This is a genomic window from Bacillus sp. FJAT-29937, assembly GCF_001509555.1.
In the GTDB taxonomy this organism is placed as follows: domain Bacteria; phylum Bacillota; class Bacilli; order Bacillales; family Cytobacillaceae; genus Cytobacillus.
In genome coordinates this window covers 737,983-784,619 of sequence record NZ_LMAS01000001.1, presented here as the reverse complement: position 1 = coordinate 784,619, position 46,637 = coordinate 737,983, and the positions used below count along the sequence as shown (strand labels likewise).

General features: G+C 36.9%; 40 protein-coding genes (1 of these 40 running past the window's edge). 34 read left to right on the top strand and 6 right to left on the bottom strand.

What is annotated here, in order from left to right; all coding sequences use genetic code 11:
• Nucleotides 1-252: 252 nt before the first annotated feature.
• The 8 genes from AR328_RS03795 to AR328_RS03760 all read left to right on the top strand — a co-directional run bounded on the left by AR328_RS03795 (nucleotide 253) and on the right by AR328_RS03760 (nucleotide 10,891).
• Nucleotides 253-1,785 (top strand): serine/threonine-protein kinase, encoded by a 1,533-nt coding sequence (locus tag AR328_RS03795; RefSeq protein WP_066290034.1) that lies wholly within the window; start codon nucleotides 253-255, stop codon nucleotides 1,783-1,785.
• A gap of 531 nt (nucleotides 1,786-2,316) precedes the next feature.
• The gene (locus AR328_RS03790) at nucleotides 2,317-3,165 is read left to right on the top strand and encodes a VOC family protein (RefSeq protein ID WP_066290032.1); all 849 of its coding nucleotides are present in this window, start codon (nucleotides 2,317-2,319) and stop codon (nucleotides 3,163-3,165) included.
• Between the two features lie 52 nt (nucleotides 3,166-3,217).
• A complete protein-coding gene (locus tag AR328_RS03785; protein ID WP_066290029.1) occupies nucleotides 3,218-3,619 on the top strand; it encodes a DoxX family protein in 402 nt (133 codons plus the stop codon).
• A 98-nt stretch (nucleotides 3,620-3,717) separates the two neighbouring features.
• Nucleotides 3,718-4,101, top strand: coding sequence for a RidA family protein (locus tag AR328_RS03780; RefSeq protein WP_066290024.1), 384 nt, complete (start codon nucleotides 3,718-3,720; stop codon nucleotides 4,099-4,101).
• Between the two features lie 373 nt (nucleotides 4,102-4,474).
• Nucleotides 4,475-5,872, top strand: a complete 1,398-nt coding sequence (locus AR328_RS03775) for an NCS1 family transporter (RefSeq protein WP_066290021.1) — start codon at nucleotides 4,475-4,477, stop codon at nucleotides 5,870-5,872.
• A gap of 675 nt (nucleotides 5,873-6,547) precedes the next feature.
• Nucleotides 6,548-8,014, top strand: a complete 1,467-nt coding sequence (gene allW / locus AR328_RS03770; RefSeq protein WP_066290018.1) for an allantoin permease — start codon at nucleotides 6,548-6,550, stop codon at nucleotides 8,012-8,014.
• A 78-nt stretch (nucleotides 8,015-8,092) separates the two neighbouring features.
• On the top strand, nucleotides 8,093-9,448 hold the full coding sequence (gene allB, locus AR328_RS03765; protein WP_066290016.1) for an allantoinase AllB: 1,356 nt from the start codon (nucleotides 8,093-8,095) through the stop codon (nucleotides 9,446-9,448).
• A gap of 51 nt (nucleotides 9,449-9,499) precedes the next feature.
• A complete protein-coding gene (locus AR328_RS03760; RefSeq protein ID WP_156422635.1) occupies nucleotides 9,500-10,891 on the top strand; it encodes an allantoinase in 1,392 nt (463 codons plus the stop codon).
• A gap of 53 nt (nucleotides 10,892-10,944) precedes the next feature.
• Here AR328_RS03760 and AR328_RS03755 read toward each other — a convergent pair whose 3' ends face one another.
• Complete coding sequence (locus AR328_RS03755; protein WP_066290000.1) at nucleotides 10,945-12,591, bottom strand: PucR family transcriptional regulator; 1,647 nt, start codon at nucleotides 12,589-12,591, stop codon at nucleotides 10,945-10,947.
• Between the two features lie 201 nt (nucleotides 12,592-12,792).
• Here AR328_RS03755 and AR328_RS03750 point away from each other — a divergent pair, with 201 nt between their 5' ends.
• The 10 genes from AR328_RS03750 to arcC all read left to right on the top strand — a co-directional run bounded on the left by AR328_RS03750 (nucleotide 12,793) and on the right by arcC (nucleotide 26,294).
• Nucleotides 12,793-13,737 (top strand): DUF2877 domain-containing protein, encoded by a 945-nt coding sequence (locus AR328_RS03750; protein ID WP_066289997.1) that lies wholly within the window; start codon nucleotides 12,793-12,795, stop codon nucleotides 13,735-13,737.
• A gap of 26 nt (nucleotides 13,738-13,763) precedes the next feature.
• Complete coding sequence (locus tag AR328_RS03745) at nucleotides 13,764-15,155, top strand: uracil/xanthine transporter (RefSeq protein ID WP_231734743.1); 1,392 nt, start codon at nucleotides 13,764-13,766, stop codon at nucleotides 15,153-15,155.
• A gap of 155 nt (nucleotides 15,156-15,310) precedes the next feature.
• Entirely contained in the window at nucleotides 15,311-16,969 is a 1,659-nt protein-coding gene (locus AR328_RS03740) for a PucR family transcriptional regulator (RefSeq protein ID WP_066289991.1), read from the top strand.
• Between the two features lie 780 nt (nucleotides 16,970-17,749).
• A complete protein-coding gene (gene allC / locus AR328_RS03735; protein ID WP_066289985.1) occupies nucleotides 17,750-19,012 on the top strand; it encodes an allantoate deiminase in 1,263 nt (420 codons plus the stop codon).
• 77 nt (nucleotides 19,013-19,089) lie between these two features.
• Nucleotides 19,090-19,854, top strand: coding sequence for a (S)-ureidoglycine aminohydrolase (gene allE / locus AR328_RS03730; RefSeq protein ID WP_066289982.1), 765 nt, complete (start codon nucleotides 19,090-19,092; stop codon nucleotides 19,852-19,854).
• A gap of 23 nt (nucleotides 19,855-19,877) precedes the next feature.
• Nucleotides 19,878-20,930: an ureidoglycolate dehydrogenase gene (gene allD / locus AR328_RS03725; RefSeq protein ID WP_066289979.1), complete on the top strand. Its 1,053-nt coding sequence runs from the start codon at nucleotides 19,878-19,880 to the stop codon at nucleotides 20,928-20,930.
• Nucleotides 20,931-20,977: 47 nt separating this feature from the next.
• Nucleotides 20,978-22,027: an ureidoglycolate dehydrogenase gene (gene allD / locus AR328_RS03720; protein ID WP_066289970.1), complete on the top strand. Its 1,050-nt coding sequence runs from the start codon at nucleotides 20,978-20,980 to the stop codon at nucleotides 22,025-22,027.
• 92 nt (nucleotides 22,028-22,119) lie between these two features.
• Nucleotides 22,120-23,865, top strand: coding sequence for an acyl-CoA synthetase FdrA (gene fdrA, locus AR328_RS22765; RefSeq protein WP_066289966.1), 1,746 nt, complete (start codon nucleotides 22,120-22,122; stop codon nucleotides 23,863-23,865).
• A 69-nt stretch (nucleotides 23,866-23,934) separates the two neighbouring features.
• Nucleotides 23,935-25,209: a DUF1116 domain-containing protein gene (locus AR328_RS22760; RefSeq protein ID WP_066289959.1), complete on the top strand. Its 1,275-nt coding sequence runs from the start codon at nucleotides 23,935-23,937 to the stop codon at nucleotides 25,207-25,209.
• Between the two features lie 146 nt (nucleotides 25,210-25,355).
• A complete protein-coding gene (gene arcC, locus AR328_RS03705) occupies nucleotides 25,356-26,294 on the top strand; it encodes a carbamate kinase (protein ID WP_066289957.1) in 939 nt (312 codons plus the stop codon).
• A gap of 40 nt (nucleotides 26,295-26,334) precedes the next feature.
• Here the strand turns inward: arcC and AR328_RS03700 are convergent, their stop codons facing one another.
• A complete protein-coding gene (locus AR328_RS03700; RefSeq protein WP_066289952.1) occupies nucleotides 26,335-27,159 on the bottom strand; it encodes an aldo/keto reductase in 825 nt (274 codons plus the stop codon).
• Between the two features lie 277 nt (nucleotides 27,160-27,436).
• Here AR328_RS03700 and AR328_RS03695 point away from each other — a divergent pair, with 277 nt between their 5' ends.
• From AR328_RS03695 to AR328_RS03660, 8 genes are all read left to right on the top strand, one after another.
• Entirely contained in the window at nucleotides 27,437-28,696 is a 1,260-nt protein-coding gene (locus tag AR328_RS03695) for an MFS transporter (RefSeq protein ID WP_066289949.1), read from the top strand.
• 427 nt (nucleotides 28,697-29,123) lie between these two features.
• Nucleotides 29,124-29,804, top strand: a complete 681-nt coding sequence (locus AR328_RS03690) for a GntR family transcriptional regulator (RefSeq protein WP_066289946.1) — start codon at nucleotides 29,124-29,126, stop codon at nucleotides 29,802-29,804.
• Between the two features lie 133 nt (nucleotides 29,805-29,937).
• A complete protein-coding gene (hydA, locus tag AR328_RS03685) occupies nucleotides 29,938-31,344 on the top strand; it encodes a dihydropyrimidinase (RefSeq protein ID WP_066289941.1) in 1,407 nt (468 codons plus the stop codon).
• Between the two features lie 132 nt (nucleotides 31,345-31,476).
• Entirely contained in the window at nucleotides 31,477-32,811 is a 1,335-nt protein-coding gene (locus tag AR328_RS03680; RefSeq protein ID WP_066289935.1) for an MFS transporter, read from the top strand.
• 20 nt (nucleotides 32,812-32,831) lie between these two features.
• Nucleotides 32,832-33,575 carry a maleate cis-trans isomerase family protein gene (locus tag AR328_RS03675; protein WP_066289932.1) on the top strand — a complete coding sequence of 248 codons (744 nt, stop codon included), beginning with the start codon at nucleotides 32,832-32,834 and terminating at the stop codon, nucleotides 33,573-33,575.
• Between the two features lie 278 nt (nucleotides 33,576-33,853).
• The gene (locus AR328_RS03670) at nucleotides 33,854-34,762 is read left to right on the top strand and encodes a fumarylacetoacetate hydrolase family protein (RefSeq protein ID WP_066289929.1); all 909 of its coding nucleotides are present in this window, start codon (nucleotides 33,854-33,856) and stop codon (nucleotides 34,760-34,762) included.
• Nucleotides 34,763-35,283: 521 nt separating this feature from the next.
• A complete protein-coding gene (locus AR328_RS03665; RefSeq protein ID WP_066289927.1) occupies nucleotides 35,284-35,718 on the top strand; it encodes a DUF1641 domain-containing protein in 435 nt (144 codons plus the stop codon).
• A 39-nt stretch (nucleotides 35,719-35,757) separates the two neighbouring features.
• Nucleotides 35,758-36,939 (top strand): NAD(P)/FAD-dependent oxidoreductase, encoded by a 1,182-nt coding sequence (locus tag AR328_RS03660; RefSeq protein ID WP_066289924.1) that lies wholly within the window; start codon nucleotides 35,758-35,760, stop codon nucleotides 36,937-36,939.
• Between the two features lie 60 nt (nucleotides 36,940-36,999).
• Here the strand turns inward: AR328_RS03660 and pepT are convergent, their stop codons facing one another.
• The gene (gene pepT, locus AR328_RS03655) at nucleotides 37,000-38,241 is read right to left on the bottom strand and encodes a peptidase T (protein ID WP_066289921.1); all 1,242 of its coding nucleotides are present in this window, start codon (nucleotides 38,239-38,241) and stop codon (nucleotides 37,000-37,002) included.
• A gap of 159 nt (nucleotides 38,242-38,400) precedes the next feature.
• Here pepT and AR328_RS03650 point away from each other — a divergent pair, with 159 nt between their 5' ends.
• On the top strand, nucleotides 38,401-39,540 hold the full coding sequence (locus AR328_RS03650) for an amidohydrolase (protein ID WP_066289918.1): 1,140 nt from the start codon (nucleotides 38,401-38,403) through the stop codon (nucleotides 39,538-39,540).
• 68 nt (nucleotides 39,541-39,608) lie between these two features.
• Here AR328_RS03650 and AR328_RS03645 read toward each other — a convergent pair whose 3' ends face one another.
• Nucleotides 39,609-40,346 (bottom strand): YqjF family protein, encoded by a 738-nt coding sequence (locus tag AR328_RS03645; protein ID WP_066289911.1) that lies wholly within the window; start codon nucleotides 40,344-40,346, stop codon nucleotides 39,609-39,611.
• 138 nt (nucleotides 40,347-40,484) lie between these two features.
• Between AR328_RS03645 and AR328_RS03640 the strand changes: the two genes are divergently transcribed.
• Complete coding sequence (locus AR328_RS03640) at nucleotides 40,485-41,882, top strand: FMN-binding glutamate synthase family protein (protein WP_066289903.1); 1,398 nt, start codon at nucleotides 40,485-40,487, stop codon at nucleotides 41,880-41,882.
• A gap of 60 nt (nucleotides 41,883-41,942) precedes the next feature.
• Nucleotides 41,943-43,316, top strand: coding sequence for an FMN-binding glutamate synthase family protein (locus AR328_RS03635; protein WP_442854429.1), 1,374 nt, complete (start codon nucleotides 41,943-41,945; stop codon nucleotides 43,314-43,316).
• A gap of 50 nt (nucleotides 43,317-43,366) precedes the next feature.
• On the opposite strand, the gene AR328_RS03630 is transcribed toward AR328_RS03635, so the two are convergent.
• Nucleotides 43,367-44,095, bottom strand: coding sequence for a protein-glutamine gamma-glutamyltransferase (locus tag AR328_RS03630; protein ID WP_066289899.1), 729 nt, complete (start codon nucleotides 44,093-44,095; stop codon nucleotides 43,367-43,369).
• A 166-nt stretch (nucleotides 44,096-44,261) separates the two neighbouring features.
• On the opposite strand from AR328_RS03630, the gene AR328_RS03625 reads away from it, so the two are divergent.
• From AR328_RS03625 to AR328_RS03615, 3 genes are all read left to right on the top strand, one after another.
• Nucleotides 44,262-44,498 carry a helix-turn-helix domain-containing protein gene (locus AR328_RS03625; RefSeq protein ID WP_066290188.1) on the top strand — a complete coding sequence of 79 codons (237 nt, stop codon included), beginning with the start codon at nucleotides 44,262-44,264 and terminating at the stop codon, nucleotides 44,496-44,498.
• A gap of 199 nt (nucleotides 44,499-44,697) precedes the next feature.
• Nucleotides 44,698-44,892 (top strand): alpha/beta-type small acid-soluble spore protein, encoded by a 195-nt coding sequence (locus AR328_RS03620; protein ID WP_066289897.1) that lies wholly within the window; start codon nucleotides 44,698-44,700, stop codon nucleotides 44,890-44,892.
• Nucleotides 44,893-45,056: 164 nt separating this feature from the next.
• Nucleotides 45,057-45,365 (top strand): hypothetical protein, encoded by a 309-nt coding sequence (locus tag AR328_RS03615; protein ID WP_442854428.1) that lies wholly within the window; start codon nucleotides 45,057-45,059, stop codon nucleotides 45,363-45,365.
• Between the two features lie 68 nt (nucleotides 45,366-45,433).
• On the opposite strand, the gene AR328_RS03610 is transcribed toward AR328_RS03615, so the two are convergent.
• Entirely contained in the window at nucleotides 45,434-45,739 is a 306-nt protein-coding gene (locus AR328_RS03610) for a hypothetical protein (protein WP_066289889.1), read from the bottom strand.
• A gap of 257 nt (nucleotides 45,740-45,996) precedes the next feature.
• On the opposite strand from AR328_RS03610, the gene AR328_RS03605 reads away from it, so the two are divergent.
• Nucleotides 45,997-46,515: an NfeD family protein gene (locus AR328_RS03605; protein ID WP_066290186.1), complete on the top strand. Its 519-nt coding sequence runs from the start codon at nucleotides 45,997-45,999 to the stop codon at nucleotides 46,513-46,515.
• Nucleotides 46,516-46,536: 21 nt separating this feature from the next.
• A protein-coding gene (locus tag AR328_RS03600) for a flotillin family protein (RefSeq protein ID WP_066289887.1) crosses the window boundary here: on the top strand, nucleotides 46,537-46,637 show its 5' portion. 1,435 nt of this gene lie beyond the right edge of the window; only the first 101 of its 1,536 coding nucleotides appear in the window; its start codon is at nucleotides 46,537-46,539; its stop codon lies beyond the right edge, outside the window.

The following is a 46,637-nucleotide window of genomic DNA, read 5'->3' as shown; positions in this document are numbered from 1 at the left end:
ATCAATGCCTGTAAATTGCATAATCTTTAATAAGTTATCTAAATAGTACTATGGGCTCCCATCTTAATGAAGGTGGGAGCTATTTTACGCTTACTTATAAAAGATTGTATATGTGAGTTATCTGGAAATAAGAATAAGCAAGAATACTTGCAGAAAGCAATAGTAATACCGAGGAAAATAGATATTAATTTTTTATTTGGTAAGTAGAGTGATTGTCACTTAATAAATTATACAACCACTGGGGGAAATAGCATGATAATACAGCCAAACTCTATTGTTTACGACGGTGAAGGAAATAGTTTTAGGGTAATAGATTCAATTGGAAATGGAAGTTTCGGTTATGTTTACAATATTGAGAAGGAAACTGATAAAAGTATTTGGGCATTAAAAACTTTGCCTTCAAATTTTCCAAGTAGTGAGCAACTTCAAAGTTTTCAAAATGAAAGCACCATGGCCGTAAAGGTATCGCATGAAAATGCAGTAAATTATATTTTTGTCCATGACGGGAATGATTATCCTCAATTACCACCGTATATTATTATGGATTATGCTAACGGGGGAACGATTCTTAATATTATTAGGAAAGCAATTGAAAAAAATAAATTTTTATCTAATGAAAATCTAAATGATTATTTTCACCAATTAATTAGTGGGATGGAACACATCAATAGTGTCCTAATACATAGAGATATTAAACCTGACAATATTCTTTTAAATAATGGGACCATTAAGATATCTGATTTCGGATTATCAAAAATAGTTCATGACGGAACTAGACAATTGACATTTAAGGGGTTCGGGCATATTAGGTATATGGCCCCTGAAGGATGGAAAAGAGAAAAAAATACAATACAAATGGATATTTACTCAATGGGTATTACCTTTTATGAAATGGCTACTCTACAACACCCATTTAACCTTCCTGCTCATGCAGAGGTACAGGATTGGATAAATGCCCATTCATTTAAGAACCCGCCGTCTCCACAGACGATAAATCCGGCTTTGACAAATACAATGGCACAAGTAATTATGAAAATGATTGAAAAGAGTACGCTAAAAAGGTATAAAACATGGGAAGAAATCAGGAACGACCTTCTTATAGATAATGAGCCATTGACAAAAAATTCATCCATTGTTGAAAATATGGTCAATATACGGTTACAGAGAGACTCTTCAATTCGGGAGGAAGAATTAAAGAAAGAACAAGAAAGGCAAGAGAAAGCCCATTATATAAATACAATACATTTTCAATATGAAAATGAAATTTATCTTCCAATAAATGAATTTATATCTGAATTTAATAAGAAATATACTAGTGGTCAAATTAAAATGACCTCATTTGCTCAGGTAGGATCAAATGATTTCCATACAAAAATTCATCTAGTCTCTGGTAAAACTTTGACCATTCACCTTAAAGCATTGTTTGATGATGATTTTGTACGGGAAGTACCCTCCCAATTCGATCGTTCACGTAAATATAAACAAATTGTAAGACCAGCATTAAGAGATAAAAAGATACTGGCTTGGGGCTATCTTAAGTGCTCAGATAATACAGGCTTTAATATCTTATTATTAGAAAATAAAGATGATTTATATGGTGAATGGGTAACGTTACATAATTCAAATAGTGGATTATCTAGGCAGTCGAGAATTGAGCCATTTCCTTTCGAATTTAATGAACTTGAAAAAGAGATACATCATATTTACGCAATGCATATTTATAATACTGAAGTTCTCCCCATTAATCTTGAAAAATTTTATGAATTTATTGTTTTGCATAATTAATAGGATTCAGAAGTTGTACTCATAAAAATTCGGTGGGATTATGGAGGGGTAAAAGATATAAAAAGGCGTAAAGTGATGAGATTAGGTGGGAAATTGGGACATTAAAATATGCCTGAAACACGGAAAACACAAGGCTTTCCAAGGTTACATGAGATTACTTAAGAAACCGAAACGCTACTTTGACAGGGTAGGGGTCGGGGGTTCAAATCCCTCTCAGATCATACAAAAAAATCACTTTCTTTCAATAGAAGGTGATTTTTTTGTGCGCATATTAAATGAAACATGACTACTAAACTTAAAGCAAAAATAAAAAAGGATACAATCGGTAATAAATTTACCTGGTTGTATCCTTTTTTACGTATCTAATACATCAACCCATTACTTCTCTTATATACAAATATAAAAATAAATAAATTATATTTTATAAATAACTTACTTGACTTACTTAGATTATAATATTACACTTACTTACACAAAGTAACTAACAAACAATTTGTTCGTTAAGAACAAAAAAACGAAGGAGGCAATAAAATGAATTTTCATCGTGAACCTATTACATTCGTAGGTCAAGTGAACTTAAAGGTACAAAATTTAGAACGGTCTTTATCGTTTTATCAAGAAGTAATCGGCTTTAAAGTATTAGAGCGTACAGAAAGATCCGCTAACTTGACTGCGGATGGAAAGACAGTATTATTATCAATTCAACAACCGAATGACGTTATTCCTAAACAAGGAAGAACTACGGGATTATATCACTTTGCACTTCTTCTGCCTAAACGCTCTGATCTAGCTAAAATCGTGCATCACTTTATGGAAAAAAGCGTGCAGTTTGGTTCATCAGACCATCTTGTGAGTGAAGCCCTTTACTTATCTGATCCTGATGGTAATGGAATTGAAATCTATACAGACCGTGATCCTTCTGAATGGAACTGGGCAAATAGTGAAGTGGCGATGGCAGTTGATCCATTGGATTTTGCAGATCTTCTAGCTGGAGGTAAACAGCAATCATGGGAAGGTCTGCCTGCAGGAACCGTTATGGGACACATTCATTTGCATGTATCTGAATTAAAAAAGACTGAGGAATTTTATATTAAAGGACTCGGATTTGAAGTAGTTAACAGATACGGCGCTCAAGCACTTTTCATTGCTGATGGTAAATATCATCACCATATTGGTTTAAATACTTGGAACGGCGTAGGTGCCCCTGCACCATCTCCTAATAGTGTTGGACTTGAATCATTTACTTTGATTCTATCTAATGAGGAGAAAAGAAATAATATTATCGAGCAGCTAAGAAAAATAGGAGCTTCCGTCACTGAAGACAATGGATGTTACATTACATCAGATCCTTCAGGCAACCGCATTTGCTTGCTAGTTTAATTATTTTCAGAAAATAATAATCAAAATAAAAATTAAAAGAATAGGGGAATAAATGATGAAAAAAAATGGTTGGAGTATGTTAATTTTACGAGTGGTTTTAGGGATCACTTTTCTAATTCATGGTGTAGCTAAATTTCAAATGGGTCTTGGGAATGTAGCTGGCTGGTTTGAAAGTATTGGTATTATGGGCTTTCTAGGTTATGTTGTTGCTATTATTGAGCTTGTTGGTGGAATTGCCTTGCTTTTAGGAATTGGAACGAAGTTTATCTCAGCATTAATTGCTCTAGTGCTGCTTGGCGCTATCTTTACAGCAAAATTATCTATTGGCTTTATCGCACCAGGAGGGTATGAATTAGATTTAGCTTTATTAGCTATGGCAATTGTCCTTGTTATGAATGGAAGCCAATTGTTTTCATTAGATAATAAGCTTTTTGGAGCTGCAAAAGAAAAGTAAAGTAAAGTTAAATTGTGTTGTGTTTTGTTTGAAAGAAGCGGAGTCTTTTAGTAATATTGGAATTTGAATTTATATTATAGATGTAAAGGAGAATTTTCATGGCAAGAAAGGCTTACGAAGCAAAAAGTGCAACAGCATCAGGACCATATTCACATGCAATAGATGCAGGAGAATTTGTTTATTTCTCAGGTCAAACAGCAATGAACTCCATTTCAGCTAAAGATCTTACTGGTGACATTGCTGAACAAACGAGGCAATGTTTCATAAACCTATTTGAAGTATTAGAAGAAGCTGGCCTAACATCTGATGATGTTGTGAAAGTAAATGTTTATTTAACAGATATGAATCATTTTGCGGCAATGAATGAAGTATATCAAACACAATTCTCCAGTCCATTCCCTGCACGGACATGTATCGCAGTGTTAGCTTTACCTCTTGGGGCTGAGGTTGAAATCGAAATGATTGCTAAAAAACCAAAATAATTGGATGAAAAGGAGTGAATACTAACATTCACTCCTTTTATTTATGTTTTCAAATTTTTACTAGAATGAATATCAAAAACGATATCTATTCGTGCAATATGTACAATCTTTCACATAGTATTTCCGGGGGGGTTCGCGATAAACTTGAAAATGACATTTCTTTTGTGCAAAGTGAATAAGGGTTTGTCCAAATAGAATGTTATCGTAAAAAAGTTTATGCAGTATATATAGCTTGTTTATGTCTTTTTTGTTTAATAGACATAAAGACCTTATTAAAAAAGGCATGTATAATATGTTTTGTTAACAAAGAAAACGTTTGCGAAGGCAAAACAATTCTTTTATATATAGTGCAGCAGAAAAAGGAGGATAAATTATGTCTACAACTTTTGAAAGTTACGATACAAATGCGACAGAGATTGAACATGTTGCAGGTGTCGATGAATCGCTATATCCAAAAGCTGATAAAGATAGAAAAGTAAGTGCGAAAGATTATATTTTCATGTGGATTGGAGACGGCGTCAATTTAGGTAATATGACGCTTGGGGCTAGTGTAATTGTAGCGGGTGTCGCAACATTAAACATCTTTCAAACAATTTTAGCAGCTATCATTGCAATTGCGATCATTTCCACAATCTTTGCATTAAATGATCGTCTTGGCTATAAAAAAGGAATCCCATATGTTGTTCAGCTAAGAATGTCCTTTGGGATAAAAGGAACAGTAATATCATCACTGCTGCGCGGGATACCAGCCATCGTTTGGTACGGTATTCAAAGCTGGATTGGGGGAACTGCCTTAAATGAAATCGCGAAGATTGTTACAGGCGGAACTTTCAATAATGTTGTTGTTTGTTTTATAGCACTGCAACTAATTCAAATCGTCCTTTCATTATTCGGTTTCCACGCGATTAAATGGGTAGAGACAGTTGCATCTGTTGTATTTATGGCAGCGCTAATTTATGTTTTCGGAATCCTTTTATCATCACATAGTACTGAGATTGCCCAAAACTGGGTACAAGCAAAAGGCTCATGGGGTTTGCCGTTCTTCGGACTTATTATGGTGTTTTTAGGAAATTATGCAGGCATCTTTGTAAGTGCTGCAGATTATTCTAGAGAGCTTAAAACGGGTATGAGTGATAAAAAACGCGGATCATTATATTTTATCCCTATTACCTTATCATATGGTTTTGTTATTGTTATCGGGGCAATGCTCGCAGCTGCGACTGGTGTAACGAATCCTGCACAAGCACTTCCGATTATAATTGATAATGATTATATTTCAGTTTTTGTATCTGTATTTATTGTTATCGCGGTTATTGCAACAAATATGGTTGCTAATATTATTCCGCCGGCTTATGTTATTACATTGCTGACAAAATTAAAGTACAAAGCTTCTGCAATTGTAACAGGATTGCTTGCATTAGGTGCATTTCCTTGGGTGCTTATTCAGGAATCATCGGCTAAAGGTCTTAATATGTTTATTCTAATATACTCTGCATTTTTAGGACCAGTTATCTCAATATTGCTAGTTGAATACTATATATTAAGAAAGCAAAGAGTAGATGTTAAAGATTTGTACAATGAGAATGGTTCTTTTGCTGGATTTAATCCAGCAGGCCTGGTTGCGATGTTTATCGGTGCAGGTGCAGCCTTCCTATTAGTAGAGCTTGCATGGATAATCGGTGTAGTAGTAGCAGGTATCTCTTACTACCTACTATCGAAATATGCATTTAAAGGATCAAGCTTCAAAAAAGGAACGATTTTTGAAAAATAATAAATGATTTGTGAAGATTGCCTAGGAGAATTTTTATTCTCAATAGGCAATCTTTTTTCTTTTTACTTGGCAGCAACTGCTTAATCTGCGGAATGAAGTTCATAAATAGAATACCTTTAAAGGATTGTGAAAGTATTCACAAATGAATTGTGTAATAATCATACCTCTTTTTTCTCTCTTTTTAAAGACCTAATTTTTGAACAATATTCGACAAAAATAAAAATATGCTGCTAAAATAATTTTTACAACATTTGAAATGATGTAACCAACAGCCTATTTAATTAACTGCTGTGCACAATTTCGTATGCATTTTGATTTTTTATAAGCAAATATTCAAAATTATATTTTAAAATTATTAGTATATTGCATTTTGTTGTTGATATTGCACAATCATTTGTATTAAATGAATATAAATAAATGACGCATTATACAAAGTAAATAATAAATAATATTTCTTTTGTTTAATGAACATAAGGAAGTTTAGTAAGAATCGATATATAATAAGTAATTGTTGGATTACTTAATAAATCTGCAAAAACATTTATGTTCAATAGAGAACAAAAAGCTTTTTGCATTATTTATAGCAGGTTCGCTAAAAATAAGTTTAGCAGAAGATGAACTTGAACAAATGCAAAGTTCTGATAATGATTGGAACTATTTGAGGGGGAGATTCGCTTGAATCACTTTAATAGAGAGCAAGTAAAAGCTTCTGGTTATAGTGAAGACGTTTTGCCAACAAAGGAAGAAGAAAGAACTTGGGGCTTAGGAAACTTTTTTTCCATTTGGATGGGCTCTGTGCATAACATTCCAAACTATATTGCTATCGGTGGCCTTTTCGCATTAGGCTTATCAGTTGGACAGGTTTTCACAGCCATTATGGTTGCCTCCATTATCGTAGCTGCAGTGCTAGTCCTAAATGGACATGCTGGATCAAAGTACGGTTTGCCATTTGCCATGTTGTTGCGCTTATCATATGGAAATAAAGGTGCGATGATACCTGGAGTATTAAGAGGTGTTATAGCGGCAATCATGTGGTTCGGATTTCAAACGTATGCAGGAAGCCAGGCGTTATCAATCTTAATCGGAAAACTTTGGCCTACATATTTAACATTAGGCGGAGATTGGAACTTATTAGGTCTATCATTGCCAGCATTGATTTCATTTTTACTATTCTGGTTGTTCAATGTTTTGTTAATCTACGGTGGAATAGGGTTTTTAGGAAAGTTTGCAAAAGTTCTTTCACCGCTTGTTTACATCGTTTTCATTGGAATGGCGATATGGGCGATTAACTTAGCTGGTGGGATTGGACCGATTTTAGCTTATCCTGGATCAGGATTTACTGGAAATAAGCTGATTATCTTTTTCGTGGCTGTAACAGCAGTAATCGCAGCATGGGCAGCACCGGTTGTAAACGTATCGGATTTCACAAGGATGGCTCGCTCAACGAAGGATCAAGCAGTCGGACAAACAGTCGGGCTCATTGTGGCATATTTGTTATTTGCAGTAGCGAGTATCGCAATTATTGTCGGGTCTGAAATCGCTTTCGGAACTCCGATCTGGAATGTACTTGATGTTGTTGCTCGTTTTGAAGGAATATTTGCAATCGCCATTTCAGTTCTAACTTTATGCTTAACGACTTTATCAGTTAACGTAACGGGAAATATTGTTCCAGCTGGTTACCAATTAGCGTCTATATTTCCAAAAAAATTAACTTTCAAATCAGGTGCCATGATTGCAGCTGTCATTGGAATTCTAGTAATGCCATGGAAGCTTATGGAAAATGCTACAAGTATTTTTACCTTTTTAAATATTATTGGCGGAATATTAGCTCCAGTAACAGGGGTTATGTTAGCGCAGTATTTTCTCATTTCGAAAACGAATATTGATTTAGCAGAATTGTATTCACGTAATGGGAAATACAATTACAGTAAAGGTTTCAATATGAAAGCTATATTTACGACGATTATTGCAAGTGCACTTTGTTTAATTGGAAATTTCGTTCCTTTCCTCAAACCTCTTTATGATATGTCGTGGTTTGTTGGTATCATTTCGGCTTTTATTATTTATACAATACTTGAATTACCTAGCCTCAAAGGGCCGATATTCGAAAAAACGCCGAAATTAAATGAAGAGAGCAGATAATAAAGAAAATTGTTAAGAATAAAGTCTTGTTTTAATTCGAATTAAAAAATCTCTTTGATAAACGAAAGGGGAATTATCATGGCATATGATTTAGTTATTAAAGGCGGAAATGTTGTATTGCGTGACGGTGTTTATAAACTTGATATTGGAATTAAAAATGAAAAAATCTCTTGCATTGCAGAACAAATCACTGACGATTCAAAAGAAGTTATCGATGCAAGTGGACAGTATGTTATGCCGGGAATGATTGATACACATGTTCATATTAGTGAACCTGGCCGTACTGAATGGGAAGGATTTGAAACAGGATCCAAATCATTAGCTGCTGGCGGAACAACAAGTTATGTTGAAATGCCGCTTAACGCACTTCCGGCAACGATTAATAAAGAAGCTTTAGATCTGAAATTAGAAGCGGCTGTTAATCAAAACTATGTTGATTATGCTTTTTACGGAGGTCTTGTACCAGAAAACCTGGAGAAGCTGAAAGAATTAGCCGATGCGGGTGTCCTTGCATTTAAATGCTTCTTATCTGATATCACTAGTGATATACCAGGTGATTTCACACATGTGGATGATTATACATTGTATAAAGGCATGCAAAAATTAGCGGAATTAGATCAGCTGCTATGTATTCACGCGGAAAATCCATCGGTTACATCAGGACTTTCTAAAGAGTTTGCAAGAGAAGGCAAGAACTCTGGAGTAGAGTATGCGGAATCACGCCCTGTTTTTACGGAAGTTGAAGCTGTTCAGCGTGCCATCCTTTTTGCTAAAGAAACTGGTTGTAAATTACATTTAGTGCACATTAGTACTTCAGAGGCTGTTCAAGCAATCTTGAAAGCACGTGCAGAAGGTGTAGATGTAACAGTTGAATCATGTCCTCACTATTTTGCGTTTACAGCGGAACAAGTTGATGAGATTGGTCCTAGAGCCAAATGTCAGCCTCCAATCAGAAAAGCAGAAGATCAAGCAAAATTATGGGACGAGCTTCTTAACGGAAATATCGACTGGCTAACTTCTGACCATTCTCCATGTACTGAGGATTTAAAACAAGGAAATCTTTGGGAAGCATGGGGCGGAATTAGCGGCGCGCAAAATAATGTCGATCTTATGTTTGATTTAGCAGTGAAACAACGCGGTTTAGCAGTTCATAAGTTTGTTGATTTAATTGCAACAAATCCGGCTGAACGATTTAACATTACTCACAAAGGTGAAATTGCTGTTTCAAAAGATGCAGATATTATTTTAGTTGACCCTAATCAATCTTATGTTGTGAAGAGAGAAGACTTATATTACAAAAACAAACATAGTGCATATGAGGGCAGAAAAATCGATTGTCGTGTAACAAAAACGATTGTTCGCGGAAATGTTGTATTCGATTTAGAAGAAGGAATTGTTGGAAGTCCTATCGGGAAACTTATTTCAGCAAAATAATTCTTTAAAGCCCTATATATAAATACCCTTTGCTGTTGCCCGCGATCGGCAATGGCGAAGGGTTTAAAAAATGGTTTGGGAGAGAGAAATATGACTACATATGATTTAATTATCAAAAACGGTACAATTGTAACTGCAGAATCAACTGTCAAAGGTGATATCGCAATAAAGGACGGAAAAATTCAAGAAGTCTCTGTTGGCAAAGCTATTGAAGCAGCTGCAGAAAAAGAAATTAATGCAGAAGGATTACATATTCTTCCAGGATTAATTGATACACATGTTCATTTTAATGAGCCTGGAAGAACAGAATGGGAAGGCCTTGAAACAGGAAGCAGAAGTTTAGCTGCTGGCGGGGCAACATCATTCTTCGATATGCCGCTAAACAGCACGCCTCCAACAATCAATAAAGCGAATTTAGATTTGAAAAAAGCTTGTGCTGATGAGAAGTCTATCGTAAATCCATATTACTGGGGCGGACTTGTACCAGAAAATATTGCTGACCTTAAAGAGTTGCACGAAAATGGTGTTATTGGCTTTAAAGCCTTCATGTCACCAAGCGGAATTGCCGACTTTAATCATGTTGATGATGAAACGATTTTCAAAGGCATGAAGGAGATTGCCTCTTTCGGTTCGTTATTGGCAGTTCACGCTGAAAGCACAGTTATTTGCGATCAGCTTGCAAAAGAAAAACAAAGTGAAGGCAAAACGTCCGCAAGGGATTTTGTTGAATCAAGACCGATTATTTCTGAAATTGAAGCAGTTAGAAGAATTATCTCTTATGCTGAAGCAACGGGCTGTAAGCTTCATGTTGTTCATGCGAGCAGCAGAAAAGTAGTGGAAGTTATTACAGAAGCAAAACAAAGAGGCGTTGATATTACGGTCGAAACTTGCCCGCACTATCTTGCTTTAACTGTAAAAGATTTAGAAGAAAAAGGCGGATTAGCAAAATGCTGCCCTCCATTGCGTGACGAAGAAGAAGTCGAAGACCTATGGGTTGCTGTAGCGAATGGTGAAATTAACGTCATCGCTTCTGACCACTCACCAGCACCTGCATCTATGAAAACAATTACAGACAACTATTTCGAAGGATGGGGTGGTATTTCTAGTGCGCAATCAACATTAAATATTATGTTGACTGAAGGGCATTTCAAACGCAATCTGCCTTTAGAAAAAATTGTTGAATTAACTGCTGAAAACCCAGCGAAATTATTCGGTCTTTCAAGTAAAGGGAAAATTGAAGCTGGATACGATGCAGACTTAGCCATTATCAATTTAAACGAAACCTTCGAACTAAAGAAGGAAGACTTATTCTACCGTCATCAACATTCACCTTATGTTGGTATGGCATTTAAAGGAAAGGTCAAAACGACAATTGTCAATGGTGAAGTTGTTTTTGAGAATGGAAGAATTATAGAAGGCGAAAAAACAAAAGTTAATGCATAAGCAATAAAAGAAAAACCAAATCCCGTATTTCCAGGGGTTTGGTTTTTCTTTTTTTATTGATTGTGTTCATTAAGAATGGTTCCAATAATTAACGCAACACGAATTCGCAGTGAATCTGCAGGGTCGCGAAATGAGCAATTAAGCATTTCTTCCGTTTTCTCAATCCGGTATTTAACAGTATTTCTATGGATAAACAATCTTCTTGACGTCTCGGAAATTTCACATTGGGAATCAAGGAAAACTTGGATCGTTTTTACTAATTCCTGATCTTCTTTCGTCTTGGGATACGCGAGCGTCTTTAAAGTATTTTCGTAAAGCGCTCTTAGATCTTTTTTCGGAATGGCATTAAGTAATTCTTCAAGATCTTTCGTTTTATAGAAGTTTATGAATCCTTGCTTATTCATTTCATAACCGTTCATGATTGCTTCTACAGCTTCGTGATAAGCTGTTGGAATATCTCTGAGAGAATGAACGGCATTACTTACCCCGAAAGATGTTGAATAATCACCTTGTAAACTGTTTTGACAGCTTGTGATAAATTCTGTTACATTATTTAAATCTGTTTCACTAAAATTGGAGAATTGCATTATCATGACAAAGTATTTTTCCTTCGAAAATAAAATGGCTTCCATTTCACCATGAATGATTTCATCCTCGAGCTGATCGTAAATACTATTATATAACTCTCCGGCTTTTTTCTCATATAATTGCAAAGCTTGATAATTTTGACCTTGTGGATCAATGGAGCAGATTATACAAATATTATCCATATTTTCTTTCAATCCATAATAATTTGCACGGCTTAAAATCTCTTCATCTGAATGAATTCTCATTTCGATCAGGTCATCAAAGAAATTATTTTTTAATATTCTTGAATTTTCTTCAATTGCCTGTTCTTTAATAATTGTGAAGGAAATAACATTGCCTGCCTGTTCGATTGCCATTTGTGAAGAAGGATAAGGCAAAGTTAAAGAATCTATTATGACGAGCATGCTGGGGTATTGCCTCTTCGTTTGTACAGGAAAGGTAGAAATGGATAGATGCTCTTTTGATGGAATGACAAATGTAGTTCCTTCTCTAGCTGCAACTAAGTCTTCTTTGACCTTTTGGATCACTTCTTGTTCTACAATTTTCATTGAATCCATTCGGAAATCATGACTATAGGCGATTTTTTCGCCCCGATGATTTAATAAAAGGGTAGGGCGTGTAAGGAAATGACCTAATTGTTCGATGAGCGCGGTCAAACTATATCCTTTTATCATCATATCAGAAAACTCTTTTTGAACATGAAGGGCGTAATAAAGCTGTTCGGTTTCGGAATCATTTAAGTAATTCAAAATATGACGGGAAACTTCCCCTAGAGTATGCTTTGTAGGAAGATCGATAATGGGAAAAGCTAAATCATCAGCAAGTAATTTAATTTCTGTTGGCAATTCCTTTAAAAATCGGTTAATTTTGATGACAATGCCAGAGCAATTTAATTGGTGCATTTGTTTAATCAATGCAGAAAATTGTTGAATATCACCACTGAAAGCATATCCAGTTGTCAGAAGCAGATGATTGCTATCTAAAAATCGGATGACATCAGGTGTATCAGATATATTAACAAATTGAACATTCCGTGTGAGTCCTCTGTGACCTGCTAAGACTACACTTTCTTTCATGCCTTCTAATATAAATAAATCATTCATTGTTTTCATGTTTTACCCCTCATTTAAAAGCTTCGCAAATGTATTTTACGTTAATTGTTAACAAAAATCAAATGATTTTTTGGTTATTATGAACAATGACAGCGGGCTTGTTTATCATTTACACTAAGGTAATAGAGATTATAGAAAAGTTTTTAAGAAGACTCTTGTCATTTTAAAGCATATATTAAAGTTAGTTTTGAGGTGAGTTGATTGATTTATTCAACAGGAATGAATAAATATGATGAACAACTGTGGAATGCATATGCTTTAAGTGATGGAATTCATTCAATTGTAAGTAACCATCCTAAAGGGTATGTCCACAGTATATTTAATAATAGCTTTAACTTAAGCTTCGGTCATCATCTTGTCCATGCTGGTGGACTGGAAAATGGCATGGCACCATTTGGGATCGCATTAGAACAGGAACATATACAAATGCTTACTCGACAAATTAGGGCAAACCAAACTGTTCATTGGGATAAGTTATCAAATAGACTTGTTTTCACGGATGGAATAATACTTGCGTTAGGCAAAGCTGAATTGATGAATCATGCTATCCAATCAAAAATGTACAATTTGAATAACTTGAAAAATAATATTCAAGTCGTTGCGAGAAGGCTTTTGCAAAATGATTGGCGAATAGGAATAGCAGAAACGCAAGAAGATCAAGCAGCGATAATCAATTATTTAATAAATTCCGATTCTGCCACTAATAAAGAGGCTTCGGTCATCATTCAACAATTAGATGAATTGCGGAAACTTGCAAGTGGTGATAATTCAATAAATGCTAAATCAGTATTTGATTATTGGATTGGAAGGGGCCTTGGCCTTACTCCAAGCGGCGATGATATTATAACCGGGATTTGTGCAATTCTTTCTTCATTTGAGGGAACAAACAAAGCCTTTACCCGGCAACTGAAAAAATACTTATTAGAAGACGGCAGGAACAGGACAACGCATGTTGCCTTTGAATATTTAATATACGCAGTTGAAAGGAAGTTTCATTCACATCTTATTCAGATGTGTGATGTAATGGATCAATCACATGGACCTGACATGTCGCTAGCTCTTAAAGAAATGAAACAAATTGGACATACTTCTGGAGCAGATACGTTAGCTGGCATTTTGTTAGGTATTAAAGCCGCAGTCGATTAAGAATTATTTATTACTATATAGAGGGTGTGATTGTTATTAATAATGAGTTATTAAAATCAAGTAACTGGTTTTCGGGATTACAGTGGCTCTTTTTTATTTTCACAAATACAGTTGTTATCCCGATTACAGTCGGTGCCGCTTTTGAACTTCCCCCAATTAAAATAGTGAATTTATTACAGCTTTCCTTTGTAGTGACTGGCTTAGCCTGTATCGTGCAAGCTTTCATTGGTCATAGACGCGCAATCATGGAAGGGCAATCAGGACTTTGGTGGGGAGTGATCCTGACTCTATGTACGACCGCCTCAGCACAAGGGATGCCGATGTCTGTCCTTGGAGGCAGCTTGACTGTTGGAATTATTATATCTGCCATTTTGACTTTTATCATTGGTGTTAGTGGTGTAGGTCCACACCTAGCTAAACTATTTAACCCTGCAGCAATGGGTGTGTTTATGTTTTTATTTGGATGCCAGTTGATTGGCATCTTTTTGAAAGGGATGCTTGGTATTCCCTTTGGTAATCAACCTCAAGGTGCACACATTGATTTATCTATTTCCTTATTATCCATCATTACGGCAATTATCGTCATTATCATCAGTGTTAAAGCACCGCCAAGTATTCGTCGTTACGGCTTATTGATTGGTATCATCATTGGTTGGGTTGCCTATTCGCTTATTTTTCAATCTCAAGATTCGGTTAGCCAAGCATCATCATATAGCTTGGAGTTATTTCCATTAGGGAAACCAGCTTGGGATGCAGGAATTATTATCACGACAGTGTTAGCTGGATTACTAAACTCGGCAAACACATTTGGATCATTAAAGGGAACTGAGGGCATGTACAATGTACAGACTAAGAAGTCGGAGTACAGAGCATCCTTTGTCATTACAAGTTTTTTTACGGCTATTTCTGGTTTATTTGGTCTTGTCCCTTATTCACCTTATGTTTCGTCAATTGGCTTCCTTAGTCAAACGGGTATATTGAAAAGACTTCCATTTGTTCTCGGTGGATTTATGTTTTTAGTTATGGGGCTAATCCCGCCGATTGGCCACTTTTTCTCACAATTGCCATTGAGTGTGGGAAGCGCAGCATTGTTTGTTTCGTATTTATTACTACTGAATTCGTCGATGAATTTTTTCAAGCAGGTGGAGTTTAAAGCGAATAATGCCTATCGTTCAGCAATTCCATTGTTTGTAGGAATCGTGATTATGACATTGCCTCCGTCTTATTTTGAAACAATCCCGAGCGTCATTCGCCCTCTACTTAGCAGTGGATTACTAATGGGAATCATTTTAGCCCTTCTTTTAGAAAACCTCGTCAATTGGGAACGTGTCAGTGTGACTGAGGATAGTAAACAAAAAAAGGAAATAACAGCTTTAGATATAGAATTAGAAAAAAACCAAACGGTGCGTAATGGATGAAGAAAACGATGAATAAATGACAAAAAGGGCTTAAGAGGTTTTCTCTTTTGCCCTTTTTGATTATTTTTATATTATTAAATGTGTTGCGCTTTTTTTATACTGTATAGTTAAGAGGAATCATTTGCAGTATTAATCTATCGAAAGGACAAATACTGATGGAATTTAAGGAATTTAAAGTAACAGATTTATTAAATATAGAATCCATGAAAGACGCAGTTGTCTTAGGGGGACACCGTTATTTGGTCAATAATATTAAGGGCATCACGATCATGGAAGGACCTGATATTGTTGATTGGATAAAGGGCGGGGAGGTAATCTTAACTAGCCTTTATTCCATTCGTTCTTTAGATGAAGAGGAACAAAAGGAATTCATCGTGAGGTTAGTGGAGAAAAAAGTAAGTACGCTTGTCGTTAAAATAGTGGAAAAGGAAATATCTGAATCCCTGATCCGGCTCAGCGAGAAACTAGGTTTACCAATCATTCAGCTGCCGAAGGAAATTCCATTTGTTGATGTCATGTATCCTGTAATGGATGAACTCTTTAATAAACAAGTAACAAAGTTAAATTATTATCAAGAAATTCATGATCGCTTTACAGCATTGTCACTTGCTGATAAAGGACTAGAAAAAATTATTGATACGTTAGAGAAATTAATCGGTAACCCAGTTGCCTTATTTGACCGAAATTTTCATTGTATTGTTTCAACAACTCCTTGTCTATCATCATTTCAAATTATTGAAAAGGTCCATTTCTATGAACAGACTGCAGGAATAAAGTTCCCGCACTATCGGCAAATTGTGAAATATCCGCAATTAGATAACGTAATGGGTCATCAAATAGTCGTTCCGATTGAGACTTTGCATCATGTAAAAACTTATTTGTTAATTGGAGAGATGAATAAATCATTACAGGAACTTGATTTAATTGCGGTTGAGAATGCTGCAACTTCCTTATCTCTTGAGTTAGTGAAACAATTTGCGGTAGCTGAGGTTGAAAAGAAGTTTAAAAATGATTTAATTGATGAGCTTATTAGTGGGAAAATCCATTCACTTCAATCAATCCACGAGAAAGCGAATGTAATCGGCTGGGATTTTGAAGGCTCATTTGTGGCTGTTGTCTTCAAAATAAATCAGCTTAAAGAGTATGGGAATAAGCAGGTTGTTTCCGACCGGAGTCATGCGTTAGTATATGAGACTCTTCATCATTACTTGCCAAAAGGGATTATTACAAGCAAGAGTAATTTAGTCATCGTTCTTTGGAAGGTCAAGAAGAATTATAAAAATGATCCTGCATGGATGAGTGATATAAAGGACACATCTAGAAGCATTCAAGAGTTTATTGAAAAACAAGTAAAGGATATTTCCCTACAAGTGGGTATCGGGAACGTAGCGAAGGGGGTAATTGACATTCCTGAAAGTTACAAGGAAGCTCGCGATGCATTAGAACTAGGTGAAAGGATAAATGGCAAGGAATCGATTACAGCCTTTTCTGAATTAGGGATTTTTCGTCTTTTATGTCATTTTAAAGACCCTGGAGAATTAAGTCAATTTATTCCTCAATCGCTTAAGGATTTGTTAAATTACCAGCAAGAAAATCAAGCGGATCTCCTAAAGACTCTGCAGGTTTTTTTGGAATGTCAACAAAATGCTGCTAAGGCGTCTAAAGTTCTCTATATCCATTACAAAACCGTTGTATATCGTTTGGATAGAATAAAAGAGATTACTGGCATGGATTTTAAAGATGCGGAGGAAATGCTATCTGTTCAAGTTGGGTTAAAGATTGTAGATCTTCTTCAACGTGAAAATGGAATATAAATTGGGGCTTTTCATTTAATTGTTGGGTATTTTTTAAGGTCTAGATTTTATTATTTTAATGTTTTTGTAATGTAACCCTTTACATTTTTATTCGCCTGTAATGGCATTTCCCTTATACTAGAGGTGAGGTTAAGAAACACACTTATTAGGTATAGAATTTCAAGAAAATAACCTAACAAAGGGAAATGATATTATGGTGGAAACTCTATTGATCTTACTAGAATTGTTATGGAACTTTACAAATTTACTTACACCCAGTGCCCAATGGGTAGTGGATTTCGCCTTTCTTCCTGGCATCATTCAGTATAGAGTTATATTTCTGCTTTGTATTTTCTTTATGTCAAGTGAAATGATTGTGGCTGTACGGCGCTAGACGGAAGCGATGAGCTTTCTATTTGCGGTGTTATAACTTTTTTAATGAATCTAATGGTATCTGTTCAAGCTTATATTCTGATAAGCTGGTCGGATGCCTTTTTTTGTGTTCAGGCATTATCCAATTAAGATAAAAGCAGAAATGGAACTTTATCTACTTTACCTAAAGACTATAGGTGCAAAATCTTATACCATTGAATGTGGGTCTTAAAGTATAAGAACCTTACTCAAAATTAATAAATGTGAATTGTAAGCAGTTGCATAGGAAGTTGTTACATAACAAAGAATACTATAAGTCATTAACTAAATGTAATGCAAATCATAATCTGCTTACTTCATGAAGTTAAATAATCGTTCTATATTTAGCATAATCCAAGTTCCAAAAATAAAACAGAAAGGATGAACAGAATGGCTGAAGGAACAAAAGGAAAGTCAATAAACTTTGATAAATTGCCGGAAGAAGCCGCATCTAGACTTGAATGGCTAGCAGGCTTCGGCGAGGACCCTGAAGGGGGAGTATCACGTCTCCTTTATTCAAAAGCCTGGGTTGAAGGCCAGAATGCTTTAAAAGAATGGATGGAAGAAATCGGTCTTGAAGCTAAATTTGATGAAATTGGCAATTTGTTTGGAACGCTTAAAGGAAAAAATGTAAACGAGACAGTACTAACTGGCTCCCATGTTGATACAGTAAAGAATGGCGGTAAGTATGATGGTGCCTATGGGATCATTGCCGGAATCATTGCGCTGAAATATTTAAAAGAAGCTTACGGTGAGCCGCTTCGCAATATTGAAGTCGTATCAATGGCTGAAGAAGAAGGAAGCCGTTTCCCTTATGCTTTCTGGGGCTCCAAAAATATTGTTGGGATTGCCAAACGCGAAGAGGTTGAAAATATTAAAGACTTCGAAGGAATTCCATTCGTCGAAGCGATGAAAAATGCAGGTTTTGGTTTTAGAGATGAATCCAAAGGAATGCGTGAAGATTTAAAAGCATTCGTAGAAGTTCACGTTGAACAAGGAAGCGTTCTAGAAACTGAAAAGATTCCAGTAGGTGTTGTTAACAACATCGTTGGACAAAGACGCTATACAGTGGAAGTTACAGGAGAAGCGAACCATGCGGGAACAACCCCAATGGGCTACCGTAAAGATGCGATGTATGCTGCAAGCCAAATGGTTTATGAAATTATTTCTATGGCTAGAGTTGAGGGAGATCCACTTGTAACAACAGTGGGTAAAATTGAAGCACAGCCTAGCATTGTTAACGTAGTTCCTGGTAAAGCGATCTTCACAATTGATGTGCGTCATACAGATAAAGAGGCAATTGTTTCTTTCACTGAAAAAATGACTGACCGTATGAAAGCAATTTCTAAAGAGCATGGTGTTGAAATAAACATCGACCTTTGGATGGATGCGGATCCTGTTCCAATGGACCAGAAGGTTGTTGAATTAATTGAAAAACAATGCAAAGAGAATGGTTTAACTTTCAAACTGATGCACAGCGGAGCCGGCCATGATTCACAAATCTTTGCTCCAGCTGTACCAACAGCTATGTTATTCGTTCCTAGCTTAAAAGGAATTAGCCATAATCCGGCAGAGTTTACTGAACCAGCAGACTTGGCTGAGGGTATAAAAGCACTTATTGGTGCCCTTTATGAATTAGGATATAAAGAATAATTCTATATCAGCAATGTATAAACAGGTTTTAAACCTTTTATTATAAAAAAATTTTAAAAACAGAGGAGAATGTTTCGATGGGTTATCCAAAAGATTTGCTTACAAGTAGATCCATAATCAAACATGGTTTATATGCTTTAATCGCACCTGAAGGTCTTGTAAATAATGTTATTCCTGGCTTTGAAAATTGCACAATGTCGATTTTAGGATCTCCACAACTAGGTGCAACCTTTGTTGATTACATCGTTACAATGCATGAGGGCGGAAAGAACAGCCAAGGCTTCTGCGGACAAGCAGATGTTGAGAGTTTTGTTTATGTTTTAGGCGGAAAAGTAAAAGCGAAAGCTGACGATCAAGAATTTGTTTTAGAGGAAAGCGGTTATTTATATTGCCCGCCTGGCGTGACAATGTACTTAGAAAACATGGAAGCTGGCGATTCACGACTATTCCTTTACAAACAAAAATACAAGCCACTAGAAGGCAAGAAGCCTTGGGTCGTATCCGGTCATTCAAATGATATTGAATACAGAGATTACGATGAAATGCACAATGTTCATATTAAAGATTTATTGCCATTAGATATTGATTTTGATATGAATTTCCATATTTTATCATTCGATCCAGCGGCAAGTCATCCATTTATTGAAACACATTATCAACAGCATGGTGCATACTTACTTTCAGGTGAGGGTATGTATAACCTTGATAATGAGTGGATTCCAGTTAAAAAAGGCGATTACATTTTCATGGGGCCATATGTTCACCAAGCTGCTTACGCTGTAGGCAGAGAGCCACTAACTTATGTTTACTCTAAGGACTGTAATCGGGATCCAGAATTATAATTAGCAACTAAAGAGGTGTCACGATGAGAATTAGCCGAGAGGACTTAAAGAGTCTAATCAAAACAAAGCTGCATAGAGCTGGTCTTAATGATGACCATGCCGAAACGGCAGCAGATGTACTCGTATTTGCAGACGAAAGAGGAATTCATTCTCACGGTGCAATGCGTGTAGAATATTATGCCGAAAGAATTGCTAAAGGCGGGATTAATGCAAATCCTAGCTTTAAATTCGAGCCTACTGGCCCTTGCTCAGGGATTTTCCATGCAGATGGCGGCAACGGCCATACTGCAGCAAAATTAGCAATGGATGAAGCCATTAAAATGGCAAAAGAAAACGGTATTGCTATTGTTGGTGTAAGAGATATGTCTCACAGTGGAGCGATCTCCTACTTTACCCATCAAGCTGCTAATGCAAATCTGATTGGGCTTACAGTTTGTCAGTCTGATCCGATGGTTGTTCCTTTTGGCGGAGCAGAGCCTTATTATGGCACGAATCCAATTGCGTTTGCTGCACCAAGCACGGAAGAGGGTAAATTCATTACTTTAGATATGGCTACTACTGTACAAGCATGGGGAAAAATTCTTCATGCAAGATCAAAACATGAATCGATTCCAGACACATGGGCTGTTGACAAAAATGGAGAGCCTACAACAGATCCGTTTAATGTGAACGCATTATTGCCAATATCAGGACCTAAAGGTTATGGGCTCATGATGATGGTTGACGTCCTATCAGGTGTTCTGCTTGGACTTCCTTTTGGAAATAAAGTTTCATCCATGTACGAAGATTTACATGAATACCGTAAATTAGGACAGCTTCATATCGTTATTAATCCGGAATTCTTCGGTGGTCTAAGCGGATTTAAGCGAGATATTTCGCAAACGATGGAAGACTTAAATAACATTAAACCTGCACCAGGATTTTCAAAGGTATTATACCCTGGACAAAATAATGATGTTGTTATTGCTGAATATAAGGAAAACGGCATTGAAATTGTTGATGACATCTTAGAATATTTACGCTCTGATGTGATCCATAACAATCAATATGATCATAAAGACCCATTTGCTAAGTAATTTTAAATGAAAAAAGGTAAGGACGAATTCAGGAGGGGTGAGAGAGAATGAGATTATCTAAAGAGCAATTGCATGATTTAATTGCAAAGAAGCTTCATATGGCTGGTTTGACTGAAGATCATGCTTCAGGAGTTGCCGATGTACTTGTTCATGCGGATGCTAGAGGCGTTCACTCTCATGGAGCAATGAGAGTGGAATATTATGCTGAAAGAATTGCTAAAGGCGGACTAAATAATAATCCAGAATTCAAGTTTGAAAAAACGGGTCCTTGTACGGCGATTTTTGATGGAGATAATGGAGTAGGCCATGTAGCAGCAAAGCTTGCAATGGATGAAGCGATTAAAATGGCAAAAGAAAACGGTGTTGCTGTCGTAGGAGTAAGCAGAATTGGCCATAGCGGTGCACTTTCTTACTTTGTTCAACAAGCTGCAAATGAAAATCTCGTTGGGATTTCAGTTTGCCAATCCGATCCGATGGTCGTTCCTTTTGGCGGTTCAGAGCCTTATTACGGAACGAACCCAATTGCTTTTGCTGCACCAGGCAAGGACGGAGAACATATTACCTTTGATATGGCGACAACTGTTCAGGCATGGGGAAAAATCCTTCATGCAAGATCGAAAAACGAATCCATTCCTGATACATGGGCTGTTGACAGCAATGGGGAACCGACGACAGATCCATTTAAAGTAAATGCGTTAGTTCCGATCTCTGGTCCAAAGGGATACGGCCTTATGATGATGGTTGATGTTTTATCAGGTATCTTACTTGGCCTTCCATTTGGAAACAAAGTTTCTTCCATGTACCATGATCTCACTGAGTATCGAAATCTTGGTCAGCTTCATATTGTTATCAATCCTGAGTTCTTTACAGGAATTAAAGGCTTCCAAGAAGATATCGCAACAACAATGAAAGACCTTAATAACATTAAGCCGGCTCCTGGTTTTGATCAAGTTTCTTACCCTGGGCAAAGAAGTGCTGAGAGGGAAAAGAAATATGAAGAGAACGGCATTGAAATTGTGGATCATATTTATGAATATTTGACTTCAGATGTTGTTCACAACAATGCCTATGACAATAAAAGCCCTTTTGCAAAATAAAAAAAGTGATTGAAACGTAAGGGTGGTCTCCGAAAGTTGCCATCCTTCTTCAATGAAAAGGTAAGAAAAATATAAAAAGAGGTGCATGAAATATGCTTTATACGATCGTCAAACAGAATTCATATCAGGATTCAGTTAACCTAATGCTTCTTACGAATAAAATCTCAACGATGGAAGGCATTAATAAAGTCCAAATTATGATGGGGACTCCTGCTAACAAAGATATCTTCAAGACTGCTGATCTATTCACGGACGAACTTGAAGGTGCAGCTTCCAATGATATGTGTATCGTTGTTGACACTGATTCAGAAGAAAAGATTCAAGAAGTTCTTGATGAAGTAGATAACTATTTAAGCAACCAAGCAATCAGCAGCAGCAAGGAAGCTTTTGAAACTGTACGTTCATGGGATAAAGCTACGCAAGCATTACCGGGTGCCAATCTAGCAATCATCTCTACACCAGGTCAATATGCAGCTGAAGAAGCAGAAAAAGCAATTGATAGAGATATGCACGTTTTAATTTTCAGTGACAATGTAACAATTGAAGATGAGCGTCGCATTAAAGAAAAAGCTCATGAAAAAGGTCTTCTTGTTATGGGTCCTGACTGTGGTACTGCAGTTGTTTCAGGTGTTCCGCTTGCATTCGCAAACGTTGTGAAAACAGGAAAAATTGGTGTTATTGGAGCTTCTGGAACAGGTATTCAAGAAGTTATTACAGAAATTGACCGTTTAGGCAGCGGTGTTAGCCATGCAATCGGTACTGGCGGCCGTGACCTTAATGATAAAATCGGTGCGATTACAATGCTAGATGGTATTAAGGCTTTAGCACAGCATAGCCAAACTGAAGTTATCACATTAATTTCAAAACCACCTGCAAAAGAAGTTCGTGATGAAGTTGTTCAATTGCTTCAAAGCCTTTCCAAGCCAGTTGTTGCGATTTTCCTTGGTGAAGAGCCGCATAACCATGAGGGAAATGTTTACTATGCAAACACACTTGAAGAAACAGCAGCTATCGCTGTAGACCTTGCTAAAGGTAATGCTATCAAGCCAAATTACAATAATCTTGAAGCTGAAGTACCTGCTGTAAACTTAAAGCCTGAACAAAAAACAATTAAAGGTTTATATTCTGGCGGAACTCTTGGATATGAAGCAGCTACACTTATTAGCAGAGGACTTAACCTTGGATCAACAGATCATCACGAAGACGGTTATCTGTTAAATGCTAATGGATTTGAAATCATTGACCTTGGTGATGATATTTATACACAAGGTAAACCGCATCCAATGATTGATCCAGATACTAGAATCCAATTCTTCCAAAAAGCAGCACAAGATGAATCAACAGCTATTATTTTATTTGATGTTGTACTTGGATATGGTTCTCATGAAGATATGGCTGGTGCACTAATCCCTGGAATCAAAAAAATTCAGAACGCTGCTAAAGAAAATGGCAGAAACATTTACTTTGTTGGAACTGTTTGTGGTACGGATCAAGATCCACAAGATATTGATGAGCAAAAAGCAAAACTAGAACAAGCTGGTGTTATCCTGCGTGATAGCAATAACCAAGCTATTTTAACTGCTTTAGCTATGCTTGATATCCAAATTGAAGAAGTACAAAAAGAAGTAGTTCCTGCTAAAGAAACATCAAGCGCTGATATTGCAGTTTCAGAAGCAATCGAAAAATTATTAACTTCAAAACCAAATGTTGTTAACGTTGGATTGAAGAAATTTACAGATGCAATTACTGCAAACGGCGGAAGAGTTGTTCAATTTGACTGGCGTCCAGTTGCAGGCGGAAATCCAAGAATGCGCAAAATCTTAAGTGTACTTCGCTAATCAAGGGAATATAAACGAATTAAGAGAAACCGGTATCCACGACCAATGAATGTTCAGGAGGAAAGTATAATGTACGGACAATTTAAAACAATTGATGAAGCAAACCGAGCGGTTATCGATAAAATTGTATCAGGCGCGCCTTTCTTAACAGATGTAGTTCCTGCTAAATCTGTTATTAAAGAATTAAATGGGAAAGTATTACTTCATGCAGGACCACCTATTAAATGGGAAAACATGACAAGCCCAATGCAAGGATCTTGTGTTGGAGCTACATTATTTGAAGGTTGGGCAAAAAATGCTGATGAAGCATTTGAAATGCTTAGAAATGGTGAAATCGAATTCATTCCATGTCACCACGTAAATGCGGTAGGTCCAATGGGTGGAATCACATCTGGAAACATGCCAGTTCTTGTCGTAGAAAATCGTGACGGCAGCAATCAAGCATATTGCACAATGAATGAAGGAATTGGTGCTGTTCTACGTTTCGGTGCATATTCTGATGAAGTAATTAACCGTCTTGGATGGTTCAGAGACGTCCTTGGACCTGTTATTTCAAAAGCGCTTAAAGTAAAAGGCGATGGCTTAAACGTAAACGTAGCGATTGCTAAAGCAATTACAATGGGTGATGAGTTCCACCAACGTAATATCGCTGGTTCACTTATTTTCTTAAAAGACATTGCTCCTTACATTTTACAATCAGATGCAGATGAAAAAGATAAACTAGATGTTATTCAATTCTTAGCTGATACAGATCAATTCTTCTTAAATATTGCAATGGCAACAAGTAAAGCAATTATGGATACAGCTAGAGAAATTCAGCATGGCACAGTTGTAACAGCAATGAGCCGTAATGGATATGAGTTCGGAATCCGTATTGCAGGTATGGGAGATCAATGGTTTACAGCACCAGTTAATACACCACAAGGTCTATTCTTTACTGGTTATGATCAAGACATGGCTTGCCCTGACATGGGTGACAGTGCAATCACTGAAACATTCGGTGTCGGTGGAATGGCAATGATTGCTGCTCCTGGTGTTACACGCTTCGTAGGTGCAGGCGGTATGGACGATGCAGTTAGCACAAGTAATGATATGATGGAAATCTGTATTGATCACAACCCTAACTACTCAATTCCTACTTGGGATTTCAAAGGTTCTTGCCTTGGCATTGATGCAAGAAAAGTTGTTGAAACTGGAATCGAGCCAGTTATTAACACTGGTATTGCTCATAAAGAAGCGGGAGTTGGCCAAATCGGTGCAGGTACGGTTCGTGCCCCATTAGCATGCTTTGAAAAAGCAATCGAAGCTTATGCAGTGAAGCTTGGATTAATTGAAGCAGAATAATGTAATTTTTTGGAGAGGGGTAGTTATTGGCTAGTTCCTCTCCTCCTTTTTGGAAAAAAACATTTTTTTTGAGAAAAAATGCTTGCATAAATATACAGAAAAGCTTCATAATCGGTAAGGAAGTTATCATAAAAGGAGTGTCGTTAATGAGTAAGAAAATTGTTTTAGCTATTGGTGGAAACGCGATTATTAAAGAAGGTCAAAAAGGTACACTTGAAGAACAACAACAAAATATTAGTGAAAGTGTTGAGCCTGTTCTTGCTTTAATCGAACAAGGTAACACAGTAGTTATCACTCATGGTAACGGACCTCAAGTTGGAAACCAATTAATTAAAAACCAAATGGCTGAATCAGTAATTCCAGCTTACCCTTTAGATGTTTTAGATGCTGAGACTCAAGGTAACTTAGGTTACTTAATTCAACAAGCATTTAGAAACAAAATGGTAGAACGCAACATAAACAGACCAGTTGCAACAATTGTTACACAATCAGTTGTTTCTAAAGATGATCCAGCATTTGATAATCCAACAAAGCCAATTGGACCGTTCTATACTAAAGAAGAGTTAGAGAAAGTTCTTGAAACTGAACAAATTTCTTACATTGAAGATAGCGGCAGAGGATACAGACGTGTAGTTGCTTCTCCAAAACCAGTAACAATCGTTGAAAAAGATGCAATCCAAGCTCTATTAGATAAAGAAATTACTGTTATTACAGCTGGCGGCGGCGGTATCCCAGTTATCGAAGAAAATGGAATGCTAAAAGGTACAAACGCTGTAATTGATAAAGATTTCGCAAGTGCACTATTAGCTGCAGAAATTAATGCAGATTACTTATTTATCTTAACAGGTGTTGAGCAAGTGGCGATCCATTTCGGAACACCAGAACAACAAAACCTATTCGAAATGACAGTTGAAGAAGCTTTACGTTACATGGATGAAGGTCATTTCCCTAAAGGAAGCATGGGACCAAAAATCGAAGCTGCTATTCTGTTCCTTCAAAAAGGCGGCAAAAACGTAATCATCACATCAATGGACAAGCTTCAAGATGCTCTTGAAGGCAAAACAGGTACACGTGTAACTCTTTAATAAGAACTTTAAAAAGACGGCGGCTGCCGTCTTTTTTATATTATCTCATATGAAATTCATTCGGATTTGGGCCTTTTCGCTCATTGCGATTAAGATTATTTATCTCATTCATTTCATTAGCTGAAAGCTCGAAATCAAACACATTGAAATTTTCTTCAATGCGGGATGGAGTTACTGATTTAGGAATAACGATTGTGTTATTTTGCAAGTGCCAGCGCAAAACGGTTTGAGCAGCTGTTTTGTCATGTTTCGCTGCGATATTTTTTATCGTCTCATTTTGCAGCACTTCACCGCCTTGATGAAGAGGGCTCCATGCCTCTACAAAAATTTCATGCTTTGAGCAGAAGTCTTTTAACTCGCTTTGAGCCAAGAACGGATGGCATTCAATTTGATTTAATACGGGCTTTACATCACATTCTTTTAATATACGGTCAAGATGTTCTAATTCAAAATTGCACACCCCAATAGCCTTTACGCGTCCGTCGCGATAAAGTTTTTCTAGCGCTTTATATGTATCTGCATATTGATCAAATTCAGGTGCTGGCCAGTGGATTAAGTATAAGTCTACATAATCAAGGCCAAGTCTTTCTAAGCTGTCTTCATATGCCTGCAATGTACGATCAAAGCCTTGATCACTATTCCAAACCTTTGTCGTTATAAATAGCTCTTCTCGGGGGATAGCCGATTCTTTAATAGCTTTCCCTACCCCGTTCTCATTCTTATATATCATGGCAGTATCAATCGATCTATATCCAACCTCTAATGCTTTAGCAACTGATTCAGTTGCTAGTTCATCTTCCACTCTCCATACTCCGAAACCAAGCTGCGGCATCTTTACCCCATTATTTAAAGTAACAAAATTCATCATTCACTGCTCCCATCAAAAAAATATTATTTCCCTTATTAAGATAACAATTGGTCATGTAAATACACTAATATTGTAAATGAAATATGATTCATTTTCCAACATTTGCTTTAGATAGAGCTAATGTCGAAACAAAATGCTGAATGTGGAGAGATGGTCATAATCATTATTGAAAATTTACGAAAATATAATCTACTAATCTACCCATAAAGTGTACAATGTTATAAAAGGGAATTTCAGGCGTTTACAGATGTAAATAATTAAAGGGGGGACTTCAATGGAAAAAATGACGAAACCAGAACGAAGCTGGGCTTTTTATGATTGGGCAAATTCAGCTTATGCGATCGTAGTTGTTACTGCTATTTTTCCATTATATTTTAAATCGGCTGCAACGGAAGCGGGGATCTCTTCATCAGCATCGACAGCATACTGGGGTTATGCGAACTCATTTGCTACTTTAATTGTATCCATATTGGCACCGCTGTTAGGAACAATTGCTGACTTCAGGGGCTTCAAAAAACGGTTTTTCACGTTTTTTGCTTCATTAGGAATTATCTTTACACTGTTGTTAGCTGTTGTTCCAAATGATCAATGGCTGATCCTATTAGGATGTTTTATTTTGACCTCTGTTGGATTTGCGGGGGCAAATATTTTCTATGATGCCTTTTTAGTTGATGTTACGAGTGAGGATAGAATGAACCGCATATCGTCAAATGGCTTTGCGCTAGGTTATATCGGGAGTACAATCCCATTTATTATTTCCATCGCGATTATCATTTTGGCTCAGCAAGGCATTATTCCATTATCCGTAGGAATAGCCAGTCAAATTGCCTTTGTCATTACTGCTTTATGGTGGGGGCTTTTTACCATCCCGCTGCTGAAAAATGTTGAACAAAAATATTATGCAGAGCGTGTGCCTAATCCTGTTTCTACAAGTTTTAAAAAGCTGTTTAAAACGTTGAAAAATATAAAAGCTTATCGTGCCCTGTTTCTTTTCCTATTGGCGTATTTCTTCTATATTGATGGAGTGCATACGATATTAACCATGTCTACTGCCTATGGGAAAGATTTAGGAATTGGTGATTCTACTTTACTAATTGTATTGTTCTTAGTTCAAGTAGTTGCTGCTCCATTTACAGTATTGTTCGGTAAACTAGGCCAAAAATTTAGTGAAAAGAAAATGATTGGTGTCGCTATTTTTGTCTATATTATTATTTGTATTTACGCCTTTTTCTTAAAAACGGCTCTCGATTTTTGGATACTTGCTATGCTGGTAGCTTCAGTACAGGGAGGGATACAGGCGTTAAGCCGTTCTTATTTTGCCAAACTCATACCGAAAGAATCATCTAATGAATTTTTCGGGTTTTATAATATCTTCGGAAGGGTTGCAGCCATTGCAGGACCTACATTAGTTGGAGCCACTGCCCATATAACTGGAAATACAAATAGCGGGGTTCTGAGCTTAGTTATTTTATTCGTTATTGGAGGGGCCCTATTGATCCGTGTTCCAGACCAAGTTAAGTTTGAATCTGAGTAAATCATCTATGAGATTAATATAGAAATGGCTGGGGCTGTCCAAAAAGTCAGGATAAACTGACTTTCTGGAGCCCCTTTTATTGTTCTATCAATTAAAAAGCACACAAAAAAATCGACCTGACTAGTCGGGCAGCTCCGATTTGTAGTATACGATACCGATGTTTACCGAACGGTACAGTGGTGTAAGAGGCAGGGAGGGAGCCTCTCCTTCTATTCGATATTAATAAATATGCAGTATAAATAATAATTGAGTAAATAGTATGAAAATTGAAAAAATAAATTGAAATGCATGATTGAAGATGCTATTCTTAAAGAAAGATAGGCGAATGCCTGTTTAATCAGAAGTTATTTGAGGCGTCTACTTTATTTTATCTTTTTGGGATTGGGAATCAAAAAGTGTCGACAGACGACAAGATTGGAGAGAATAAATGAACACTTTTGAGATTGAAAAACCAGTGAGATATTATGACCAAGTATACAATTCCATTCGTGAAATGATTGTTCAGGGAGTGCTAAAGCCTGGTGATAAAATTTTTGAAGCAAAAATCGCAAGAGAATTAGATATTAGCCGAAGCCCTGTAAGGGAGGCAGTACGTGCATTAGAAAAGGAAGGGCTATTAGTAATAGATGGAAAATCAAGGATTACAGTATACAAGCCTACGATGAAGGATATTGAAGATATATATGAATGCAGGATGGCACTTGAGTCATTAGCTGCAAGATTGACAACAAGACTCGCTTCAGGGCAGGAGATAAAAAAAATTGAAAATACGGTACTTAATGCAAAACGGTATTTAGATGATGCTGCAAAGGAGCAACATAGACTAGCGTTAATCGCGGAAAATACTCAGTTTCACGATCTAATTACAAAATATAGTCAAAATATAAGATTAAAAAAACAGCTTAGAGATTTATACTCTCTGAGTCACTATTACAGAGTTTTAAACTTCCAGGGTGAAAATAGAGAATTGGTGGTCTTCAATGAGCATCTAGAAATTCTTAACTTTATGAAACGTAGAGATGAAGAAAAAGCCGCATTTATGATGAGAAAACATCTCGAAACAGATTTAACTCATTTGAAAGAAATTTTTGAAACGACTACGTACTAAAATTATAGAAGTTCCCACTGGAGTGAGCTTCAATAATTCGCTCTATCATTAAAAAAGTAGCCATGGAAGTTGTATGTTATTAACTGTCGACAGCAGACACTTTAGTATTTTATTGATATGGGAGGATAATCAGTTGAAAACTATTATTCAAAACGGAAAGATTGTTACCGCTACTGATTGTTTTAATGCAGATATTATGATCGATAAAGGAAAAATTACTGCTATTTTGGATCGCCTTTTTCCCGAAAAGGATGACTATGTAATTGATGCGAATGGACAATACATATTTCCAGGGGGTATAGATGTTCATACCCATCTTGCTTGGCGATTTCAAAGTGCTGGAACTGCAGATGATTTTGTAAGCGGTACCAGAGCTGCTGCAGCTGGTGGAATTACAAGCATCATTAACTTTACAAAGCCCAAAAAGGGTCAAACTATTCTAGATAACTTAAAAGAATGGAAGAAGAAGGGAGAACCTTCTTTAATAGATTATGGGTTTCATACAATTATAAGTGAATATAATGACAATGTTCTTGAGGAGCTTCCAATTTTAGCGAATCAAGAAGGTGTTACATCTATTAAATTGTTTATGGCTTATAAAGGTGAGTTAATGGTTAATGACCGAGAAATGTTTAAAATAATGAAAAAAGCTGGGGAAGTAGGAATCATTACGAATGTACATGCGGAGAATGGTGACATCATTGATGAGTTAATTCAGGAGTCAATCTCGAAAGGAGATACCTCACCAATATTCCATGCGCACACACGCCCTGTGATAACAGAGTCAGAAGCAACAGGGAGAGCACTTGCAATCGCAGAAGCAGCGAATGCCTCCATCTATATTGTCCATGTTAGCTGTGCAGATGCATTAGAAAAAGTAGAACATGCAAAAAAGCGTGGAGTACAGGCATATGCAGAAACCTGTCCTCATTATTTAGTTCTAGATCAAAGCAAATTGCAATTACCTAACTTTGAAAGCGGTAAATATGTTTGCTCCCCTCCTCTTCGTGAAAAATGGAATCAGGAATATCTTTGGAAGGGAATATCCTCAGGCCTTATTTCAACTGTTGAATCTGATCATAGCCCTTTTCTATTTGAAGGACAAAAAACACTAGGTAAGGATAATTTTGCAAAAATCCCCAATGGAGTTCCTGGTATTGAAGATACTTTTTCTCTTGTTTACCATTTCGGAGTTCATGAAGGAAGAATTTCTTTACAAAAGTTTGTAGAGATTATGTCTTCAGGTCCTGCAAAATTATTTGGGTTGTATCCAAAAAAGGGAAGTATCGCTGTTGGATTTGACGCAGATATTGTTTTATTTAATCCTAAAGCTTCTAGAATTATTACAAAGGAAAAGCAATACCAAAATGTAGATTACAATCTTTATGAGGGTACAGTCGTTCAAGGAGCCATAACGCGAGTATTTTCCCGGGGCGAGGAAATTGTTCGTGATGGATATGTTATCGGTGAACAAGGGCGAGGACAGTATTTATTTAGGAAGAAAAGTTCTAATTTACGAACAGGGGTTAATATCAGGTAGTACTCGTATCTAGTAATTTCACTAGTTACGTTTTGCTAAGCAAATATTAGAGGAGGTGATTAATGAAATTTACTTAAACGTTTTGAGAATAGCATAACTCTTTAACTTTTAAGTTGAAAAAGGAGGATTTTTATGCCAAAAGGTAGCTCAGGTCTGCAAGTCTCAGAACAATCACTTGGTTTAACAGCAAAACCAACAAATGTGCGTTGGCGTGTGTTTATTATGCTTCTCTTACTCGTCACAATTAACTATGTTGACCGTGCCGTACTATCAATTGCGATGCCGGCGGTCCAAAGTGATTTAGGCTTAGATCCTGCAATAGTCGGTGTCATCCTTAGTTCCTTCTTTTGGGGATATGCTCTAATGCAAGTCCCATCAGGTTGGCTTGCGGACAAATATCGTCCAGATAAGGTAGTTTATGGCGCAGCCATAAGCTGGGGAATCGTTCAAACATTAACAGGCTTTATCATGGGTGCAAAATCATTAATATTCCTAAGGGTTTTGCTAGGAATTACAGAAGCTCCGGTTATGCCGGGGGCCTCAAAGCTACAATCCATATGGCTGAGTTCCAAAGAAAGAGGCCGTGGGGCTACTATTATTGATAGTGGTGCACCGTTAGGAACTGCCGTTGGAGGACCAATTATTATTGCTTTTATGGCATGGTTTGGAGGATGGCGCGGTGCATTAATTGGGGCTGGAATCCTTACTATCATCATAGCTTGGTTAGCATGGAGAGTTATAAAAGGGGGGCCAAATGGTAACCCAAAAGTAAACGAGGCAGAACGTGAATATATTCGGAAGGCTCTCGAGGAAGAGTATGAAGAACATAAACGTAATGCTTCAGGAGTAAAAATTGGTGCTAAAGATTACTTAAAAGCTCGCAATTTCTGGTGTATGTGTCTCGGCTGGTTTTCGTTTAACACAGTTTTTTACGGACTAATGACTTGGGGGCCATCCTATCTTGCAAAAACACAAAATTTAGATATTAAAGCAATTGGGGGATCGATATTAATCATTTTTGGCTCTGGTTTTATCGGGGAAATTATAGGCGGATTAATCACAGATAAGTGGCGCGATAAAGGTGGTAATTTTAACACAGTAATGAGGACAATGCTCTCAATTGCAGGTATCATGACGGCCATCGCAATTTTTCTTTTAAGCCGGTCTACTTCGGTAACGATGGCAATTACTACACTTTCAATTGCATTATTTTTTCTTCGTTGGGGTGGATTGTATTGGAGTATACCTGCTGCAATCTCGCAAAGAGAGCATATTGGTACTGTTGGTGGATGTATGAATTTTGCTGGAAATATTGCGGGTATAGTAACACCAATATATATCGGTATTATTGTTTCAATCACAGATTCTTATTTCTTGGCGTTAATGGTATTTGTTGTCGCAGGTCTCCTTTTAGCAACAGTGTCAAGCCTAATTAATTACAATAAAAAAATCGGGGTTGCTCATTAATTATTTAAGGAGGAATAATCATGATAAAAGAACCAAAAAAAATTGGAATGCTTACTCCCTCTTCAAACACAGTTCTAGAGCCAATTTGCTCAAAGATGTTATATCATGTTCCGGAGGTTACGTGCCATTATGGCCGATTCGAGGTTACGAAAATCTCATTAGAGCAGGATGCATTGAGTCAATTTAATTTTGAACCTATGCTCCAGGCTGCTGAGTTGCTGGCACATGCAGAGGTTGATTTAATAGCTTGGAATGGAACGTCAGGCGGATGGCTTGGTTTCGAAATGGATCATGAACTATGTGAAGCGATTACAAAAAGAACAGGAATTCCGGCAACAACCTCCATGTTATCCCAAGTAAGAGCATTTAAAGAACATAATATTAATACTGTGCACCTTGTAACACCATATATTCCAGAAATAAATAGATTAATTGCAGAACAATACAAAAAGCATTGCAATATTGAAACGATTAATGTTCAAGGACTTTCCCAAACAGTAAATCGTTCCTTTAGCCAAGTAGATCAAGGCAGAATCGAAGAAATGATACAAGCAGTAACTGCTTCCCCTGCTGATGCATTAAGTGTTGTATGCACAAATTTTCCTGCAGTAGATAAAGTTGAATATTATGAAGATAAATTTAATATTCCAATGTACGACACGATTAATGTACTTATGTGGGAATGCTTAAAAATGGTAGATGTAGACCCAAGGACTGTAAAAGGATGGGGAAAAGTATTTTCAAGGGAAAAGGTAAGCAGATAATAAGAAATCTTTTGATGAGCATTCAACCTGTGGGGGGTTGCAATGCTCTCTTCATTTGCTAAGATTGAAAAATTTATCATGATTCTGTACGGTGATTTTCGTCTTCTCTGACGACTCCATACATTTTACAGGATAGAAGATTAGCTATCCCAACCCTTACATGTATGCAATTGTCATTGTACAGAATTCATAATTTAATTATAACACGTATGAAAATTATATAAAGATTTCTGAGGAAATAGCCCTTGTTCTTTAAGTTTAATAAAGGAGGGGAGTCAATGATATCTGTAACCTTTTTCAAAGAAGATCGATTAGCTTTAGGTATAAAAACAGCCAAGGGAATATTAGACGTAGAAGCAGCATCTAATAACTATCCATTCATTAATAATGTGCCAAAAACAGTTACAGAACTTATCTCTCATGGAGAACATGCGCAAAAAGTTCTTTCGAGATTAATAGAAATTTCATTTATGAATGATTCATTATTCCTTATGGAGGATTCGTTAATCTATGGTCCTTGTGTGCCTGAGCCTAATAAAATTATTTGTATTGGATTGAATTATATAAAGCATGCAGCAGAGTGTAATTTACCTATCCCTGAAGCGCCAATTTTGATTAGCAAATTTAATAATACACTAACTGCTCATGGAAAAGACATAACCTTGCCAAGCGTATCTTCTCAGGTAGACTATGAAGCGGAATTAGTAATAGTCATTGGTAAAAAAGCGAAAAAAATTAAAAAGGAAAATGCACTATCTGTAGTATATGGTTATTGTGCAGCGAATGATGTGTCTGCTCGTGATTTGCAATCAAAAAGTTCGCAATGGCTTTTGGGGAAATCTTGTGATGGTTTTTGTCCAATTGGTCCAAATTTGGTAAGTAAAGAAGAAATCGAAAATCCGAATGATTTAAGAATTATGTCTATTGTAAATGGAGTAATTCGTCAGGATTCAAATACTTCAGATATGATTTTTAACTGTGAAGAGATTATTAGTTATGTTTCTGAACATTTAACTTTACAGCCTGGAGATATTATTCTAACTGGAACTCCAGAAGGTGTAATAATGGGGCTCCCTGAAGTGGATAGAGTGTGGTTACAGGATGGGGACAAAGTAACTGTGAAAATTGAAAGATTAGGCATTCTAACAAATTTTTTTAGGTCGGAAGAGGGGTCAGGGACAATCTAGTTTGAATGACAAGTAAACTAATATTAGTTGACTCGAATAAACTTTTTTCATCAGAGGCTGTAATTCTTGAAAAAGATTAAAGCTTTTTTACCAGAAATTCAAGCAGTAGTGTCTTAGTTTAGATATTTTATTTATTATGTGTTGAATCCTTTTGCAGGGTAACAGATTAAGAAAAGTTTGATATCAAAGCACTCACGTGTAAATCAAGTTAGTAAATAAAGCTTAATGTATAGGGGCTGATATTCCAATTTGAGGAATGCAGCCTTTAACTTTGTTCATATTCCACCTGTAAATAACATTTAAGCTACGAATATATTCAAAAATTGTAATTGATATTATTCAAAATAAGTCGTATAGTAGTTTTGGGATGATTGAAGGATTTACCTTTAGTCTTTAGTAACAGGATGACTATTTTATCGTAATGAAAAAGATACTATTGATTTTCTTTGTGAAATGTCACACAAGACAAAAATTTCCTTCAGTTTATTGAAAAAACATTTATATTGTAAAGGGGTAGTGACATGACTGCAACGCTTACACAACCAAAACCTGAACAAGAACTTGTGTCGTATCAGGAAAAACTTGATATTCTTGATCAGCTTTTAAAACCTGAGGTACAGGAATCCTTAACAACATTAGTAGAGCAGCTGCCGAAGCTAACAGAGCTAGTAAATATTTTAACTAAATCATATGACTTCGCTCAATCAGTGGCAACTGACGATGTATTAAAGAATGATACAGTAAGTGCAATCGCTGAAATGGCAGGCCCAGTTAAGGACACTGTTAAAAGTATTGCAGCTACTGCTATTGAAGCAAAAGATCGTGCGGATGAAAGCCATGAAGTGATCGGTTTATTTGGCGTATTAAAAATGCTAAAAGACCCTCAAGCCCAAAAGCTTTTCCGTTTCGTTAATGCTTATCTTCAAATCTCTGGAGAAAAGAATAGCCAACAATAATAAGTTCTTTTAATACAACTAGTAAGGACGGGATGATACATGTCAAAACATATTGTGATCTTAGGGGCGGGATATGGCGGAGTTCTTTCAGCTTTAACTGCTCGCAAATACTTAAATAGTGAAGAAGCCTATGTTACTGTAGTAAATCAATATCCAACACACCAAATTATTACTGAACTGCACCGTCTTGCAGGGGGAACAATTGCAGAAAAGGCTATTTCTATGCCATTAGAAAAGCTTTTCAAAGGCAAGGATATTAACTTAAAAATCGCAAAGGTTGACTCTTTCTCTGCTGATGAAAAGGCTGTAAAGCTTGATGATGGTTCCACATTAAAATATGACGTACTTGTTGTTGCTCTAGGAAGCAAAACTGGTTACTTCGGTATTCCTGGATTAGAGGAAAACAGCATGGTATTAAAATCTGTCGAAGATGCTAATAACATTTACAATCATATTGTTGGAAAAATTGAAGAATACAGCAAAACTAGAAATGAAGCGGATGCAACGATTGTAATTGGCGGCGGCGGCTTAACTGGGGTTGAGCTAGTTGGTGAAATCGTTGACAATATGCCAAAAGTTGCAAAAAAATATGGCGTAGATCCAAAAGAATTGAAAATCAAGCTTGTAGAAGCTGGTCCAAAAATTCTTCCGGTTTTACCTGATCACTTAATCGAACGCGCTACTGCAAGTCTTGAAGCTCGCGGTGTAGAATTCTTGACAGGTCTTCCTGTAACGAATGTTAATGGAAATGAAATCGACCTTAAAGACGGTTCAAAAATTACAGCCAATACATTTGTATGGACTGGCGGCATCCAAGCACTTCCGATTGTTGAACAGTCAGGGCTTGCATGTGATCGCGGACGTGCAACTGTTAATGAATATCTTCAATCTTCTTCTCATCCTGATGTATTTGTTGTTGGTGACAGCGCAGTTGCCTTCCCAGCAGAAGGCGGCCGTCCATATGCGCCAACCGCACAAAATGCATGGCAAATGGGGGAACTTGTTGGTTATAATTTATTCGCACTTCTTAAAGACAAGACATTTGATTCATTTGCTCCAGTAAATTCAGGCACCCTTGCAAGCCTTGGCCGTAAAGATGCTGTAGCCACAATTGGTGCAAACGAAACATCCCTTAAAGGACTTCCTGCTTCTCTCATGAAGGAAGCAAGTAATGTTCGCTACTATTCACATATTAAAGCTTTGTACGCATTAGCATACTAAGGCAAATTAAAAAAATGAAGCTGCCAAAACCATCACGGTTAGCAGCTTCATTTTATTTTTCTATAAATTTTCTCCCTTTTCCTCAAATAGCTTAATAATATTCACAATTGTATTGACCGCTTTTTCCATATTATCAACGGAAATATACTCAAATTTCCCGTGATAGTTTTCCCCGCCAGTAAAAATATTAGGTGTTGGCAATCCCATATAGGAAAGCTGTGAGCCATCGGTGCCGCCGCGGATTGGTTTTACAATTGGGGCAATGTCCAGCATTTCCATTGCTTCGTGTGCAATATCAACGATTCCTTTAACAGGTTCGATTTTTTCCTTCATATTATAATACTGGTCCTTCATTTCAAGAAGGATTTTGTCTTGTCCATATTTTTGCTTTAACTCCTGAACGATGGCTTCCATTTTTGCTTTTCTTGCATTGAATTTATCCTTATCAAAATCACGTATAATATAGCTTAGCTTCGTTTCTTCCACATCTCCATTAAATGAAAGAAGATGGTAGAAACCTTCATACCCTTCAGTAAATTCAGGCGCCTCGTTAACCGGAAGCTTCGAGTTGAATTGCATTGCTATTTTTGTTGAGTTCACCATTTTCCCTTTAGCCGTGCCAGGGTGAATATTATTTCCTTTAATCGTCACTTTTGCAGCTGCAGCATTGAAGCTTTCATACTCGAGTTCCCCAAGAGGCCCTCCGTCTACTGTATAAGCATATTTTGCATTGAAGGCTGCCACATCAAACTTATGAGGGCCTCTGCCAATTTCCTCATCAGGGGTAAAAGCTACTCTGATTTTGCCGTGCTTTATTTCTGGATGTTGAATGAAGTATTCCATTGCCGTCATAATTTCAGCAATTCCCGCCTTATTATCAGCACCAAGAAGAGTAGTTCCATCTGTTGTAATTAAAGTATGACCTTTATATTGGTTTAAGCTTGGGAAATCCTTAGGTGAGAGAACAATTTGTAAATCTTTATTTAAGATAATATCGTTCCCGTCATAACTCTCGTGAATTTGCGGTTTGACATTTGCTCCGGTAAAATCAGTTGCTGTATCCAGATGAGCTAAAAATCCAATTGTAGGCACTGACTTATCTGTATTGGCGGGCAAAGTCGCCATTACATATCCATTCTCATCAATCGATACTTCTTCCATTCCGATTGACTTTAATTCTTCGACTAATAAATTCGCCAAGGTTAGCTGACCTTGTGTGGAAGGGCATGTTTCATTCGCTTCATTCGATTGTGTATCAATTTTCACATATGTAGTAAATCTTTTAATGATATCACTTTTCAATCTCAACAACTCCTTTGTATCGTACTATTACCATTTTATCACTCCAATCTATAAAAGTATAAGATAGACAGCTTTATATTGAAATTTGACCAAATCTAAAAATAATTAGTGTATAATGATTGAATATTTCAATTTATACTAAAAAAGGAGATTTACATAATGAAGAAAGATCCTACTCAGTTAATTGAACAAAATCGCGAAGAAATACTCCAAACTTATCAAGAACTTCATCAGCTTGCAGAGCCAAGCTGGAAAGAGGAAAAAACTTCTGCTTATATTCGTGAAAAACTTGAATATGCGGGATTCAAAGTTAAAACGTTTGAAGACCATTTTGGACTAGTCACAGAAATTGTAGGGGAGTCAGAGGATGTTATTGCGCTTCGAGCAGACATGGATGCACTAATCCAGGAAGTAGATGGCGAGGTTCGCGCTAATCATTCTTGCGGTCATGATGGACACAGTACGATGGTGCTATACGCCGCTCTTGCTTTAGCGGAATCAGGGCAATCCTTTAAACATACGATTCGGTTTATATTTCAGCCTGCAGAGGAGAAGGCTGAGGGTGCATTGAAAATGATTGAAGCCGGTGCATTAAAAAAAGTTAAATTCCTTGGCGGGATTCATGTTCGCCCAGCTATAGAAATTCCTTTTCAAAAGGCTGCTCCTGTCATTCTTCACGGGTCTACTGCCAGTATACATGGAGTGATTCATGGTGTGCCTGCCCATGCAGCAAGACCAGAGGAAGGAAATAATCCAATTGAAGCAGCTGCCTTCTTAATTCATGCCATTCGCCAGATCAATTTGAAGGATGCGCATAAATACTCTATTAAAATAACGGAATTACATGGCGGAGAGGCTTCGAATTTAATTCCGGAAAAAGTTCAATTTACATTCGACTTAAGAGCAGAGACGAATGAAACGATGGACAAGTTAATTAAGAAAGCAGAGAGCACGATTCAAAAAATTGCTGAACTAACTGAAACAGAGATTGAATTTACTCTTGGTGAATATTCGCCTGCAGCCGTACGCAATTTTAAAGCGATGGATTTAGGGGAAAAAGCCATCACATCGATCCTTGGTGAAGAAAACTTTGTTCAAGAATGTCCTTCCCCTGGAGCGGAGGATTTTCACTTCTACACATTGAAAAAACTGGATATTTCAGCTACGATGATTGGTTTAGGCTGCGACTTAAAGCCAGGACTTCACCATCCTAAGATGTCTTTTAACAAAGAAGCACTCATTTATGGTGCTAAGATTTTAACGAATCTTTTATTAGAGGCAGATAAAGAACAATGGTAATCATATTAGACCTTCTCGAACTAGATTCAGAAGGTCTTTATTTGTTATCAGATTATTACATTAAACAGTCATTTGAATTTTTTAATATTCCATATAAGAGAATCTGTTCCTATAGAATAGTGTGAGATCGGGCGAACTTCGCTAACGTCTATATTTAATGGAGCAAACAGGGTGTTATGATTTATTTCGAGTTCCGCTTTTTGCAGCTTCCATGGCTGATGGTGAATTTCCAAACAATATGTATGGGTGCCATTACTTGAACTAAAAAAACAATAGCGTTCAGTAAGAAAATGATCAAGTGTCCCCTCATTAGGCAAATATACCTCTTCAAGTGGTGTGTATATTCCGTCAAGCGTGATTTCGGTATTTCTTTTACGGATGCTTTCAAAATGAAAGTTTTTACCCTTTTTTTCGATTGAAATTTGTGAAGAATGATAAGGCAGACGAAGCCATCTTTTTGCTATTGTATAGGAGGCCCAGTCGCACACATCTAGGGAAAGAAAATAAATACCGCTTTTTCCATTACACTTTACATATGTTCGTACATTCACTTCTTGAAATTTAGGCAGGATGGATAGGTTGGATAATCCTCGAGGATAAATGCCATCCATCAAAAAAACGATGATCCCTAACCAAGCAGATCCATTAAAGGTGTCAATTTCTAACGATGAAGGAATATGCTTTCGCAATATTTCAGATGGAATTGGCCAATGAATAAATAATAGGTTTCTCCAAGTCTGCCGCATAATCCAATTTTTTGAAGGCAATGGAAAAGGTCTGTGGAAAGTATCATTAATTAACTTCATACAAATTCTCCAATTGACAAATTTTCTTCTTAGTCTTTTCTGCAAGGAAAGTTTTCATGCAATGAAACATATTATTTACCTATATTGGAAATACTAGGACATACTAAATGGATTTTTTTATGACTTTGGAGTAGGAAAATGTCGAATATATTAACTTTAATTATTTTTGCTATGATAGCAATTGTTTTTGTCTTTTTTGTATTTATCCTTTTCGGTTGGCGTTGGCTAATGAAACGGATGGTAAAGAAAATAGGCAAAATTGTGTTAACGGATAGCTATCAAGAAAATATTATTGAAATGTTACCTGGGTTTAGGCATATGGGGATTCAAAATGTGCTGGAAAATAGTTTGCGTGCGGAATCGGGTGATATCTTACACCGACCGCTTGGTTCCTCGAAAAAATGGCCTCATTTAGAGCCGTTTACCTTTATTCCTGCACAAACATCTCCATTTCCGGTTGATGGTGAAGAGGAAGTAGATGTTCAAGTAACGATTGGACCTAAAGCAAAAAAACCATTGAAAATTGAAATCCCCCTAATGATTAGCGGAATGGCTTACGGAATCGCACTTAGTGAACAAGTACGAATATCTTTAGCGGAAGCAGCCAAAAATGTCGGAACCGCGATTAATTCTGGAGAAGGACCAATTCTGCCAGAAGAAGTAGATAAAGCAGGAAAATACATTCTGCAGTTTTCAAAAACAGAATGGTCAAAAGATAAAAAAATTTTGAAGCGTGCTAATATGATTGAGATTAAATTGGGCCAAGGTGCGCTATTCGCTATGGGCGGAAAAATATCACCGAATAATTTATCTCCTCGTGCTATTGAATTAATGGGATTGACGGAAAATGAAGAGGCTGTTATTTATGAAAACTTTTTTGAAAATCAAACACTGGACGACCTTAAACAGCTTGTAAAGGAATTGCGTAAATTAACCGGCGGCGTTCCAATCGGTGTAAAAATGGGTGCAGGCGGCAAAATTGAAGAAGATATTGATCATTTAATAGAAATGGACGTTGACTTTATTGCGATTGATGGAGGACAAGGGGCGACTCATGGGGCACCGCCAATTTTATCTGATGATTTTGGCATACCTACTTTGCATGCAATTGTAAGGGCTGCTAATCACCTTGAAAAGAGAAACAAAAAGGGACAAATTAGTTTAATAGCCTCTGGAGGGCTCTTTGTACCCGGCCAGTTTTTGAAGATGCTTGCACTCGGCGCTGATGCTGTCTATTTAGGATCTGTCATGTTGTTCACTGTTGCTCATAATCAAATTTTGAATGCCGTTCCCTTCGAACCGCCTACCCAAGTTGTTTGGAATGACGGCAAGTTCAAGGATCAATTTAAGATTGAAGATGGCGTTCAAGCTGCTGAGAAATTCCTTACAGCCAGTACCGAGGAAATGAAAATGGCATTAAGGGCTATGGGAAAACGGTCTTTAAAAGAGTTGTCAAAAAAAGATTTAGTTTCCTATGATGATCTAACCGCACAAATAATCGGAATTCCATTTTCATTTGAGCCATGGGAAAATTGAGCCTTTAATTAATGTTGGGAAGTGTATATGTTGAGCTTACTAAACTTTTTAACTTTCGCAATGATGGCATTAATATTTGTCATGTTTTTTTTCATGCTCATTGCTTGGCGCTGGCTCACAAAAATAATCGTTAAGCAATTTGGGAAAATCATTTTTACTGATAGCTATCAAGAAAATATTATTGAAATGATTCCGGGATTTAGGCATATGGGCATTCAAAATGTGCTTGAAAATAGCTTGCGTGCGGAAAAAGGCAAAGTCCTTTTTCGTCCACTCGGCGGTTCCGCTAAAAAGTGGCCTAATCTTGACCCAATTACATTTATTCCTGCTCAAACTACCCCATTTCCAATTGATGGGGAGGAAGAAGTAGATGTGGCTGTTACGATTGGTCCAAAAGCTAAAAAACCAATGAAAATAAAAATTCCGCTTATGATCAGCGGGATGGGATATGGAATCGCACTAAGTGAAAAGGTGAGACTTTCCTTGGCAACTGCCGCAAATAATGTGGGAACAGCGATTAACTCGGGTGAAGGCGGAATTCTGCCTGAAGAATTAGATACAGCTGGGAAATATATTTTACAGTTTGCTAAAACCGAATGGGCAAAGGAAGAAGCCGTAATTCAGCGGGCTGATATGATTGAAATAAAGTTGGGACAAGGTGCAGTCTTCGGGACCGGAAGAAAAATTCCTCCCGAAGAAATAATGGGTCGTGCCCGAGAAATAATGGGTCTAAAGGACAATGAAGATGCTGTCATCAGTGACAATTTTTTTGAAAATCAAACTTTAGCGGACTTGAAAGAACTTGTAGATGACCTAAGGGAGATGACAGGTGGAGTTCCCATCGGAGTAAAAATTGGGGCAGCCGGAAAAATTGAGGAGGATATTGATCATATCATTGAAATGGGTGTTGACTTTATTGCGATTGATGGCGGACAAGCAGCCATGCACGGAGCTCCGCCGATTCTTTATGATGATTTTGGAATTCCGACACTGCATGCGATTGTCAGGGCTGTAAATCATTTAGAAAAGAGAAAGATGAAGGGGCAGATTAGTTTACTTTTCTCAGGAGGGCTTTTAGTGCCTGGGCATTTTTTAAAAGTGTTAGCCCTCGGTGCTGATGCTGTCTATTTAGGTTCAGCGATGTTGTTTACTGTTGCTCATAGTCAAATCTTAAATGCCGTTCCCTTTGAACCGCCTACCCAAGTTGTATGGAATAACGGGAAGTTCAAGGAACAATTCAAAATTGAAGACGGGGTTCAAGCGGCGGAAAAGTTCTTAACCGCAAGCACCGAAGAAATAAAAATGGCTTTAAGAGCTATGGGGAAAAAATCGTTAAAAGAGCTGTCAAAAAAAGATTTAGTTTCCTATGATGAATTGACCTCCCGCATGGTTGGCATCCCGTATTCCTTTCAGCCTTGGGAAAAAAGTGAATAACAAGAAGCGCCTATATTTATACTTTTCGGCGCTTTTTGTTAGTTTACCCATTAAAAAGGCTTGGCAAATTGTGATAAATATTTAGTATTTAATCTGCTATGCTGCGATATTAAATAAGCAGATTTTGTTGCGTTTTTCTTCCTAAGTGTATTGAGGGCTTCTATCATCTCTGTTTCCGTTTTAGTTCCTATACCATGGCCAAAATACAATCCATCACCTAAATAAACAGCATTTTCCCCTGTCCAAACTGGATGTCCATAATCAGGATTATAAAAGTAGACAACATCTCCCGGGATAAAATCCCTTCCTATTTTTGTAATGATGCTTAAATCTTGGTCATAGTTCCAATCCCAAACAAGCAGCCTTTGAAATAAAGTATTGAAATAACTGACTGAAATTAAATCAAGCACTGCTTTATAATAAATGATGACAATGGCGGTAGAGCATTCAAATGCGTACTCCTTCCCATTTTTAAATACATCCTTAATGGCTTCGGATGGCGGGATTTCGGAATTAAGCAAATAGCCGTATTTGATTTTCGTCCAAATTCGCGGATTGAATTTAGATGTGATAAATGGAGCAAATGTTGCTCCGCTTTTTTCAAGGTCATTTGCGGCCATTATAATATGCTTCCTTAATTGGATATCAAAAAGCAATTCATGCAATGAATCATATTGATGGATTAAAGGGCTGCTTTCTAAGGCGATAAATATCTCCTTTTCCTTCCCGTGAAAGTTGTTTTGATTCGGCTTTATTTCATAGCTTGAAATAATAATCAATAAAATACGTCTCCTTTCACATAAGGTATTAACTGTATTATGATTAAATTAGATATTTGTTGTTTCTTCCGTCAGCGAGAAAAAAAATTTACTTTACAAACGGATCATTTCAATGCTAATTTATTAAAATAATATGATACTGCAAGAGGGGGTATGAGCATTGAGAATGAATAAAGAAATTATTAAGTTTTTAAGAAAGAGTTATGAAATGAATCAGCGCGATTTTGCAAAGATTGTCTCCTGCAGTTTCTCGCTCATTGCATTAGTAGAAGTAGGCAAGAGAAGAGTAACAGCTGAGTTAGAAGAAAAAATAAAGAAAGCATTTGATTTAGATGATCAGCAGATTCAATCCATCGCTTCTCTTGTATCTGAGATTAGTAAGGGAGTTCCTCCATTTATGTAAATAATCCGCCAAAATTGACAAATATGAATTTTCGTTTACTCACCTTATGATGCATGTCCATAACCCAAAATTAGGCTATGGCCGTGTCACCTCACAAATGCCTACATAAATTCAAAAATGAATGAAGCATCCAGCCTTCGGTTAAATTAAAATAGAGCAATGACAATTGCTCAAATAATCGTGGTGGGAGTGATGTATCATGGCTAGAAACAAACTTTTAGTACCTGGTGTTGAAAATGCATTGGAACAAATGAAATATGAGATAGCAGGAGAGTTTGGAGTTCAACTTGGTGCAGATACAACCGCGCGAGCAAATGGTTCTGTTGGCGGCGAAATGACTAAGCGACTCGTCGCTATGGGACAGGAGCAGCTGAAGAACCAGCAAGGACAGTAATAAGATTGCAAGGAAGGGACCCTTCATCGAGGGTCTCTTTATTTTGTTTAATTAGGAAAATCCCCCTTTTCTAGGTAATTACCCAAGAATTTATATTTGTCTTTGAATACTATTTAATGGGTGCAAAAATATGTAGAAAATATGAGGAGGAGACATAATTGAATATGAATGTAATACCAAGTGCTATTGACATGAATGACGAGAGGCGGCCATTTGGATTTGGCGGATTTCACGGAGGTTTTGGAGGTTTCGGCCGACCAGGCTTTGGCTTTGGAAGACCATTTGGCTTTGGATTCGGCCGGCCATTTGGATTCGGCTTTGGCAGGCCATTTGGTTTTGGCTTCGGTTTTCCGTTTTTAGGAGGATTAGCTTTAGGAGCAGCACTTGGTGGAGGATGGGGAGGATATGGTTACCCGTACTATCCGTACTATCCACCTTATCCTTATTACCCGCCTTATGGATATTGGTATTAAGTAAGAGTGAAATTTCATGGGGATGCTCCTTTAAGAACTTCAACTGAAGGTTTAGGGACTTCCCCTTTTTATTTGTCATCCCATTCCTCATAAGTTACGATTCCGCCGGTTAGGTCAATTTCATTTCGTTCCCCTTTGTAATATAGCTTGCCATCCTCGTTTACAATCAAGTTCTCATATGTAAAAACATGATCCCCAGATGGCAGCTTAATAATGATTTTTTCTCCAAGCACTTTTTCGGGCGCCTCAATCTTAATTAAGCTTTGAGAATAAAAATACAAGGCAGTAAAAGCTGAAATACATAAGGAAAAGAACAGAATGAAGCGTTTTAATACAAAATATGATTTTTTAGAATACCTTTGTGACCTTGACACTCTTCTTGCATACCTCCTGTAAGGAAATGGCTAATCTCTTGAGTATCGTATGCATGAAGAATTTAGAAGATGACAGAAAAAGGCCAAAGTTTATGAATCTTAGTGACACTTAAAATAGTTATTTGAAAATTATTTTCCGAAAAATTGAAACAATTTCCGCACATTATCCGTAAGTAAGGTATACTGCAATTAAATAGATGATTAAAGGGGGAGATACAAATGGCTGTCATTATTAGAAGGAAAGGGCCTGAATAATGATGGAGATATTTGGAATCGAAATCCAAACAATCTATTTGTATACGCTCATTATTTCGGGGAGTTTAATTATCTTATATTTATTTTTCGGTGATGTGATTGAAGGGATATCTGAAGCAACTGGCTTCCTTAACCCGGTACTATTCTTAGCATTTTTAACTTTTTTATCAGCTATTGGATATGTTCTTGAAGCTTTAACGGGGCTAAACAGTATTCTAATTTTGGTCATTGCTGCCATTGTTTCTATCATACTAGATACTTTGCTAAATGTATTTGTTCTAATTCCATTAGCCAATTCTGAGGAATCGCTTGTATATACAGAGGATTCTTTGAAAGGGAGATTGGGGAATGTCATCATTCCAATTCCGGAGAATGGATTTGGAGAGGTTTTGATTGAAAGTATTAGCGGCAGGATTTCTAAGCCCGCTGCCAGCTTCGATAACAAAGTCATAGAAGAAGGAAAAAAAGTGCTTGTGATCGACATTAAAGACGGGGTTCTTTATGTTGTCCCACGAAATTAATACTAGATTGGAGGAAAATGTATGCTCACGATTTGGATTGTAATTGGAATTGCAGCTTTTTTATTAATTGCTTTATTAGGAATCTTTATTACTAAGTATAGGACGGCTGGTCCGGACGAAGC

Bases quoted from the DNA above. Each gene is read 5' to 3' on its own strand.
- AR328_RS03760 (WP_156422635.1), top strand. From the start codon at position 9,500: ATGGCGAAGGGTTTAAAAAATGGTTTGGGAGAGAGAAATATGACTACA.
- AR328_RS03620 (WP_066289897.1), top strand. From the start codon at position 44,698: ATGGCTAGAAACAAACTTTTAGTACCTGGTGTTGAAAATGCATTGGAA.
- AR328_RS03670 (WP_066289929.1), top strand. From the start codon at position 33,854: ATGATATCTGTAACCTTTTTCAAAGAAGATCGATTAGCTTTAGGTATA.
- allD (WP_066289970.1), top strand. From the start codon at position 20,978: ATGAGATTATCTAAAGAGCAATTGCATGATTTAATTGCAAAGAAGCTT.
- AR328_RS03680 (WP_066289935.1), top strand. From the start codon at position 31,477: ATGCCAAAAGGTAGCTCAGGTCTGCAAGTCTCAGAACAATCACTTGGT.
- AR328_RS03645 (WP_066289911.1), bottom strand. From the start codon at position 40,346: ATGAAGTTAATTAATGATACTTTCCACAGACCTTTTCCATTGCCTTCA.
- allD (WP_066289979.1), top strand. From the start codon at position 19,878: ATGAGAATTAGCCGAGAGGACTTAAAGAGTCTAATCAAAACAAAGCTG.
- AR328_RS03695 (WP_066289949.1), top strand. From the start codon at position 27,437: ATGGAAAAAATGACGAAACCAGAACGAAGCTGGGCTTTTTATGATTGG.
- AR328_RS03780 (WP_066290024.1), top strand. From the start codon at position 3,718: ATGGCAAGAAAGGCTTACGAAGCAAAAAGTGCAACAGCATCAGGACCA.
- allB (WP_066290016.1), top strand. From the start codon at position 8,093: ATGGCATATGATTTAGTTATTAAAGGCGGAAATGTTGTATTGCGTGAC.
- AR328_RS22760 (WP_066289959.1), top strand. From the start codon at position 23,935: ATGTACGGACAATTTAAAACAATTGATGAAGCAAACCGAGCGGTTATC.
- AR328_RS03790 (WP_066290032.1), top strand. From the start codon at position 2,317: ATGAATTTTCATCGTGAACCTATTACATTCGTAGGTCAAGTGAACTTA.
- allC (WP_066289985.1), top strand. From the start codon at position 17,750: ATGGCTGAAGGAACAAAAGGAAAGTCAATAAACTTTGATAAATTGCCG.
- fdrA (WP_066289966.1), top strand. From the start codon at position 22,120: ATGCTTTATACGATCGTCAAACAGAATTCATATCAGGATTCAGTTAAC.
- AR328_RS03665 (WP_066289927.1), top strand. From the start codon at position 35,284: ATGACTGCAACGCTTACACAACCAAAACCTGAACAAGAACTTGTGTCG.
- AR328_RS03755 (WP_066290000.1), bottom strand. From the start codon at position 12,591: ATGAAAACAATGAATGATTTATTTATATTAGAAGGCATGAAAGAAAGT.
- AR328_RS03785 (WP_066290029.1), top strand. From the start codon at position 3,218: ATGATGAAAAAAAATGGTTGGAGTATGTTAATTTTACGAGTGGTTTTA.
- arcC (WP_066289957.1), top strand. From the start codon at position 25,356: ATGAGTAAGAAAATTGTTTTAGCTATTGGTGGAAACGCGATTATTAAA.
- AR328_RS03605 (WP_066290186.1), top strand. From the start codon at position 45,997: ATGGAGATATTTGGAATCGAAATCCAAACAATCTATTTGTATACGCTC.
- AR328_RS03650 (WP_066289918.1), top strand. From the start codon at position 38,401: ATGAAGAAAGATCCTACTCAGTTAATTGAACAAAATCGCGAAGAAATA.
- AR328_RS03690 (WP_066289946.1), top strand. From the start codon at position 29,124: ATGAACACTTTTGAGATTGAAAAACCAGTGAGATATTATGACCAAGTA.
- AR328_RS03640 (WP_066289903.1), top strand. From the start codon at position 40,485: ATGTCGAATATATTAACTTTAATTATTTTTGCTATGATAGCAATTGTT.
- AR328_RS03635 (WP_442854429.1), top strand. From the start codon at position 41,943: ATGATGGCATTAATATTTGTCATGTTTTTTTTCATGCTCATTGCTTGG.
- AR328_RS03675 (WP_066289932.1), top strand. From the start codon at position 32,832: ATGATAAAAGAACCAAAAAAAATTGGAATGCTTACTCCCTCTTCAAAC.
- AR328_RS03795 (WP_066290034.1), top strand. From the start codon at position 253: ATGATAATACAGCCAAACTCTATTGTTTACGACGGTGAAGGAAATAGT.
- allE (WP_066289982.1), top strand. From the start codon at position 19,090: ATGGGTTATCCAAAAGATTTGCTTACAAGTAGATCCATAATCAAACAT.
- AR328_RS03700 (WP_066289952.1), bottom strand. From the start codon at position 27,159: ATGAATTTTGTTACTTTAAATAATGGGGTAAAGATGCCGCAGCTTGGT.
- AR328_RS03615 (WP_442854428.1), top strand. From the start codon at position 45,057: ATGAATGTAATACCAAGTGCTATTGACATGAATGACGAGAGGCGGCCA.
- AR328_RS03660 (WP_066289924.1), top strand. From the start codon at position 35,758: ATGTCAAAACATATTGTGATCTTAGGGGCGGGATATGGCGGAGTTCTT.
- AR328_RS03775 (WP_066290021.1), top strand. From the start codon at position 4,475: ATGTCTACAACTTTTGAAAGTTACGATACAAATGCGACAGAGATTGAA.
- AR328_RS03740 (WP_066289991.1), top strand. From the start codon at position 15,311: ATGGAATTTAAGGAATTTAAAGTAACAGATTTATTAAATATAGAATCC.
- AR328_RS03625 (WP_066290188.1), top strand. From the start codon at position 44,262: ATGAATAAAGAAATTATTAAGTTTTTAAGAAAGAGTTATGAAATGAAT.